At 58.8% G+C, this 57,443-nt stretch carries 54 protein-coding genes and 2 pseudogenes; 35 read left to right on the forward strand and 21 right to left on the reverse strand.

The window, feature by feature from the left end:
- On the forward strand, positions 1–3,620 hold a 3,620-nt coding region (locus AD668_RS07455), incomplete at its 5' end, for an S-layer family protein (RefSeq protein WP_156322314.1).
- Positions 3,621–3,740: 120 nt separating this feature from the next.
- On the opposite strand, the gene lapD is transcribed toward AD668_RS07455, so the two are convergent.
- The 4 genes from lapD to AD668_RS07475 all read right to left on the reverse strand — a co-directional run bounded on the left by lapD (position 3,741) and on the right by AD668_RS07475 (position 7,508).
- On the reverse strand, positions 3,741–5,681 hold the full coding sequence (gene lapD, locus AD668_RS07460) for a cyclic di-GMP receptor LapD (RefSeq protein WP_053156422.1): 1,941 nt from the start codon (positions 5,679–5,681) through the stop codon (positions 3,741–3,743).
- 23 nt (positions 5,682–5,704) lie between these two features.
- Positions 5,705–6,412 (reverse strand): cysteine protease LapG, encoded by a 708-nt coding sequence (gene lapG / locus AD668_RS07465; protein ID WP_053156426.1) that lies wholly within the window; start codon positions 6,410–6,412, stop codon positions 5,705–5,707.
- Between the two features lie 102 nt (positions 6,413–6,514).
- Positions 6,515–6,910, reverse strand: coding sequence for a YbaN family protein (locus AD668_RS07470; protein ID WP_053156429.1), 396 nt, complete (start codon positions 6,908–6,910; stop codon positions 6,515–6,517).
- A 10-nt stretch (positions 6,911–6,920) separates the two neighbouring features.
- Positions 6,921–7,508, reverse strand: a complete 588-nt coding sequence (locus AD668_RS07475; RefSeq protein ID WP_053156432.1) for a YecA family protein — start codon at positions 7,506–7,508, stop codon at positions 6,921–6,923.
- A gap of 364 nt (positions 7,509–7,872) precedes the next feature.
- Here AD668_RS07475 and recQ point away from each other — a divergent pair, with 364 nt between their 5' ends.
- From recQ to AD668_RS07495, 4 genes are all read left to right on the forward strand, one after another.
- Entirely contained in the window at positions 7,873–9,999 is a 2,127-nt protein-coding gene (recQ, locus tag AD668_RS07480; protein WP_053156436.1) for a DNA helicase RecQ, read from the forward strand.
- Positions 10,000–10,118: 119 nt separating this feature from the next.
- On the forward strand, positions 10,119–10,553 hold the full coding sequence (locus tag AD668_RS07485) for a MarR family transcriptional regulator (RefSeq protein ID WP_053156439.1): 435 nt from the start codon (positions 10,119–10,121) through the stop codon (positions 10,551–10,553).
- A 127-nt stretch (positions 10,554–10,680) separates the two neighbouring features.
- Positions 10,681–11,961, forward strand: coding sequence for a FimV family protein (locus tag AD668_RS07490; RefSeq protein WP_156322315.1), 1,281 nt, complete (start codon positions 10,681–10,683; stop codon positions 11,959–11,961).
- Between the two features lie 33 nt (positions 11,962–11,994).
- On the forward strand, positions 11,995–12,282 hold the full coding sequence (locus tag AD668_RS07495; protein ID WP_053156445.1) for a SelT/SelW/SelH family protein: 288 nt from the start codon (positions 11,995–11,997) through the stop codon (positions 12,280–12,282).
- Here the strand turns inward: AD668_RS07495 and AD668_RS07500 are convergent.
- Both AD668_RS07500 and AD668_RS07505 read right to left on the reverse strand, forming a co-directional pair.
- Positions 12,276–13,169 carry a DMT family transporter gene (locus AD668_RS07500; protein ID WP_053156448.1) on the reverse strand — a complete coding sequence of 298 codons (894 nt, stop codon included), beginning with the start codon at positions 13,167–13,169 and terminating at the stop codon, positions 12,276–12,278. The two genes, AD668_RS07495 and AD668_RS07500, sit on opposite strands and share 7 nt — an antisense overlap.
- Before the next feature lie 159 nt (positions 13,170–13,328).
- Positions 13,329–14,093, reverse strand: a complete 765-nt coding sequence (locus tag AD668_RS07505; RefSeq protein ID WP_053156451.1) for an AraC family transcriptional regulator — start codon at positions 14,091–14,093, stop codon at positions 13,329–13,331.
- Positions 14,094–14,227: 134 nt separating this feature from the next.
- Here AD668_RS07505 and AD668_RS07510 point away from each other — a divergent pair, with 134 nt between their 5' ends.
- A complete protein-coding gene (locus tag AD668_RS07510; RefSeq protein ID WP_053156453.1) occupies positions 14,228–15,043 on the forward strand; it encodes a UDP-2,3-diacylglucosamine diphosphatase in 816 nt (271 codons plus the stop codon).
- Between the two features lie 75 nt (positions 15,044–15,118).
- Here the strand turns inward: AD668_RS07510 and AD668_RS07515 are convergent, their stop codons facing one another.
- Together AD668_RS07515 and AD668_RS07520 are read right to left on the reverse strand one after the other, a co-directional pair.
- Complete coding sequence (locus AD668_RS07515; RefSeq protein WP_053156456.1) at positions 15,119–15,709, reverse strand: HD domain-containing protein; 591 nt, start codon at positions 15,707–15,709, stop codon at positions 15,119–15,121.
- Positions 15,710–15,733: 24 nt separating this feature from the next.
- Positions 15,734–16,045 (reverse strand): DUF962 domain-containing protein, encoded by a 312-nt coding sequence (locus AD668_RS07520; protein WP_053156458.1) that lies wholly within the window; start codon positions 16,043–16,045, stop codon positions 15,734–15,736.
- A 162-nt stretch (positions 16,046–16,207) separates the two neighbouring features.
- Here AD668_RS07520 and AD668_RS07525 point away from each other — a divergent pair, with 162 nt between their 5' ends.
- The gene (locus tag AD668_RS07525; protein WP_082344434.1) at positions 16,208–17,269 is read left to right on the forward strand and encodes an AraC family transcriptional regulator; all 1,062 of its coding nucleotides are present in this window, start codon (positions 16,208–16,210) and stop codon (positions 17,267–17,269) included.
- Here AD668_RS07525 and AD668_RS07530 read toward each other — a convergent pair.
- The gene (locus AD668_RS07530) at positions 17,226–18,680 is read right to left on the reverse strand and encodes a TrkH family potassium uptake protein (protein ID WP_053156464.1); all 1,455 of its coding nucleotides are present in this window, start codon (positions 18,678–18,680) and stop codon (positions 17,226–17,228) included. The genes AD668_RS07525 and AD668_RS07530 overlap by 44 nt on opposite strands.
- Before the next feature lie 120 nt (positions 18,681–18,800).
- Between AD668_RS07530 and AD668_RS07535 the strand changes: the two genes are divergently transcribed.
- Positions 18,801–19,370, forward strand: coding sequence for an NAD(P)H nitroreductase (locus tag AD668_RS07535; RefSeq protein ID WP_053156467.1), 570 nt, complete (start codon positions 18,801–18,803; stop codon positions 19,368–19,370).
- 34 nt (positions 19,371–19,404) lie between these two features.
- Here the strand turns inward: AD668_RS07535 and AD668_RS07540 are convergent, their stop codons facing one another.
- The 6 genes from AD668_RS07540 to AD668_RS07565 form a co-directional block, all read right to left on the reverse strand.
- Complete coding sequence (locus AD668_RS07540; RefSeq protein ID WP_053156470.1) at positions 19,405–20,748, reverse strand: cell wall metabolism sensor histidine kinase WalK; 1,344 nt, start codon at positions 20,746–20,748, stop codon at positions 19,405–19,407.
- Between the two features lie 179 nt (positions 20,749–20,927).
- The gene (locus AD668_RS07545; protein ID WP_053156475.1) at positions 20,928–21,377 is read right to left on the reverse strand and encodes a Spy/CpxP family protein refolding chaperone; all 450 of its coding nucleotides are present in this window, start codon (positions 21,375–21,377) and stop codon (positions 20,928–20,930) included.
- Positions 21,378–21,591: 214 nt separating this feature from the next.
- Positions 21,592–22,269 carry a response regulator transcription factor gene (locus tag AD668_RS07550; RefSeq protein ID WP_053156477.1) on the reverse strand — a complete coding sequence of 226 codons (678 nt, stop codon included), beginning with the start codon at positions 22,267–22,269 and terminating at the stop codon, positions 21,592–21,594.
- Between the two features lie 7 nt (positions 22,270–22,276).
- Complete coding sequence (locus AD668_RS07555; RefSeq protein ID WP_053156480.1) at positions 22,277–22,690, reverse strand: translation initiation factor 2; 414 nt, start codon at positions 22,688–22,690, stop codon at positions 22,277–22,279.
- A gap of 110 nt (positions 22,691–22,800) precedes the next feature.
- A complete protein-coding gene (locus tag AD668_RS07560) occupies positions 22,801–23,100 on the reverse strand; it encodes a YciI family protein (protein WP_053156484.1) in 300 nt (99 codons plus the stop codon).
- 1 nt (position 23,101) lies between these two features.
- Positions 23,102–23,698, reverse strand: a complete 597-nt coding sequence (locus AD668_RS07565; protein WP_053156487.1) for a septation protein A — start codon at positions 23,696–23,698, stop codon at positions 23,102–23,104.
- A gap of 87 nt (positions 23,699–23,785) precedes the next feature.
- On the opposite strand from AD668_RS07565, the gene AD668_RS07570 reads away from it, so the two are divergent.
- The 12 genes and pseudogenes from AD668_RS07570 (at position 23,786) to arfB (ending at position 35,035) form a co-directional block, all read left to right on the forward strand.
- On the forward strand, positions 23,786–24,649 hold the full coding sequence (locus AD668_RS07570; RefSeq protein WP_053156490.1) for a PHP domain-containing protein: 864 nt from the start codon (positions 23,786–23,788) through the stop codon (positions 24,647–24,649).
- A gap of 13 nt (positions 24,650–24,662) precedes the next feature.
- Positions 24,663–25,292 (forward strand): L-threonylcarbamoyladenylate synthase, encoded by a 630-nt coding sequence (locus tag AD668_RS07575; protein ID WP_156322316.1) that lies wholly within the window; start codon positions 24,663–24,665, stop codon positions 25,290–25,292.
- Positions 25,293–25,412: 120 nt separating this feature from the next.
- Positions 25,413–26,111 (forward strand): ScpA family protein, encoded by a 699-nt coding sequence (locus AD668_RS07580; RefSeq protein ID WP_172681807.1) that lies wholly within the window; start codon positions 25,413–25,415, stop codon positions 26,109–26,111.
- Between the two features lie 11 nt (positions 26,112–26,122).
- Positions 26,123–27,112, forward strand: a complete 990-nt coding sequence (gene scpB, locus AD668_RS07585) for an SMC-Scp complex subunit ScpB (RefSeq protein ID WP_053156500.1) — start codon at positions 26,123–26,125, stop codon at positions 27,110–27,112.
- Positions 27,113–27,388: 276 nt separating this feature from the next.
- A complete protein-coding gene (rluB, locus tag AD668_RS07590; protein ID WP_053156504.1) occupies positions 27,389–28,609 on the forward strand; it encodes a 23S rRNA pseudouridine(2605) synthase RluB in 1,221 nt (406 codons plus the stop codon).
- Positions 28,610–29,460: 851 nt separating this feature from the next.
- The gene (locus tag AD668_RS07595) at positions 29,461–30,882 is read left to right on the forward strand and encodes an amino acid permease (RefSeq protein ID WP_053156506.1); all 1,422 of its coding nucleotides are present in this window, start codon (positions 29,461–29,463) and stop codon (positions 30,880–30,882) included.
- Positions 30,883–31,020: 138 nt separating this feature from the next.
- Positions 31,021–31,511 (forward strand): annotated as a pseudogene (locus AD668_RS07600) (Hcp family type VI secretion system effector).
- A 281-nt stretch (positions 31,512–31,792) separates the two neighbouring features.
- Positions 31,793–31,891: pseudogene (locus AD668_RS30295) on the forward strand (hypothetical protein); the annotation flags it as partial.
- A gap of 98 nt (positions 31,892–31,989) precedes the next feature.
- On the forward strand, positions 31,990–32,184 hold the full coding sequence (locus AD668_RS30300; protein ID WP_371259769.1) for a hypothetical protein: 195 nt from the start codon (positions 31,990–31,992) through the stop codon (positions 32,182–32,184).
- An 801-nt stretch (positions 32,185–32,985) separates the two neighbouring features.
- A complete protein-coding gene (locus tag AD668_RS07615) occupies positions 32,986–33,486 on the forward strand; it encodes an Hcp family type VI secretion system effector (protein ID WP_053156511.1) in 501 nt (166 codons plus the stop codon).
- An 80-nt stretch (positions 33,487–33,566) separates the two neighbouring features.
- Positions 33,567–34,016: a DUF4225 domain-containing protein gene (locus tag AD668_RS29855; protein WP_256220588.1), complete on the forward strand. Its 450-nt coding sequence runs from the start codon at positions 33,567–33,569 to the stop codon at positions 34,014–34,016.
- A 605-nt stretch (positions 34,017–34,621) separates the two neighbouring features.
- Positions 34,622–35,035, forward strand: coding sequence for an alternative ribosome rescue aminoacyl-tRNA hydrolase ArfB (gene arfB, locus AD668_RS07625; protein ID WP_008021374.1), 414 nt, complete (start codon positions 34,622–34,624; stop codon positions 35,033–35,035).
- Here arfB and AD668_RS07630 read toward each other — a convergent pair.
- The 6 genes from AD668_RS07630 to phhA form a co-directional block, all read right to left on the reverse strand.
- Complete coding sequence (locus AD668_RS07630; RefSeq protein ID WP_053156514.1) at positions 35,032–36,231, reverse strand: MFS transporter; 1,200 nt, start codon at positions 36,229–36,231, stop codon at positions 35,032–35,034. The genes arfB and AD668_RS07630 overlap by 4 nt on opposite strands.
- Before the next feature lie 100 nt (positions 36,232–36,331).
- Positions 36,332–36,517, reverse strand: coding sequence for a hypothetical protein (locus AD668_RS07635; RefSeq protein ID WP_053156516.1), 186 nt, complete (start codon positions 36,515–36,517; stop codon positions 36,332–36,334).
- 73 nt (positions 36,518–36,590) lie between these two features.
- Entirely contained in the window at positions 36,591–36,722 is a 132-nt protein-coding gene (locus AD668_RS29860) for a hypothetical protein (protein WP_256220589.1), read from the reverse strand.
- Between the two features lie 213 nt (positions 36,723–36,935).
- The gene (locus AD668_RS07640) at positions 36,936–38,129 is read right to left on the reverse strand and encodes an amino acid aminotransferase (protein ID WP_053156519.1); all 1,194 of its coding nucleotides are present in this window, start codon (positions 38,127–38,129) and stop codon (positions 36,936–36,938) included.
- Positions 38,129–38,485 carry a 4a-hydroxytetrahydrobiopterin dehydratase gene (locus tag AD668_RS07645; protein ID WP_053156522.1) on the reverse strand — a complete coding sequence of 119 codons (357 nt, stop codon included), beginning with the start codon at positions 38,483–38,485 and terminating at the stop codon, positions 38,129–38,131. Before AD668_RS07645 ends, AD668_RS07640 begins: the two co-directional genes overlap by 1 nt.
- A gap of 104 nt (positions 38,486–38,589) precedes the next feature.
- Positions 38,590–39,381 carry a phenylalanine 4-monooxygenase gene (phhA, locus tag AD668_RS07650; protein ID WP_053156525.1) on the reverse strand — a complete coding sequence of 264 codons (792 nt, stop codon included), beginning with the start codon at positions 39,379–39,381 and terminating at the stop codon, positions 38,590–38,592.
- Between the two features lie 361 nt (positions 39,382–39,742).
- Between phhA and AD668_RS07655 the strand changes: the two genes are divergently transcribed.
- The 15 genes from AD668_RS07655 to AD668_RS07725 all read left to right on the forward strand — a co-directional run bounded on the left by AD668_RS07655 (position 39,743) and on the right by AD668_RS07725 (position 57,383).
- On the forward strand, positions 39,743–41,314 hold the full coding sequence (locus AD668_RS07655; RefSeq protein WP_053156529.1) for a sigma-54-dependent transcriptional regulator: 1,572 nt from the start codon (positions 39,743–39,745) through the stop codon (positions 41,312–41,314).
- A 129-nt stretch (positions 41,315–41,443) separates the two neighbouring features.
- Positions 41,444–41,611: a periplasmic nitrate reductase, NapE protein gene (locus AD668_RS07660; protein ID WP_172681808.1), complete on the forward strand. Its 168-nt coding sequence runs from the start codon at positions 41,444–41,446 to the stop codon at positions 41,609–41,611.
- A gap of 39 nt (positions 41,612–41,650) precedes the next feature.
- Positions 41,651–41,917, forward strand: coding sequence for a chaperone NapD (locus AD668_RS07665; protein ID WP_053156535.1), 267 nt, complete (start codon positions 41,651–41,653; stop codon positions 41,915–41,917).
- The gene (gene napA / locus AD668_RS07670; protein WP_053156540.1) at positions 41,908–44,412 is read left to right on the forward strand and encodes a nitrate reductase catalytic subunit NapA; all 2,505 of its coding nucleotides are present in this window, start codon (positions 41,908–41,910) and stop codon (positions 44,410–44,412) included. The genes AD668_RS07665 and napA overlap by 10 nt, the downstream gene beginning before the upstream one ends.
- A gap of 11 nt (positions 44,413–44,423) precedes the next feature.
- Complete coding sequence (locus tag AD668_RS07675; RefSeq protein WP_053156543.1) at positions 44,424–44,915, forward strand: nitrate reductase cytochrome c-type subunit; 492 nt, start codon at positions 44,424–44,426, stop codon at positions 44,913–44,915.
- Between the two features lie 9 nt (positions 44,916–44,924).
- On the forward strand, positions 44,925–45,521 hold the full coding sequence (locus AD668_RS07680) for a cytochrome c3 family protein (protein ID WP_053156547.1): 597 nt from the start codon (positions 44,925–44,927) through the stop codon (positions 45,519–45,521).
- 203 nt (positions 45,522–45,724) lie between these two features.
- Complete coding sequence (locus AD668_RS07685) at positions 45,725–46,465, forward strand: flagellar basal body rod protein FlgF (protein WP_053156550.1); 741 nt, start codon at positions 45,725–45,727, stop codon at positions 46,463–46,465.
- A 45-nt stretch (positions 46,466–46,510) separates the two neighbouring features.
- Complete coding sequence (gene flgG, locus AD668_RS07690) at positions 46,511–47,296, forward strand: flagellar basal-body rod protein FlgG (protein ID WP_053156553.1); 786 nt, start codon at positions 46,511–46,513, stop codon at positions 47,294–47,296.
- Between the two features lie 52 nt (positions 47,297–47,348).
- Positions 47,349–48,044 carry a flagellar basal body L-ring protein FlgH gene (flgH, locus tag AD668_RS07695; RefSeq protein ID WP_053156556.1) on the forward strand — a complete coding sequence of 232 codons (696 nt, stop codon included), beginning with the start codon at positions 47,349–47,351 and terminating at the stop codon, positions 48,042–48,044.
- A 54-nt stretch (positions 48,045–48,098) separates the two neighbouring features.
- Positions 48,099–49,172: a flagellar basal body P-ring protein FlgI gene (locus AD668_RS07700; protein WP_256220598.1), complete on the forward strand. Its 1,074-nt coding sequence runs from the start codon at positions 48,099–48,101 to the stop codon at positions 49,170–49,172.
- Positions 49,173–49,183: 11 nt separating this feature from the next.
- Entirely contained in the window at positions 49,184–50,470 is a 1,287-nt protein-coding gene (gene flgJ, locus AD668_RS07705) for a flagellar assembly peptidoglycan hydrolase FlgJ (RefSeq protein ID WP_053156559.1), read from the forward strand.
- 10 nt (positions 50,471–50,480) lie between these two features.
- Positions 50,481–52,505, forward strand: coding sequence for a flagellar hook-associated protein FlgK (gene flgK / locus AD668_RS07710; protein ID WP_053156562.1), 2,025 nt, complete (start codon positions 50,481–50,483; stop codon positions 52,503–52,505).
- A gap of 14 nt (positions 52,506–52,519) precedes the next feature.
- Complete coding sequence (locus tag AD668_RS07715) at positions 52,520–54,109, forward strand: flagellar hook-associated protein 3 (protein WP_053156564.1); 1,590 nt, start codon at positions 52,520–52,522, stop codon at positions 54,107–54,109.
- A gap of 348 nt (positions 54,110–54,457) precedes the next feature.
- Complete coding sequence (locus AD668_RS07720; RefSeq protein ID WP_053156566.1) at positions 54,458–55,384, forward strand: ketoacyl-ACP synthase III; 927 nt, start codon at positions 54,458–54,460, stop codon at positions 55,382–55,384.
- A gap of 241 nt (positions 55,385–55,625) precedes the next feature.
- On the forward strand, positions 55,626–57,383 hold the full coding sequence (locus tag AD668_RS07725) for a flagellin (protein ID WP_053156569.1): 1,758 nt from the start codon (positions 55,626–55,628) through the stop codon (positions 57,381–57,383).
- Positions 57,384–57,443: the final 60 nt, after the last annotated feature.

Consider the following 57,443-nt stretch of genomic DNA (forward strand, 5'->3'; position numbering starts at 1 on the left):
GCGATGCCGACGGCGATGAAAGCACCACCACCATCACCATCGACGTGTACAACAGTTGCCTGAAAGCGCTCAGCGACACCGACGTCACGGTCTACGAAAAAGCCCTCGACCTGGTCAAGGATGGCCAGGACCTGGCCGCCGGTACGGTCGTCGGCAGTCAGCCGGGCAACACCGGGGAAACCGCCAGCGGCACGTTGGTCGGCTCGGTCAGTGGCGCCGTGGGCGCACTCACCTACGCGCTGGTCGGCAGCGGCGCCGGGGCTCATGGGCAAATCGTGCTCAGCTCCAACGGCACTTACACCTACACCCTGACGTCCCCGTCGAGCACCACGCCGAACGCCAATGACGGGCCGAACGTCACCCACGAAACCTTCACCTATCAGGCCACCGACTCGCTGGGCAACATCGTCACCAGCACCATCGTGGTCAACATCGTCGACGACGTGCCCACCGCCAGACCGGACGTGGACTCGGTGGTGGAGGGCGGTACCGTCAGCGGCAATGTGCTGGATAACGACACCGGCGGTGCAGATGGTCTGGGCGCGGTGATCGGCGTGCGCTTCGGCAGCAATACCTCGACGGCGGCCGTGGGCGGGCTCAACAGCCAGATCGACGGCAACTACGGTTACCTGACCCTCGATGCCAACGGCAACGCGGTCTATCACAGTAATCCGAACTCGGTCGGCGCTGCGGGCGCTACCGACACCTTTACCTACACCGTGCGCGATGGTGATGGCGATCTGAGCACCACCACCATCACCATTGATGTCTGCAACAGCAACATCAAAGCGCTCAGCGACACCGACGTCACGGTCTACGAAAAAGCCCTCGACCTGACCAAGGACGGCCAGGATCTGGCGGCGGGCTCTGTCGTCGGAAGCGATCCGGGCAATACCGGGGAAACCGGATCGGGCACTCTGGTCGGTTCGGTCACCGGAGCTGCGGGCGCCATCACTTATACGCTGGTCGGCAGCGGCACCGGGGCTTACGGGCAAATCGTGCTCAACTCGGACGGCACCTATACCTACACACTGACCTCGGCACCGAAAACCGCACCGGGCGCCAACGATGGTCCTAACACCCTGAGCGAAACTTTCACCTACAAAGCCACCGATGCAGGTGGAAACAGCACCACCAGCACCATCGTGGTCAACATCGTCGATGACGTGCCCAAGGCGGCGGCGGCAGAACGCTCCGTGGCGGCGGTGGAAATCGATTCGAACCTGCTGATCGTGCTCGACATCTCCGGCAGCATGGTCGACAACTCCGGTGTGCAAGGCCTGTCGCGTCTGGCATTGGCCAAGCAGGCAATCAGTGCCTTGCTGGACAAGTACGACGATCTGGGCGACGTCAAAGTACAGCTCGTCACCTTCAGCAGCAATGCGACCGACAGGACCTCGGTGTGGGTCGATGTGGCGACAGCGAAGACCCTGCTTGCCGGCCTCAGCGCGGGCGGCGGCACCAACTACGATGCTGCTGTGGCGACCATGAAAACTGCGTTCGCCACCTCCGGCAAGTTGACCGGGGCACAAAACATCGGCTACTTCTTTTCCGATGGCAAACCCAACGAAGGTGACATTGGCGCGGCGGATGAAGCTGCACTCAAAGCCTTCCTCGAGGCCAACAACATCAAGAACTATGCGATCGGACTGGGCAGCGGTGTGAGTAACGCCAACCTCGATCCGCTGGCGTATGACGGCAGTTCCCATACCGATACCAACGCGGTCCTGGTGACCGATCTCAATCAGCTCAACTCAGTGCTCTCGGGCACCGTGATCGGTGCGCCAGTCACCGGCACGCTGATGGAGGGCGGCACTTTTGGCGCCGACGGCGGCTTCATCAAATCCGTCGTGGTGGACGGCATCACCTACACCTATGACCCTAAAGGCAACAACAATCAGGGTTCGCTGACCGCCAGTAGCGTCACCAACCACGGCACGTTCAACACGGTGAACAACAGCATCAGTATTGCCACCAGCAATGGCGGCACCCTGGTGGTAAACCTCGATACTGGTGAGTACAGCTACACCTCGCAGAAAACCACTTCAACGGTCATCACTGAAAACATCGGCTTCACCGCCAGCGACAATGACGGCGACCTGGCCAGCTCAACGCTGACGGTCAAAGTCATTCCGAACGCGGCGCCGGTCGCGGTGGATGACCACATCATCACCAACGTGCTGTCGGGCACTATCGTGGTACCGGGCGAGTTGTTGTTGGCCAACGACACCGATTCCAACGACGATCAACTCTCGGCAGGTCCAATCTCGTTCAACACCGGCTGGGTATCGAAGGGTGCGGACTTTACCGGGACCAACTCGAACTTCAGCTTTACCGGCGGCAATGTCCGGGCCGTCACGATCGATCGCAGCGCCTTCGTCGCCAATACCGCGGCCATGACCGCCATGCTGGTGGTCAGTGGAACGCTGGGGTCGGTCAGCAGCAACAGCACCAATGACGAGGACCGTATCACCGTCAACCTCAAGCAGGGCGAAACCCTGAACCTGGACCACAACCTGGCCAGCGGTCATATCACGATGGAGTACTCGGTCAATGGCGGGGCCTATACGTCTGTCGCTGATGGCGAGACCATTACGGCGACTTCAGGCGGGGCTTACCAGATCCACATCGTCAACATTCCCAACGGCGGTAGCGGCGGCAATGGCTCCGAGAACTACCAGCTGACCATGACCCTCAACTACGCCGGAGGCCATGACAGCACCCCGGACTACCAAGGCACCTACAGCGCCAGCGACAACCACGGCGGTAGCGACACGGCCAACGTGAACATCAGCTATCAGGACGGCCACACCCTCACTGGCACAATCGGGCACGACACGTTGGTAGCCGGGACTGGCGACAATATCCTTAATGCCGGCGACGGCAACGACGTGCTCACCGCAGGCTCAGGCAATAACGAGATGCACGGCGAAGCTGGCAACGACTTGCTCTACAGCGGCACGGGCAACGACCTGCTCGACGGCGGCACCGGCATCGACACTGCGAGCTACGCCCACGCCACTGCCGGGGTCACCGTCAATCTTGGTTTGACCGGCGCGCAGAACACCGTTGGCGCGGGTTCGGACACCCTGAGCGGTATCGAAAACCTCGCCGGTTCGAACTTCAACGACACCCTGACCGGCGACAACAACAGCAATATCATCACTGGCGGCCTGGGCAACGACATACTCAGGGGCGAGGGTGGAGACGACTTCCTGATCGGCGGCCTGGGCACCAACACCCTCACCGGCGGCAGCGGCGCCGACACCTTCCAATGGCTCAAGGGCAACAGCGGTCACGACCTGATCACGGACTTCACCCCCGGTACCGACAAGCTCGACCTGTCGCAACTGCTGCAAGGTGAAAACGGCACCACGGCGTCGCTCGACGACTACCTGCACTTCACCGTCACCGGCAGTGGTGCCTCGGTCCTGACCAGCATCGACGTCAGCGCCATGGCCGGCGCTGCGCCAAACCAGACCATCGACCTCGCGGGCGTGGACCTGGCCAGCCACTACGGGGTGACGCCGGGTGCCGGCGGACTGGTAGCCGGGCCTGACACGGCGACCATCATCACCGGCATGCTCAACGATCATTCTTTGAAGGTCGATACCGTGTAATCCGAGATTCCGGGGGGAGCGAGCCTGCTCGTGATGGCGGTGGTTCAATCAACGACAGTGTTGAATGTGAAACCGCTTTCGCGAGCAGGCTCGCCACCCTATAGGGTCACCTACTTTCGATCACATGGGTTCGGGTGGCCCTATCAGTCGTCCCATGGCGCCGAACACACCCAATTCCTTGATTACCGCCAGTTCCCCACTGGTCTCGACCATTTCGGCAATCAACGGCAGATCAATGCTGTTGGTTGCGCGGAACATGGCGTCGATGAACAGGCGTTTGTCCGGTTGCTCGTCGATGCTGCGAACATAGGTGCCGTCGATTTTCAGATAGGCCAGTCCCAACTGGGTGAGATTGCCGATCTGGCTGAAGCGGCCGCCAAAATGCTGCAGGCCGAGGCGGTAACCGGTTTTGAGCAGGCTATGGCTCAGACTCTCCAGTTGTTCGGGGGAGGGCAGTTGGCGCTCGTCGATTTCCAGGGTCAGCAGCGGTGCAAGCTCGGGGAGGGAATCGAGCAGGTCGAGGATTTCCCTGAACTGTGTCTGATCACTCAGGGTGCTCCCGGACAGGCTCAATGCCAGCGGCCAGCGGTTGATCACCAGGTAATCCAGCGTAGCTTCGAGCATCGCCATGTCGAACCTTGCCGACCAGCCGAAGCGTTCGATCCACGGCAGGAAATGCCCGGCCGCAATCGCCTCCCCCTGTGGGTCGAGCAAGCGCGCCAGCACTTTGTGATGCAATACCTGGCTGGTGTCGGCGCATTGCACGACCGGTTGGAAGTACAGCTTTAACTTACCGTGTGTCAGCGCGTCGTCGATCCAGGTGCGCCAGTCGTGTTGAGTGTGATTGATCGCCGAGTCGCCCCGGCTCAGATGTATCCAGGGTCGTTCGGGGTGCTGCCGTGCTTCGGTCAATGCCTGATCAAGCCGTAGCCATACGTCACTCGCCGGCTCGCCGGGCCGGTAGGTGACGATGCCCAGATGGGCGACGGGCGTGCAGTCACTGGCAGCGGTCAGGCGCAGGTTTTCCAGGGAGGCGCTGACCTCAGCGGCGAGGTGTGCGGCCTCGTCGTTGTTCAGCCCGGGGGCCAACAGGCTGAATTCACCTCCGCGATTGCGTGCTGCCAGCCAGGTCCGCCGTTCCGGTAATTGCGTCAAACGGGTGAGCAACTCAGCGACGGCACCGATCAGTGCATCGGTGCGCTGACCGCCAAGGCGTTGGTTGAGTCCGACCAAATCGTTGATGCGCAACATCAGCAAATGACCGTCGCGACTTTGTTCGCCCGGCAGCAAGCGAACTGCCAGTTGTTCATCGAGCAAACGCCGGTTTGCCAGCCCCGTCAGGCTATCCAGATACGCTTGGGCCTGAAGTTTTTCACTGCGCGCAGCCTCTTCGGTGAACAGGGCCTTGAGCTTTTCGACCATCTGGTTCATGGCCAACACCACCCGTTTCAATTCCGGCGTGCGGGGCAGCTTCGGCAGGCTGAGAAATTCGCGTTTGCTGATGGCTTCGGCTTGCTTGACCATATTGTCGAGCGGCCGCAGCTGCCGGCGCAACAGCCATCCTCCGAACACGGCACTGAGCAATCCGCACAACAGCAACCAGATCAGGCTGCCGAGGGTGCTGTCCCAAAGTTTGGCCAGGGCAAACTGCGGATTGCTCAGGACTTCAACCCGCGCCACTTGTTCCCAGCCGCGCATGATCAGCGCATCGCCACCTTCGGGGCGCAGATGGACCAGCCTGACGAACCAGCGCGGAACACCGTCGATTGGCGTGGACGTGCTGCGCTCCACCAACGCTTGGTCATTCTTGATGTCGACAATGCGGATGGTGCTGAAATAACCGCTGTCGAAAATCGAGCTGACCATCAGCTCGACCATTGCCGGGTCATCGATTTGCGTCGTCAGGGACAACCCCAGGGCAGTGGCCGCATCCTGAGCGTGGGCGCGCAGCTGGCTGAGCGTCTGCTCACGCGAGGTTTCCAGGCTGACAAAAAAACTGCCACTGAACGCCACCAGCAGGAACAGGCAGATGGCCAGAAACAACTGTTTGCGCAATGTCATGAAATTGCTCCTTGCTGTTGCGGCTAGCCATCGCCGACATCGAACCCTTCGGCCTGCATCTTTTTCAGCACGTCCTGCCAGCGCGACAGTTTTTTCGAATCGCTGCTGCGCTGGCCGCCGTTCTTGCCCGGCAGGTACAGGCCTTCGGCGTTGAAGGCATATACCGGCAACAGGTCTTTGCGCTGGGAGGCGGGGCGGATTTCGCCGATCAGGTTGTCCAGCACCAGCGGTTCGGACGTCGGGCTGCTGTAATAGGTCAGCACCATGTGTGCCTGGTTCTGGTTCAAGGCTTTGACATAAGTAATGCGCAGTTTTTCGCTGGGGACGCCGAGTTGGCGCAGGCTGAAATATTTGGCCAGGGCATAGTCCTCGCAGTCGGCAGCACCCTTGTTCAGGGCTTCGACGGGGGTGGCCCAGTAGTCGGTCTGATGCCAGATGCGCGTGTCGTCTTGAAAGGTCAACTGCTGATTGAAGAAACGATTGACCGCAGTCAGTTGCTCGCGCTCAGGTGCGCCTCGTTCGCCTTGGAGCATTTGGCCCCACGCCTCGATCCGACCACGGGCGGGGCCGAGAGGGCCGTAGCGTTTTTCGACGGAACGCAGGATTTGCGCGAAATCCCAGTCGGCCTGGACAGTTTGCAGGGCAGTGAAAAAGCAACTGGCCAGCAGCAGCCACCCGCCGAACCGGAGTCGGAGCGCTGGCCATCCTTGACTACGCGGACTGCGGGGCATGTCGGGCTGCTCAAATGCAGATTGGTGAAGTCTAGGTGGAGTTTGTAGCTAGCGCTCGGTCTGTTGAGTAATGGGTGTGCGTGTGAACATCGACCCAGAAACTCAGGACTTGCGCAAAGTCTTCTGCCGCAAGATATAAATCGTCACCAACAGTGCACTGGTCAGCATAAACCCCCGCGCCCATGGCATCGGCACCAGATAGCAGGAAAACAGAATGCTCACCCACATCAGGCCGATGGCGTAGACCTTGCCCTTGAGCGGAATACCGTTGCCGTCGAGGTAGTCGCGAATCCATGGCCCGAGCCGCGGATGTTCCACCAGCCAATGATAGAAACGCGGTGAACTGCGGGCGAAACAGGCGGCCGCGAGCAACAGGAAGGGGGTGGTGGGCAGTACGGGCAGGAAAATACCAATCACCCCCAACGCTACGCTCAGCCAGCCGATGGCCAGCAGCACGTAGCGCAACATCAGGGGGCGGTTGCCTATGGGGTTGTCCATAGGCAGGACCTTAATGGTGGCGTGGCTTGAGGATCGCCGGTTTTTCGTCTGGTGCGTTGCACAGCAGGTACAGCGCAGTCAGGGCTTCCGGGATCTGCACGATCATGTCGTCCATCAGGTTGGCATCCTTGGCGATGTCTTCGAACTCTGGCTGTTCGTCGAACAGGCCCGAGCCGACCATGATCGGCAGCAGCATTTCGCTGACTTCTTCTTCGGCGCTCTCGAACCAGGCTGCTTCGCGCAGGAACACGCCTTCCATGAAACCGATGCACCAGCCGCGCAGGTCGGAATCATCCGGCTCTTCGCCCAGGTCCAGGTCGCATGGCAACTCGAACTCTTCATCGGAGGCCAGTTGACGGGCGATGTGGGCCTTGAGGCCGATCAGGGTGGCTTCGATCTCTTCGCGTTGAGCTTCGCTGCTGTAATGCGGCTCTTCGGCGAAGAGCGCATCGATCCATTCGCGATCAGGAACGTCTTCGGAACAGATCGAAAGCGCGGTGAGATAGCCGTGTGCGGCCACGTAGTCCAGCGCCTCGTCATGCAGTTCGTCGGCGTCGAGGAAGACTTGCAGGCGGGTTAGTTGCTCAGCGAAGGACATTAAAGGACTACCTTGGGGAATGTTCGATGCGGGAATTCTAGGCCTTCTTGAGCGCTTGGGCCAGCCGCGCGGCATATTTGCCTCCCTATTAATGTAGGAGCTGCCGAAGGCTGCGATCTTTTGATCTTGAAAAACAAAATCAAAAGATTGCAGCCTTCGCCAGCTCCTGCCGGATCAGGTTTGACTTATCAGCGGCACCCTTTGCCGGACAGCGCTCGGGTATACTCGCGCGTTTTGTGATGCCCTGCTGGCGTCATGGCTCAGATGTGAAGCGTCATGCAACGCGCCCTTACTCTTTTTTGGTGCAGCGTTGCGGGTTCTGAACCAGCCTTGCAGGGATGTTTCGGTGATTTTTGGAGTTTTTATGCTCGAACAGGCTCAACGCGTCCTCAAGGACATCTTCGGCTACGACAGTTTCCGTGGCCGCCAGGGTGCAATCATTGAGCGCGTGGCCAGCGGCGGCGATGCCCTGGTTTTGATGCCTACCGGTGGCGGCAAGTCCCTGTGCTTCCAGGTCCCGGCGCTGCTGCGAGAAGGCCTGGCGGTGGTGGTGTCGCCGCTGATTGCGTTGATGGACGATCAGGTTGCCACTCTCGAAGAGCTGGGTGTAGCTGCTGCGGCATTGAACTCCACGCTCAGCGCCGAGCAGCAGCGCGACCTCGCGGCCCGCATCAAGCGCGGTGAGGTGAAAATGCTCTACCTCGCCCCCGAACGCCTGGTCCAGCCGCGCATGTTGTCGTTCCTGCAAGGGCTGAACATCGCCTTGTTCGCCATCGACGAAGCCCACTGCGTATCGCAATGGGGTCACGACTTCCGCCCGGAATACCTGCAATTGGGCCAGTTGGCGGAAATATTCCCCGACGTACCGCGCATCGCCCTGACCGCCACTGCCGACAAGCGCACCCGGGAAGAAATCGTCACCCGTCTGCATTTGCAGGATGCCGAGCGCTTTCTTTCGAGTTTCGACCGCCCCAATATTTTCTATCGCATCGTGCCCAAGGAACAGCCGCGCAAGCAGTTGCTGGCGTTCCTCGCCGAACGGCGCAGCGATGCGGGCATCGTTTACTGCCTGTCTCGGAAAAAGGTCGAGGAAGTCGCAGCTTTCCTCAGCGAACAAGGCTTTCCGGCGCTGCCGTACCACGCCGGCCTGCCGAACGATTTGCGCGCCTATCACCAGAAGCGCTTCCTCAACGAGGAAGGCCTGATCATGGTCGCCACCGTCGCGTTCGGCATGGGCATCGATAAACCCAACGTGCGGTTTGTCGCGCACCTCGATTTGCCGAAATCCCTTGAGGCCTATTACCAGGAAACCGGTCGCGGCGGCCGTGACGGCTTGCCGGCGGACGCGTGGATGGCCTACGGCCTGCAAGACGTGGTGATGCTCAAACAGATGTTGCAGAACTCCGAAGGCGACGAGCGTCACAAGCGCCTGGAGCAGCACAAGCTCGACGCGATGCTGTCGCTGTGCGAGGAAACCCGCTGCCGCCGCCAGACCTTGCTGGCCTACTTCGACGAGGACATGCCCGAACCTTGCGGTCACTGCGATAACTGTGTCGATGGCGTGCAGACCTGGGACGCCACCGAGCCGGCGCGTCAGGCGCTCTCGGCGATTTACCGCACCGGCCAGCGCTATGGCGTCGGGCATCTGGTGGACGTGTTGTTGGGCAAGGACAACGAGAAGGTCCGCAGCTTCGGTCATCAGCACCTGTCGGTGTTCGGGGTCGGCAAGGCGAGGGCCGAGAGCGAATGGCGCTCGTTGTTCCGACAGTTGGTGGCGCGCGGTCTGGCTGACGTCGACCATGAAGGGTATGGCGGCCTGCGCTTGAGCGATACCTGTCGGCCGCTACTCAAGGGCGAAGTGACCCTGGAATTGCGTCGCGACCTCAAGGTGCAAACCACCGCTAAAAGCAGCAAGAGCCAGGCCAGTCAACTGGTCCGTGGGGAGGAACGCGAGCAATGGGAGGCCTTGCGTGCCTTGCGTCGCAAACTCGCCGAGGAGCATGGCGTACCGCCGTACGTCATCTTCCCTGACTCGACCCTGCTGGAAATGCTGCGCAGCCAGCCGACTTCCCTGGCAGAAATGGCCACGGTCAGCGGCGTTGGCGCGCGCAAACTGGAACGCTATGGCGAGGCCTTCCTCGAAGTCCTCGGTGGTCAGGTCGAGGCCCCGAAGGTCGTGGCCGACGTGCGCCACGAACTGATCACACTGGCCCGGGCCGGCATGACGCCGTTGCAGATTGCCGGTCAGTTGCAGTGCTCGGAGAAGAACGTCTACACCATGCTGGCCGAAGCGATCGGCAAGCAGCAGTTGTCGCTGGAGCAGGCGCTGGATCTGCCTGAAGACCTCATGGGTGAAGTCCAGGACGCTTTCCTTGATGGCGAGGGCGAGTTGCCGCCGGTTTCCGAGATTGCGGCGCTGTTTGCCGGCAGGGTGCCGGAAGGGGTTTTGTATTGCGTTCGTGCAGCCTTGCAGTCTGAATTCGAAATTTGAGTGATTAGTACAGCTGATGTAACGATTCACTAACGATCAAGCCTTGCTTCGTGCCAAGGCTCATGCTTAGCTGACTAATAATTAGTATTTCTCTATTTTAGTCTGATCATGAGTCTTTTATGCCGTTAACCGAACCCCACCGATTTGGTATGCAACTGGCCCAGATGTCTCGCGGCTGGCGTGCCGAACTGGACCGTCGCCTGGCTGGCCTGGGGCTGTCCCAGGCGCGTTGGCTGGTGCTGCTGCATCTGGCCCGTTTCAACGACGCACCGACCCAACGTGAGCTGGCGCAAAGTGTCGGTGTCGAAGGACCGACTCTGGCCCGGTTGCTCGATAGCCTCGAAGGGCAGGGACTGGTGCAACGGCAGGCGGTTCTGGAAGATCGTCGGGCAAAAAAAATCGTCCTCTGCGCGCCGGCGCGTCCCCTGATCGAACAAATTGAAACCATCGCCAATCAGCTTCGTCACGAATTGTTCGAAGGCGTGGAAGAAGCGGATCTCAAGGTGTGCATGCGGGTTCACGGCCACATACTGGCCAACCTTGAAAAATCTTGAGGCATAACTGACCGTCAGGCTTGAGAGAAGCAGCGTCACGCGGACTATAAGAACTACTTGGCAATATCGTGTTCGTACCGGATGTGCGAATACGTGCGGGTCGGTTCTCGTTTTCCAAAGGATGCTCATGCTCAAGCGCTGGCGATTGGTTTTATGCAGTTGTTCCCGAGTAATGCTTGCTCTCGCCGCTGTCACTTACCCGGCGTTGGCGCCCGCGTTGGGCTTGGGTGATATCGCCCTTCATTCGGCGTTGAATCAACCATTGCGTGCCGAGATTACGCTCGTGGATGTCGCCGGGCTTGAAGAGGGCGAGCTTTCGGCCACGCTGGCGACGGCCGACGAGTTCAGGCGCGCAGGGGTCGATCGGGCAGTGTTTCTCGACAACCTGACATTCACTCCGGTCTTGCGGGGCAATCGCAGGCTGATCCAGGTGACGTCCAGCAAACCGGTGAATGAGCCGTTCCTGAACTTCCTCGTGCAGGTCAATCAGACCAATGGCCGATTGGTGCGCGAGTACACGCTGTTGATCGATCCGCCGGGTTCACCGGAGATTGTGCCCGCGACGGATGAGCCGGTTTTCAGTCCTTCCTCTGCCTTCCCCAGCGTGCAACCGGCCGTCGTGGCTCCGCCGGCGCCAGTCCAGCCGTCGCTGAAATCCGAGTCCGTTCAATCAGCTTCAGCACCCGACACAGTCCCCGCTGCCGAGCAATTAGCGGCCAGTATCCTGCAAAACCGTCAGCTGCAAATCACTGTCGATGAGCTCAATGCAAAGCTTCGGGGCCAGGACAAGGAGATTTCGGTTCAGCAAAAACAGCTGGCGCAGCTGCAGTCCCGGCTGGTGGCGCTCAAGAGTGCGCAGGCTGAGCCGGTTTCCCCCGCTTTGGAAGTTGTTGAAGAATCCGACACTGACTGGTTGCAGGCTGCCAGGTTGCCACTGCTGGCGGTGTTGCTGGTACTGGGCTGGTTGTTGCTTCGTCAGCGTCGTTTATCTCGATCCGAGCCCTCGACCGAGCAGCCATCAGAAGCTGAGTCGATGGTTGATCTGCGGGGGGCCGATCGCGCGATGCAATCGGCTTGCGCGCAGCATGGCGAGATTCCAGTGGATCAGGAGCACATGCTTCAGGACGCCCCTGCGCGTTATCCGCAGCTCGCGTATTTCGCTCCCGTCGTTGATACAACGATGGCCTCTGCGGCCCCGCCCGAAGATGTGCCTGAGGAACCATACCGGCTTGAGCCTGAGGACCTGTCCATGAACTCAAGTTGGGAGCTGATCAATCCGTATGAAAGTGCCAGGCCTGCCGCCTTGAACGAGATCGAAGCAACAATGGAATGGGTATTGGAGCCTGATTCGCAGCCACGGGACGACCCCAAGCGTACAGCCCGGAACCAGCAAGCCGGGCTATCATGACGGCGTCCTCAGATCCTGGAGTTTCGCCTCGTCATGACCACCAGCAAACCGGAAATCATCATCACCTATTGCACCCAATGCCAATGGCTGTTGCGCGCGGCATGGCTGGCCCAGGAACTGCTCAGTACCTTTGGTGATGATTTGGGCAAAGTCTCCCTGGTGCCGGGCACGGGCGGGGTCTTTCATATTTTCTGCGGCGATGTGCAGATCTGGGAGCGTAAGGCGGACGGTGGTTTTCCTGAAGCCAAGGTCCTCAAGCAGCGGGTCCGTGATCAGATCGATCCGGACCGCGACCTGGGGCACAGCGACCGGACTCAGTGAGACGAAGCCTGAGTGGCAGTGGCTTGGTTGGGGGAGCCACTTGAGAGCCTGCTGGACACTACGATCGCCACGATAATCAAACCACCGCCGAGCAGCATGCGCAGGGTCGGGTTTTCATCGAACAACAGCCACGCCACGGTAATGCCGTAAACCGGCTCCAGGGCAAACACCACGGCGGCGGTGCGAGCCTTGATCACGGCGAGACTGGCGACAAACAGGCTGTGGGCGACACCGGTGCAGAATACGCCGAGCAGACCGATCCACAGCCAGTCGAGGGCACGCACTTCGCTCAATTGCGGTGCTGCCACTGGTAGCAGGCACAGGGCAACCACCACGTTCTGACACAAGGCGGCTTGCACGGGCGGTACTCGCCCGGAGCTGGCGCGGTTGGTCAGCGACAGCAGTGAGAAGAGCAAGCCGGAAGCCACCGCCCAAAGCAGGCCCGTGGTGGCGCCGCTGGCCAGATCGAAGTCCGGCGTGACCAGCACCAGGCCAATGCTGACAAGCACCACCAGCAGGATTTCATTGGCACGGATGCGCTCGCGGAAAATCAGTCCTTCGAGAATTACGGTAAACGCCGGGAAACTGGCAAAACCCAATGTTGCGATTGCAACGCCCGCAACTTTCACCGCAATGAAGAAACTCACCCAGTGCCCGGCCAGCAACAGACCGCTGAGCAACAGGCGGCGCCAGTCCACGGCTTCGAGTTTTTGCCAGCGTGTCTGGCTGGCAAACCGGGCAAAAAATGCCAGGGCCAATACGGCGAATGCAGCACGACCAAAAACGATGATCGCCGGTGAAGCGGCAGCGAGTTTGCCGAACACGCCGGTCAGGCCAAACATCAGTGCACCAATATGCAGGGCGCCAAGGGCGGTACGGGGAGTCATTGCAATCCTTAACAGTAAAATCATGTAGGCGCTGACGGAGGTTGCGATTTTTTGATCTTGATCTTGAAAAAAACAACGTCAAAAGATCGCCCGAGCGCGGACCGAGCCTCCGGCAGCTCCTACATTGAACCGTGCGGCCCCGTGGTGTCTGTCGGCAAACTAGCGTTTTTTGTCGCCAGCCTCGCGCCGCAGTTTCCCGGGCGAGGCGCCGAACTCCCGTAGCACCGCCGCCGCAAACGCACTCTGCGAGCTATACCCGACCCGACAGGCAATTTCGCCAATGGGCAGCGCTGAGGTGCGCAGTAAGTCCACGGCGATGTGCAGGCGGCGGCTGCGAATGTAGTCCATCGGTGTCTGCCCGCATTCGGCCACGAATCGCGCGTGCAAGCGAGCATTGGACAGCCCGGCCACACGCGCCAGGTCGGCGACTTGCAAAGGATAGGCTGCGTACTGATCGATGTGCGCATTCAGCGCGGCGTAGGGCAGGCGCCGACCGCCGATGGCTTCAGGCCCGACCTTGTTGAGACTGGCCAGCAGCAAGACCGCGCCCTGTTGCGCAATCAGCGGATCATCGACCGGGCTGTTCGCCAGCCAATGCACCAATTGGCTTTGCCCGGCATCCAGTGCCAGCCGACCGGCATTGTCGAGCAGGCGTCGGCTCGAATCGGCGTGATCACCCAGCGACTGCGCCACCCATTGCTCGCTGGGCACGTCCAACACCAGGCAACGGCTGCCATTGGCGCTACCGCAAGCATGATGGGCGCCGGACGGTATCACCACGAAGCTCTGCTGAACCACCTGACTGCCATGGCCGCCGACCTCGAAATCCAGCGCGCCCGACAGCCCGAACACCAGTTGCGCGTGTTCGTGGCTGTGAACGATCAGGTCGTGGCTGTACTGGCGTAGCGTGAGGATCGGTCTCATCGCAGTTCTCCCGGGTCAGGCCGCCAGTCTACACCGAGTGAGCATGCAAACGCCGTCACAGGACTGACTTGGCGCTGTCATGGACCATTAACCGCTCCGGCGCAGACTGGCCAAAAATTGCCAGAGGGTTGCCCATGACCAGCGCCGAGCTCGCCAAACCCACCCGTAAGCAACGCGTGCGGACTTTGTGGATTTCCGACGTGCATCTGGGTACGCGGGATTGTCAGGCTGAACACCTTTCGCAATTTCTCAAGGGCTACCACGCGGACAAGGTTTACCTGGTCGGCGACATCATCGATGGCTGGAAACTGCGCGGTGGCATGTACTGGCCCCAGGCGCACACCAATGTGATCCGACGCTTGCTGACCATGAGCAAGCGCGGCACCGAGGTGATTTATGTCACCGGCAACCACGACGAATTCCTGCGCCGTTATTCGAAGCTGATACTGGGCAATATCCAGCTGGTCGACGAGGCCGTGCATGTCACCGCCGATGGCCGGCATCTGCTGGTGATTCACGGCGACCAGTTCGATGTGATCACCCGTTACCACCGCTGGCTGGCGTTCCTCGGCGACTGGGCCTACGAGTTCACCCTGACCCTCAATCGCTGGCTAAACCACTGGCGGGCGCATTATGGCTACGGTTACTGGTCGCTGTCGGCGTACCTCAAGCACAAGGTCAAAACCGCGGTCAGTTTTATCAGCGACTTCGAAGAAGCCATCGCCCATGAGTGCGTCAAACGCGAACTGCATGGCGTGGTGTGTGGGCACATTCACCATGCGGAGATCCGCAAGGTGGGCGGGGTGGATTACCTCAATTGCGGGGATTGGGTGGAATCGTGCACGGCGTTGATCGAGCACTGGGATGGCACGATCGAGTTGTATCGGTTGGCCGATGCCCAGGTGCGGGAGGTGCAGTTGAAGGCTTCGAAAGTCGAAGAACTGGCTTGAAAAGATCGCAGCCTGCGGCAACTCCTACAGAGAGTCGTGATTGTAGAAGCTGCCGCAGGCTGCGATCTTTTAACTTCAGGCTGGCGATTGTTCTTCCATCGCAGCCTTGTAGATGGAATTCTTCGGCTGCGCAAACAACCGCTCCATCATCGGCTCGAAGAAGCTCAGCGGCAGCGTATCGTATTCTGGATCAAACGCCGCGGCATCGTACTTTGCGCAGAATTCGGCCGTCGCCTGATATTGCGGATGGTCCTTGAATTGCTCGCGTAGGTGCCGGTCCATGCCCAGGTGATGGAAGAAATAGTAACCCTGGAAAATCCCGTGTTTCTCCACCATCCACAAGTTTTCGGCGCTGACGAATGGCTTGAGGATCGCCGCAGCAATGTCCGGGTGGTTAAAGGAACCCAGGGTGTCGCCGATATCGTGAAGAAGGGCGCAAACCACGTACTCTTCGTCGCGGCCATCGCGCCAGGCGCGGGTGGCGGTTTGCAGGGAGTGTGTGAGGCGATCCACCGGGAACCCGCCAAAGTCACCCTCCAGCAACTTCAGGTGCGCCACAATCCGGGTCGGCAATTGTCGGGCGTAAGCACTGAAGTCTTCCGCGATGATCGCCCAGTCTTCCTCCGTGCCATCCTTCATGTGGGTGAAACGGGCATTGGCATTCATCGGCAGGTCTCCCGCGGCGTATGACTAGAACGGAACGCGCCCCAGAATCATGTCCCGGTACATCACGAAGTCACCGAGCAGGCTATAGAGGGGATGTTGAAAGGTGGCCGGGCGGTTCTTCTCGAAGAAAAAGTGCCCGACCCAGGCGAAGCTGTAACCCGCCAGCGGCAGGGCCCACAACAGCATCCACGCACCACGACCGATGGTCAGCGCCAGAATGAAAATGACCAGGGTTGTGCCGATAAAATGCAATCGTCGACAAGTACTGTCGCTGTGTTCGCTGAGGTAGTACGGATAGAACTCAGCGAAGCTGTTGAAACGCTTGATGTTATCCACGACTGCGATCTCTGTGGTTATTGTTCTGACGGCAACTTGTTCTGCGGGTAGCTTATTTGAGTCTAGAGTGATCATTGGTATCAGCCAGTGACAATAGGCGCCACTTTAGTATCCTTTCGGAAATCAGCCGCGACGAGACGGCTCACCAAGACAGAAAACGCCATGAGCGAACGAACGACTTCTGCAAGCTGGGCGATGGGAATTGTCAAAGCACTGGAAATGGACGGCCTGGATTGTCGGGTTTTGTTCAAGCAGCTAGGGCTCGACTACGCGGCACTGGATGATCCGGATGCGCGCTTCCCGCAGGATTCCATGACGCGGCTGTGGCAGCGCGCGGTCGATTTGTCGGGTAACCCGGCGATCGGCCTGAACATGGGCAAGGTGGTGCGGCCTGCGCAATTCCACGTGGCAGGCTACGCCTTGATGTCCAGTCAGACCCTGGCCGAGGGCTTCCGGCGTCTGGTGCGTTTTCAGCGCATTATCGCCGAAAGTGCCGACCTGAGTTTCAAACTGCTTGATGATGGCTACGCGCTGATTCTGACGGTGCATGGTGATCATCTACCGCCTACCCGACAAAGTGCAGAAGCTTCGCTGGCCTGCGCGCTGGCCCTGTGCGGCTGGCTAACGGGGCGGACATTGCAGCCGCGCAAAGTGTTGGTTCAGGGTGATCAACCGGCCAATCTGGAACCTTACAAGCAGGCCTTTCATGCGCCTCTGGTGTTCAACGCACCGTACGATGCGCTGATCTTCGAGCGTTCGGACATGGAAGCACCGTTACCGACGGCCAACGAGGCCATGGCGTTACTGCATGACCGTTTTGCCGGTGAATACCTGGCGCGCTTCTCGGAAACCCGCGTGACCCACAAGGCGCGGCAGGTGTTGTGTCGTCTGTTGCCTCAAGGGGAACCCAAGCGCGACGCCGTGGCGCAGACGCTGCATTTGTCCCAGCGAACCTTGCAGCGTCGTTTGCAGGAAGAGGGCACGAGCTTCCAGGTGTTGCTCGACGATACCCGACGCGAATTGGCCGAGCAGTATCTGGCGCAACCGAACATGACCTTGCTGGAAATTGCCTATCTGCTGGGTTTCGCCGATCCGAGCAATTTCTTCCGCGCCTTCCGCCGCTGGTTCGACGCCACGCCCGGCGAGTACCGGATGCGGCTATTGCAGGCACCTGCGGCGATCAATGACGCCAAAATGCCGGAATACACAGCACAAACACAGTAATGATCTCCAGTCGGCCCAGCAGCATGCCGAACGAGAGAATCCATTTGGCGGCGTCCGGCAGGGTGGCGAAGTTGCCTGCCGGGCCGATGGTTTCGCCCAAGCCCGGGCCGACGCCGGATACGGTGCTGGCCGCGCCGGTCAAAGCGGTCATCCAGTCCACGCCGAGCAGCGACAGCAGCAGTGCGATCACGCAGATGGTGATGGCGAAAAAGAACGAAAAGGTCAGGATCGACCGCACGATCTCTTCATCGAGCCGGTGGCCGTTGTACTTTTGCTTGATCACCGCCCTCGGGTGAATCAGCTGGTTAAGGTTGGCCTTGAGCAGGATATAGGCGACCTGGAAGCGGAAAATCTTGATCCCGCCAGCGGTCGATCCCGAGCAACCGCCGACAAAGCCTAGATAAAAGAACAGCATCAACGAGAAATTACCCCACAGGCTGTAGTCCCCCAGCGCAAAGCCGGTCGTGGTTACGACTGACGTCACGTTCAGCGCCACATGCCGCAGCGCGTCCAGCCAATGCATCTGGGTGGTCCACCAGTACCAGGTGCCGAGCACCAGCCAGGTCACCAGCAACATACCGAGCAAACCCTGCACCTGTTGGTCCTTGATCAGAGCCCGACGGTTGCCCCGCAACATGGCGACGTACAGGGTGAACGGCAGGGCACCGAGAATCATGATGACGATCGCCACCCAATGCACCGCAGGCTCCGGCCACTTGGCCAAAGACTGGTCGGAGGTGGAGAAACCGCCGGTGGAAATCGCCGACATCGCGTGGTTGATCGCATCGAACGGGCTCATCCCGGCCCACCAGAACGCCAGGCTGCCGAAAATGGTAATGCCGACATAGGCTGCCACGATCAGGCGCGCCACCATGTGCGAACGGGGCATGACTTTTTCCGAACGGTCCGACGATTCGGTCTGGAACAGCCGCATGCCACCGATACGCAACAGCGGCAGAATCGCGACCGCCATGCCGATAAAGCCGATGCCGCCGATCCAGTGCAGCAACGAGCGCCACATCAGGATGCCGGGGGACATGGTGTCCAGGCCGTTGAGCACGGTCGCACCGGTGGCGGTAATGCCGGACATGCTTTCAAAGAAGGAGTCGGTGTAGCTGATGTGCTGAGTCAATAGAAACGGCAGCGCAGCAAAGATGCACACCACCAGCCAACTGCTCACGGTCAGCAGGTACATGTCGCGCGGGCGTAAATGTATGTGTTCGGGGCGCCCCGGAATCACCAGCGCCAAACCGGCGACAAAGGTGATCATGCTGGCCCAGAGAAACGAGGGCAGGTCGCTGGTGCGATCAAAGATGACCAGCGTGGCCATGGGTACGACCATGGCGATTGCCAGCGTAATCAGGAAGATGCCGATGATGAAACCAATGATCCGTAAGGTCGGCAACGCCATGAGGTCCGCTCGGCTGAAATGAGGAAGGGCGCCATTCTACCCGCGGGGCAGGCCATGTAAACCGCACTGCGATGGTAGTTACAGCTAGAATAGCCGCACAAATTTTTCAGGAGGTGGCCGATGCAGGCTCTCGACGCTTTGCTCAACCGTGTTTCCGTTCCACGATTGCTTGATCCGGCACCGACCGCCGAGCAGCGTGAAGTGCTGTTTGCCGCCGCCATGCGGGCACCGGACCACGGCCATTTGCAACCCTGGCGCTTCCTGACGGTGGAGGGTGCGGCGCGTGAGCAGATGGGCGAGTTGCTTGCTGAAGCGGCGAAACTGCAGGACAGCGAAGTCTCCGAAGCGGCCATCGACAAAGCGCGCAACGGTCCGTTGCGGGCGCCATTGGTGGTGGTGGTGATTGCTCGCGTGCAGGATCACGTCAAATACCCGAAGTCCGAGCAACTGTTGGCGGCGGGTTGTGCGGCGCACGGGATTTTGCTGGCGGCGTACGCACAGGGTATAGGGGCGGTATGGCGTACCGGTGACCTGGCCTATTCGCCGCATGTGGCCAAAGGTTTGGGATTGGCAGAAGGGGAGGAGGTGATTGCTTTCCTGTATCTCGGTACACCGCAGAAAGAACCGCGAGTGGCCGAGAAGGTCGACTTGGCCGAGTTCGTCAGCGCCTGGCCCGGTAATAAAGCCTAAAGATCAACAGATCTTTTTTGCATCGCCACGGCGCTTACAACGCAGCGATGGCTCCGGGCACTAACGGCAACTCCAGGCTCGCAATAAACCCGCCCTCAGGGTGATTGGCCAGCACCAGGGTGCCGCCATGCCGTTCCGCAGCACGGCGCGCAATGGCCAGCCCCAGGCCATGGCCACCCGCCGTCTGGCCCGGAGCGCGGTAGAACGGCTCACCGAGCTGATTCAGGTGCTCGGCGTTAACCCCTGGCCCATGGTCGCGCACGGTTACCACAATGCGATCGCCATGGCGCAACGCCTGCATCTCAATCGGTAGCCCCCCCACCGGGTTGAAGCGCAATGCATTGCGCAAAAGATTGTCCACCGCCCGTTCGATCATGGTCGGCCAACCCTTGAGGTTCAGTTGCTGCTCGGCTTCGAGATGAACCAACTGATCTGGCGAGCCCAGTTGCGCATCCTTTTGCAGCGTATTGAGCAAGGCATTGAGGTCCACCTCTTCCGCACTCGCGTTGTCGGAATCGACCCGCGCCAACACCAGGATTTCGCTGATCAGCGCTTCGAGGCGATCGCATTCGCGGGTCAGGCGGGGCCAGAGTTGTTCGCGTTCCTGTGGGTTGGCCCGTTCGGCTAACGCCAGGGCGATGCGCAGGCGGGCGAGGGGAGAACGCAGTTCGTGGGACACATCGCGCAGTAATTGCCGCTGGCTGCCGATCAGGCTTTGCAGGCGTGCACCCATGCGGTTGAAGTCGTTGGCCAGCACGCCAAATTCATCGCGGCGGTTGGCCAGTTTCACCAGGCTGTTTTGCTGATAGGTGGTTTGGCCAAGGTCATGCACCGCGCCACGCAGACGGCTCAGTGGGCGGGTGATGGAAAAGGTCACCAGCAGACTGAACAGGGTCAGTACCACCAACGCGATACCCAATGCGCTCAACGGCCAAAGCAGGCTCTCACGGTGCCAGGCGTCCAGTTCGGGGTGGGGGATGCGGTAGATCAGCAGGTAGGTGTCACCGGTTTTTTCGCTGGTGAATTCATCGGTCAGGCGCCGCCATGGCAGGCGTCGGTCTTCATTGTTTTGCCGCGCTTCGAACGCTGCGGCGCGACGCGGGAACGTACCGCGCACCACCGGGTCGCCACTTTCGTTGAGCACCTGAACGTCGATGTGGTACTGGCGTTTGCGTTGCTGAAGAAGGTCCTGAGCGGCTTCCTCACCCTGGGATTCGTAGGTTTGCGTCCACTGTTCGGCCAAGGTGTTGAGGCCCGGGTGGCGGCTGAGAATCCATGCGTCCTGATTGAGCATGTGCCCGAGCAGAATGGACAGCCCCGCGACCAGAGCGATGGCCAGCCAGAAGCTGGCCAGAATACGCCAGAACAATGAACGCACAGAAAATCCTCAAGCAAACACATTCCAATGCAGGAGCGAGCTTGCTCGCGATAGCGTCGGCACATTCAATATCGATGTGACTGAAAAAACGCCATCGCGAGCAAGCTCGCTCCTACAGTTCCTTTTTCTGAAGCTGTCAGACCCAACGGCGTGTAGCCGTCGGGTCCGGGTTTAACGCATTATTGCGCCTTTTGCGGTTGTTGCGCTTTCCACGCTTTGAATTCAGCCCATTCAGCGCGACGTTCAGCCTGCTTTTTCTGGATTTCGTCAAACTTCTTCTGTTGGTCCGGCTTCAGCAGGGCGCGCACATCCGCTTCTGCTTTCTTATGGTTCGCGGCCATCTCGTCTTTCAAGGCTTTCTGATCCGCTGGCGAGAGTTTCTCCAGGTATTTGTCGACCACTTGCTTACGCTCGTGCATCTGCTCGCCCATGATCTTGCGGATCTGCTCACGCTGTTCGCGGCTCAGGTCCAGCTGGCTGTACGGGCCTTTGCCGTGCATACCGTGCATCTGACCGCCATGGCGCGAACCGTCCATCGATCCATCCATCGGGCCTGCGCCTTCAGGCATGGCCATGGCAACAGTCGGCAGGGCGGCAGCGAACATCAGAGCGATAAGAGTCTTGCGCATGGTGTATCTCCTTGTTTCATTCCCGGTACGTTCCGGATGAGTACAGAATACGGAGATCAAGGTCAGCGGCGGTCAGCGGAGTGTAAGGCTTGGGTAAAGATGGTTTTCTATGTCCCTGACAAACAACCCTGTAGGAGCCGGCTTGCTGGCGAAGGGGCCTTGAGGCCACCGAAAGCTTCGCTGGCAAGCCAGCTCCTACAGGGGGCGTGTTTCGTCAGAGGCTGTAGTAGTAACCGCGACTGCGAAGGGCAACGATGCGCGGTCGGCCATCGGCGTGCGGGCCGATTTTTTTGCGCAGGTTGCTGACGTGCATGTCCAGGCTGCGGTCGTACAGGGTCAGCTTGCGGCCGAGGGCGATTTGCGCCAGCTCCTGTTTGTCCAGGGGCTCGCCGGGTTGCTTGAGCAAGGCTTCCAGCAGGCGGCTTTCGGAGACGGTGAGGGTGTATTCCTGTTGATCGATGCTGACCACGCCGCGCACCGGGCTGAAGCACAAATCTCCCAGTTCAATCTGGCTGGACACTGCCGCCGGATGGCTGCGGCGCAACACGGCACGCAAGCGGGCGGTCAGTTCTCGCGGGTCGCAGGGTTTGGCCAGGTAATCATCGGCGCCCAGTTCCAGTCCGAGGATACGGTCCAGCGGTTCACCCCGGGCCGAGAGCATGAGCACCGGCAAATCCGGGTGATCCCCGCGCAACTGCTTGAGCAGTTCCAGGCCGCTGCCGTCGGGCAACATCACATCCAGCACCACGGCCGCCGGGGAGGTTTGCGCCAGCGCACGTCGGGCACTTTGGCCATCGTGGCAGGCGCGAACCTGAAATCCTTCCTGGCTCAGCCAACTGCTCAGGAGCTCACACAGCTCCTGGTCATCATCAATCAGTAACAGCTCGCTCATGACTCACTCAATTTAGCCATTGTCGACGTTTTCGACTTGCCCCACTGGCGAAGATACCGCAGAGCAGCGCCAATAGCGCTACACCGGCGCCGATCACGAACCATTGTTGCTGATCGGTCAGCAAGCGCGGAATTGAACTGCCGGCCTGGGTTTCCTTGAGTTGCAGCTTCAGGCGCTGGTTCTCTTGGCGCATCCGGGCCAGTTGAGCGCTTTCGCGTTCGCCATCGGCATTTTGCAGTTGTTTGCTCAGTTCTTCCCGTTGCCGCTCGCTGTCTTTCAAGCGTTGCTGCAACTCATTGATCTGGCTGCCGGCGCTCAGGGACAGCGGCGTGGAATTGCCGCCCTCGGTGCTTTCTTCACCGTGGGCGGGTGCCACGATCGACAACGTGACCAACATCAGACACAACGGACCCTTGCGCATCGCGACTCCTGATTCCAATACGAGTATTGGGCAAGTTGTCGGCCGGCAAACGAGAATAATGAGCGATTGAGAACGCGATGAACCAATAAGGTTCACCGCGTAGAGGGGGGTTACGGCAGGACTTGCTTGAACGGCTTGACCAGAACGTTGGCGTAGACGCCTGCGGCGATGTACGGATCCGCGTCGGCCCAGGCTTGTGCGGCGCTCAGGGAATCGAATTCGGCGACGATCAGGCTGCCGGTAAAACCTGCTGCACCTGGATCATTGCTGTCGATCGCCGGGTGTGGACCGGCCAATACGATGCGACCTTCACCTTTGAGCGCCTGCAGGCGCTCCAGGTGTGCAGGCCGTGCGGCCAGGCGGGCTTCCAGGGAGTTGGCGACGTCTGTGGCAATGATTGCGTAAAGCATGTCAGTCCTCGGTTTTAGGCGTTGTGGTATCGGCATCGTGCAGATGGCGGGACAGGTAAATGCCCTGGCCGACCAGGAACAGCAAAGTCATGCCTAGGCTGCCGAAGACCTTGAAGTCGACCCAGTAGCTCTGGAAGGTGAACGCGACAAACAGGTTGGCGGCACCGCAAAACAGGAAGAATACGATCCAGGCGATGTTCAGGCGCGTCCAGACCGGCTCCGGCAGGGTCAGCGCGTGACCCATGATGCGCTTGATCAGCAGGCTGTCACCGATGAAGTGACTGCCGATGAACGCCAGCGCAAACAGCCAGTTGACCACCGGGGCTTTCCATTTCAGGAAGGTCTCGCTGTGGAAGGCCAGGGTCAGGCTGCCGAAGACCAGGCAGGCAATCAGCGTCAGCCATTGGCTCTTCTCCAGCTTGCGCTGTTTGATGAACAGCGTGCCATACACCACCAGCGAACTGATGATCAGCATTGCCGTGGCGCTGTAAATACCGCCTACAGTTACCTCGTGGCCGGCAATGTCGACGACCCGTGGATCGATTTTGAAGACGATGAAAAACAGCAGGAGCGGGATGAAATCGATGAATTGTTTCACAGTGGCAGCCAGAAGCAGGATGTGGCGGCATAATAACAAACATATGGGCGCGCGATAGCGCCAGCTGATTTGAGGTTACAAAGCCCTGTGAATGTTGATTTGCACTGCCATAGCACGGCCTCCGATGGCGCCCTGGCGCCTGCGGTTCTGGTTGCGCGTGCGTTCGAGAAAGGCGTGCGAGTCCTGGCCTTGACCGATCACGACACCCTCGAAGGCCTCGCCGAAGCCCGGGAAACGGCGAATGCGCTGGGGATGCAACTGGTCAACGGCGTCGAATTGTCCTGCACCTGGGGCGGCGCGACCATCCACGTGCTCGGCTATGGTTTCGACGTCAACGCCGCGCCGCTGGTCGAAGCGATCGCCAGATTGCACGATGGCCGCTGGTTGCGATCCGAAGAAATCAGCCGAAAACTAGCGCTCAAAGGCATGCCGGGGGCGCTGGAAGGTGCCCGGTCAATACAACAGGAACTGGGCGACAGCGGCAACGCACCGGCCCGCCCGCACTTTGCCGACTGGATGGTGCGCGAAGGTTACGTCAAGGATCGCGCCGAAGCATTTCGCAAATGGCTGGGCGCCGGCAAACTGGGCGACGTCAAGCAACACTGGCCGACGCTGGAAGACACTGTCGAAACCCTGCGCGCGGCCAAGGCCTGGGTCAGTCTTGCCCATCCTTGGCACTACGAATTCACCCGCAGCAAGCGTCGTCGCCTGATTGCCGACTATATTCAAGCAGGGGGCCATGCCATCGAAGTGGTCAATGGTTATCAGCCTGCCGAGCAAGTGGGCAGCCTGGCCATTCTGGCCCGTGAGTTCGGTCTGCTGGTCAGCGCCGGCAGTGATTTCCATGGCCCGGGGGGCTGGTCAGAGATCGGTGAATATCGCCCGCTCCCAGAGGATTTGCCGCCACTTTGGTGTCGATTCAAACATGACCCAGTTATTGCCGCCGTCTGAACAGGTAGAGAATGTGAGTCAATTTTTCCAGATTCATCCGGAAAACCCGCAAGCGCGCCTGATCAAACAGGCGGTCGAGATCATTCGCAGCGGCGGGGTGGTGGTTTATCCTACTGACTCGTCCTACGCCATTGGTTGCCAGATCGGCGATAAAGTCGCCGTCGAGCGCGTGCGCCGTTTGCGCGGGCTGGATGAAAAGCATAACTTTGCGCTGATTTGCTGCGATCTGTCACAACTCGGCCTGTTTGCCAAAATCGATACCGGCACATTCCGTCTGCTCAAGGCGCACCTGCCGGGGCCGTATACCTTCATTCTCAATGCCACCCGCGAAGTTCCGCGGCTGCTGCTGCATCCGAAAAAGCGCACCATCGGCCTGCGTGTCCCGAGCCATCCGATTGCCCTGGCGCTGCTTGAAGAGCTCGGTGAGCCGCTGATGAGCGTGACCCTGATCATGCCCGGTGATACCGACCCGTTGACCGACCCTTACGAAATGCGTCAGATCCTGGAACATCAGGTTGACCTGATCATCGACGGCGGTTTCGGTGGTATCAAGGCGTCTACCGTGATCAACCTTGCCGACGGCGAGCCTGAAGTCATTCGTGTCGGTTGCGGCGACCCTGCGCCTTTCATGGCCGAGGCGTAGATGTCTGCTGTAGAGCCCGTCGACAGTCAGGCCGGTGCCCAGCAAGAACTGCCCTTCGCCATGGTCTATGGCCAGGCGGTCCTGGAAATGCCGCTGGACCTGTACATCCCGCCGGATGCGCTGGAAGTCTTTCTCGAAGCTTTTGAAGGCCCGCTCGACCTGCTGCTGTACCTGATTCGCAAGCAGAACATCAACATCCTCGACATTCCGGTGGCGGAAATCACCCGCCAGTACATGGGCTATGTCGAGTTGATGCAGTCGGTGCGCCTCGAACTGGCGGCTGAGTACCTGGTGATGGCCGCGATGCTGGCCGAAATCAAGTCGCGAATGCTGTTGCCACGGGCTGAAACCATTGAGGAAGAAGAAGACGATCCGCGCGCCGAACTGATCCGCCGCTTGCAGGAATACGAACGCTTCAAGGCGGCAGCCGAAGGCATCGATGGCCTCAGTCGAGTCGGTCGTGATGTGGTGGTGCCCAGGCTCGACGCCCCTGAAGCCCGGGCACGCAAGCTGTTGCCCGATGTGCGCCTGTCGGAGCTGTTGCTGTCCATGGCCGAGGTCCTGCGCCGTGGCGACATGTTCGAAAGCCATCAGGTCAGCCGCGAGGCGCTGTCGACGCGCGAACGCATGAGCGATGTTCTGGAGCGGCTCAAGGGCGGCGGTTTCGTGCCGTTTGTCGAGCTGTTCACCGCTGAAGAGGGACGCTTGGGGGTGGTCGTGACCTTTATGGCGATTCTCGAACTGGTCAAGGAATCTTTGGTCGAGCTGGTGCAGAATGAGCCGTTCGCAGCGATCCACGTGCGGGCCCGAGCCGAATAACGAGTTGAATCATGAACCTGAGTGAACCCCGCGAGCTGGCGCCATTGCTTGAAGCCTTTCTGTTGGCCTCGGGAAAGCCGCAATCCCTGGAAAGCCTGTTCGAACTCTTTGAAGAAGCCGAGCGGCCGGAGCCACCGGTGTTCAAGAAGGCCCTGACGATTTTGGCCAAGTCCTGCGACGGCCGTGCTTTCGAACTCAAGGAAGTGGCCTCGGGGTATCGCCTGCAAATCCGCGAAAAATTCTCGCCGTGGGTCGGGCGTCTGTGGGAAGAACGTCCGCAACGCTACTCCCGGGCCATGCTCGAAACCATGGCGCTGATTGCCTATCGCCAGCCGATCACCCGGGGTGAAATCGAAGACGTGCGGGGCGTGGCGGTCAACAGCAACATCGTCAAGACGCTCATGGAGCGCGAGTGGATCCGCATCGTCGGTTACCGAGACGTGCCCGGCAAACCGGCAATGTTCGCCACCACCAAAGCGTTTCTCGATCACTTCAACCTGAAGAACCTCGACGACCTGCCGCCGCTGGCCGAACTGCGCGAACTGGAACCCGATCCGGTGCTCGATTTCGACGACGCGCCGGTGCCCGCCGCTCTGCAAGCGCTGGCCGATGCCAGCCCCGAGCCTGGAGAGCCAAAGGAAGAAACCAGTTTCCATACGCTGCTTCAGGAACTGGACAGTATGGAGGAGGGGATCAAGACCGACTTCGATGATTTGTTGCGTGACAGTGTGTCGCCTGAATTCGATTCGGAAACTTCGGATGTCGAACCAGACGTCGAAGTGGCACAGCCCAAGCCTGAACCGGAAGGCGAGCCAGCCCCGGAAATTGAACCGGAGCAGGAAGACGACATCCTCGGCGTTGCCGAGGCCCGGGAAAAACTCCTGGCCGCCGTTGCCGCCCTCGAACAACCGAAACCCGAGCCAGAGCTTTCGGACGAAGAGGCCGAAGCCCGGGCACTGGCCGAAGCCATCGAAGCCGAACGCCGCGAATTCGAAGACTGACCACAACCCTGTAGGAGCCGGCTTGCTGGCGATGCGGCCAACGCGGTGTCTGTGAAGGACCGCGGTGATGCCATCGCCAGCAAGCCGGCTCCTACAAAGGCTCGCGATCACCGACCGGCGGAAAAACAAATAACCTTGCCTCGATCAGCTAGTCTCTGATGCGCAAACGCCCTCATGCGCGTATGATTCGCGACCCTTCGGCGATCCCTCGCCCAGGAACCCAGATTTACATCGCTTCAGGCAACGCCTGAACAGACCACACCGGGAGGTGCCCAGATGAGTATCAAAGACCAGAAAGACGACCAGGAAATCGGCCCAGCAGGCGAAAAACTGCAGAAAGTCCTCGCCCGTATCGGCGTCGGCTCGCGCCGTGACGTGGAAGCTTGGATCAGTCATGGCCGCATCAAGGTCAACGGCAAAGACGCCACCCTTGGTCAACGTGTCGACATGCACGACGCCATCACCATCGATGGCAAGGTGATCAAGCGCGAAGAGGCCGCCGAGTCGGTCCGCCGCGTGATCATGTACAACAAGCCCGATGGCGAAATCTGCACCCGCGTCGACCCGGAAGGCCGTCCGACCGTGTTCGACAAGATGCCGCGCCCTAAAGAGGGTCGCTGGATCAACATCGGTCGTCTGGACATCAACACCACCGGTCTGCTGATGTTCACCACCGACGGTGAGCTGGCCAACCGCCTGATGCACCCTTCCTACGAAATGGACCGTGAATACGCGGTACGTGTGCGTGGCGAAGTCGATGACGAGATGATCGAGCGTTTGAAGGCTGGTGTAGTCCTTGAAGACGGCCCGGCCAAGTTCACCGACATCAAGCAGGCGCCAGGCGGCGAAGGTTTCAACCACTGGTATCACTGCGTGGTGATGGAAGGTCGTAACCGCGAAGTGCGTCGCCTGTGGGAATCCCAGGGCCTGGTGGTGAGCCGTCTGAAGCGTGTGCGTTTCGGTCCGGTGTTCCTCAACTCTGACCTGCCGATGGGTCGCTGGCGCGAAATGAGCCAGTACGAAGTCGACATTCTGAGTGCCGAGGTCGGCCTGACGCCGGTCGCGATGCCGCAGATGAACGCCAAGAGCAAAGACAAGCTGGACCGGATGCAGCGTAAATCGTCGCGTCCAATGGGCAAGACCGAGCGCGTGCGTACCTTGCGTCCCGCTGCTGGTGGCCCGGCTGCTCCAGTTGCGCCACGTGCAAATCGTGAGCCGCAGATCGAAGGCGAGCGTCCAGCCCGCAAACCAGCCGCCCGTCAGGACGGCGAGCGCGGCCCACGCACACCGCGTCCGGCCAATGGCCGCACCGAGCGTGGTGAGAGCCGTGGTACGCCGGTGGCGGATCGTCCGGCCGATACCAAGCGCCCGGCCAAGCCGGCGTCGAAGCGTCCGGGCATCAGCCTGGTCGACGGTGACAAGCCTTCGGGCAAACGCCGTGGCGCACCGGCCGGCTCCGGTCAGCGTCCGGGCTTTGGTCGTCGCAAGCCGGAGTAATCGGCTGAGCGCTTCATGAAAACGCCAACCTTCGGGTTGGCTTTTTTTTGGACCGGCTTTTATGACTGTGTTGTTATTGAGGGCGCCTTTGCGATCAGGCTCGCTCCTGCAAGGCATCATATTTCCATCAAGCACTTCGGTCCGCTGTAGGAGCGAGCTTGCTCGCGATGGCGTCAGTGGCCTCGCCGCGCAATCCAGTGTGGAAACAAGAATTTACGCCGCGTAAAGAAATCCTGACAAAATCTCCGGGGTAACCCCGTAAATTGGCCAATGGCTTAGCTCCGTAAGAAAACTCTTACATGTCAAAGCCTTCAAACCTCCTTCCAGCCCTCTAGCCCGCTTGTTTCACCGCTCCAGTCAGGGTGTCATGCGCGCCATGCCTGTCGTGCAGGTGCATAACAAAAAGGAGGCGCAATGAACGCCGCAATCCGTTTCCCGTTCTCCGCGAGGTGCATTTTTTCTGCCGCCTGCGTCAATGATCCGCAAGGGTCAGACCCCGTATTTGCAGCCGCCCGAGCCTCTCGGGGCGGACACAGGCAATCCCGGCCATAGACACGCTTGTCCAGCGGGTCTGGCAGCAGGGGGTTACAGGTGTACAATGCGCCGCGTTTTACCTGTGACCTCCTGCGCATCTGCGCAAACCTCAAGGCTATCCGCCTTGTTCACTCCGCTGCGCCACAAGCGTATCGGGTTCGATTTCGTCACAGATAAAAACAAACAGGTGACGTATGACCGTTGTAAATACGCTGAACTCCTGGTGCCTGCGCTGGGGTTTGATCGGTGCCGCTTGATGTCTTTGCCAAGCAGCAACGTTTTCTGAACATCATCAAACCTTGCGTGAGACCCTTTTCATGAGTGGACAAAACCCGCAATCAGGCGAGCTGAAACGCGGCCTGAAAAATCGCCACATTCAACTGATCGCCCTCGGTGGCGCGATTGGTACCGGTTTGTTTCTCGGCTCGGCCGGGGTACTGAAATCCGCCGGTCCTTCGATGATCCTTGGTTACGCCATCTGCGGCTTTATCGCCTTCATGATCATGCGCCAGCTGGGCGAAATGATCGTCGAAGATCCAGTGGCCGGTTCCTTCAGCCACTTCGCGCACAAGTACTGGGGCGGCTTTGCCGGTTTCCTGTCTGGCTGGAACTGCTGGATTCTGTACATTCTGGTGGGCATGTCCGAGCTGACAGCCGTCGGCAAGTACATCCACTACTGGGCGCCGGACATTCCGACCTGGGTCTCGGCAGCGGGCTTCTTCGTGCTGATCAACGCCATCAACCTGGCCAACGTCAAAGTGTTTGGCGAGGCCGAGTTCTGGTTCGCGATCATCAAGGTCGTGGCGATCGTCGGCATGATTGCCCTGGGCAGCTACCTGCTGGTCAGCGGTAATGGCGGCCCGCAAGCAGCGGTCAGCAACCTGTGGGCCCACGGTGGCTTCTTCCCGAACGGTGTCAGCGGTCTGGTGATGGCCATGGCGTTCATCATGTTTTCCTTCGGTGGCCTGGAAATGCTCGGTTTCACCGCAGCCGAAGCCGACAAACCGAAAACCGTGATCCCGAAAGCCATCAACCAGGTGATCTATCGGATCCTGATTTTCTACATCGGTGCCCTGGTGATCCTGCTGTCGTTGACGCCATGGGACAGCCTGCTGACCACCCTCAACGCCTCGGGTGATTCCTACAGCGGCAGCCCGTTCGTGCAAGTATTCTCGATGCTGGGCAGCAATACTGCCGCGCACATCCTCAACTTCGTGGTCCTGACCGCGGCGCTGTCGGTGTACAACAGCGGCACCTACTGCAACAGCCGCATGCTGCTGGGCATGGCCGAGCAGGGTGATGCGCCGAAGGGCCTGGCGAAGATCGACAAGCGCGGCGTGCCGGTGCGTTCGATCCTGGCCTCGGCCGCCGTGACCCTGATCGCGGTACTGCTGAACTACCTGATCCCGCAAAACGCTCTGGAACTGCTGATGTCGCTGGTGGTAGCCACCCTGGTGATCAACTGGGCGATGATCAGCTTCTCGCACTTCAAGTTCCGCCAGCACATGAACAAGACCAAACAGACGCCGCTGTTCAAGGCCCTGTGGTACCCGTACGGCAACTATGTCTGCCTGGCGTTCGTGGTGTTCATCCTCGGCGTGATGCTGTTGATTCCGGGGATCCAGACATCGGTGTACGCGATTCCGGTGTGGCTGGTGTTCATGTGGGTCTGCTACGGCATCAAGAACAAGCGCAGTGCGCAACGCGTGTTGAATAGCGCTGCCCCTGCTGTGAAGTAAGCGTCTCGCTTCGACAAACAACCCGGCCATGCGCCGGGTTGATTGTTTCTGGGTTCATACAGCAAATTCAGAAACAGCCTACAACCGATATTTCACTTTTTGTCTTAGGCTGCCTCTCCGAACACAAAGGAGGGGTGTATGGCCAGCCACAGCTATATGAGCATTACCGGAAAGCGCCAAGGTTTGATTTCTGCCGGTTGCTCCGGTCTTGATTCTCTCGGTAACAAATTCCAGATCGGACACCAGGATGAAATCCTGGTGCTGGCTTATTCACGTGAAATGCTTGCGGGTAATGACGGCAGCGTGACAGGTGGGCGCGGCAAGCACCTTCCTATCATGATTACCAAAGGCATCGACAAGTCGTCACCCTTGCTGGCCAGTGCGCTGCATGAGGGAGAAGAGGTTGATTGCAAGATCAATTTTATCGAACCTCTTCGGTGGGCGGTCGGGAACGGTATTACTCAATACACCTGACCGGGGCGCGTATCGCTCATATCAGCTTGCAGGTTCCCCACGCGATTCGCATGAATGACGCTGAGCCGCAAGAGCTAGTGTCCATTCGTTATAGGGACATTGCCTGGGCGCATGTTCCAGGCGCCACAAGTGCTTATAGTACTTGGGGGGAATGAGGGTGAATGAAGGGGCTTGCGATATTCACGACGTCACCAGGTCGGCTTCCGATCTGGTTGCACTTGGATGCAGCATAGGCCTGGCGCATATTCCTGATGGCTTTGCGCGACTTCGATTTGGTTCGATGGTTTCTGCCTATGTTGATGAAGTTATTCAGGCGGTTGATGAGGGGGTTATTAGCGCTTGGCAAGCGTTGGAGGAAATAAGAGCCGAATACGAGGGCTTGTCATCTAAGGCGCGCTTTTATCTTCAAAATGGTGTTGGGGTTGTGGCTGGGGCGATGCAGATCAGGACGGGTGTTTTGGTCATTGGCAGCCCAGGAGCACTAGGTGCTGTTCCGGGGGGGCTGATGGTGGGGCATGGTGTTAATAATATCTATGAAGGTTTGGGGAATATTTATCGCGGACCGGATGCTCCAAGCACGGTTGGGCCTGTTAGGGGGGCTATAGGGCCATATTCGATGATAGCGAGGGGGACATGTTTTACTTCTCCGTGGACTTGCTTCTTTCTGCTATCGGTGTGTTTAGACCGGTTTCAAAGCCAGGATCGGTTGAGTTGTTCAGGCGTGATCCAATTAATTATGAGAGGGCTTATCATCAGATGGGGAAATTGGCTTTATCTTTTGAGGTTTTGGTTGATGCTCTTACGATGAAATCGATGCTGTCAGAGTAGGTTCTGTAAACAGGAGGCTGCTGTTTTAACTAAATCTCAGTACTAATTATATCACGCCCCGCATTCTTGGAGTGTAGAGCTTTAAACCGATAATTACAAGGAGTGTGTATGTTGTTGCGTGGATGATGTTTAGGTGGCTTTTATCTAAATGAATTATTTCTTTTATCCCGAGCATGATAATTCCAGAAGGAAGGACGGAGCAGGCCAGAACTAAAAGTGTAACCGAGATGTAATATCGAATGTTTTCAAGATTCATTAGCTATCATATCCTTCTGATAAAGTCCCAAAGATTAGTACGGTTACTCAAGACAAATCAACTTTTCATCAGTAGACGCAAGAGCAGTTATTGTAAACGAATTTAACTGTTGGCGATGCCTGGTTGCCCGGTTTTCCATGACAAGCCGTTATCTGTGGTCCCACGGTGATTTCTCCCCGAATGGTGTCATGGGTCTGGTAATGGTCATGGCTTTCATCATGTTTTCCTCCTGACCTCAGCTGCCGTGACCCTGATCGCGCTACTGCTGAACTACCTGATTCCGCAAAACGTGTCGCTGGGTGTATGCGATTCCGGTTTGGCTGGTGTTCATGTGGATCTGCTACGGCATCAGGAACAAGCGCACTGCGCAACGCGAATTGAATAGCGCTGCCCCTGCTGTGAAGTAAGCGTCTCGCTTCGACAAACAACCCGGCCATGCGTCGGGTTGATTGTTTCTGGGTTCATACAGCAAATTCAGAAACAGCCTACAACCGATATTTCACTTTTTGTCTTAGGCTGCCTCTCCGAACACAAAGGAGGGGTGTATGGCCAGCCACAGCTATATGAGCATTACCGGAAAGCGCCAAGGTTTGATTTCTGCCGGTTGCTCCGGTCTTGATTCTCTCGGCAACAAATGCCAGATCGGACACCAGGATGAAATCCTGGTGCTGGCTTATTCACGTGAAATGCTTGCGGGTAATGACGGCAGCGTGACAGGTGGGCGTGGCAAGCACATGCCGATCATGATAACCAAAGGTATCGATAAGTCATCACCATTGCTGGCAAGTGCGCTGCATGAGGGTGAAGAAGTTGATTGCAAGATCAATTTTTATCGAACCTCTTCGGTTGGCGGCCAGGAACGGTACTATTCAATACACCTGTCAGGTGCGCGTATCGCTCATATCAGCTTGCAGGTTCCCCACGCAATTCGCATGAATGACGCTGAGCCGCAAGAGCTAGTGTCCATTCGTTATAGGGACATTGCCTGGGCGCATGTTCCAGGGGCTACCAGTGCCTATAGTTCTTGGGGGAATGAAGGTGAATGAGGACCCTTGCGATATTCATGATGTAACCAGATCGGCTTCCGATCTGGTTGCAGTTGGTTGCAGTTGGTTGCAGCATAGGCATGGCGCATATTCCTGATGGCTTTGCGCGACTTCGATTTGGCTCGATTGTCTCTGCCTATGTTGATGAAATAATTCAGGCGGTTGATGAAGGGGCTATTAGTGCGTGGCAAGCCGTGCAGGAAATAACAGCTGAATATGAGGACTTATCGGCGAAGGCGCGTTTCTATCTACAAAATGGTGTTGGGGTTGTGGCAGGGGTGATGCAGGTGAGGACAGGGGGCGCGATTTTCGTAGGCTCGACAGGGTTTGGTTCGATACCGGGCGGACTCATGGTTGGGCATGGAGTTAATAATATCTACGAAGGTTTGGGGAATATTTATCGCGGGCCGAATGCTCTAGGCACGGTTGGGCCTATTAGATATTTTTATAGGGATATGTTGGATGAAGAACGGGGGGGGCATGGTTTACTACTCAACGGACTTGTTTCTTTCTGTAGTTGGGGTGTTTAGGTCGGTGTCAAAGCCCGGTTCGGTGGAGTTGTTCAGGCGTGATCCAATTAATTACGAGCGAGCTTGTCATCAAATGGGGAGGTTGGCTTTGTCTTTTGAAGTGATGGTTGATGCTTTTACGATAGATTCGATACTTTCAGAGTAGGCTTCTTATGTGTGTCGTGAAGTGGTGTGATAGGGTGTGAGTTTCGCTTATATTACGCCACGCATTCTTGGGGTGTAGATTATCAAACCAGGAATGACGAGGATTATATATGTTGTCAGGTAGGTGGCGTCTAGGTGGTTTTCATCTATGTGAATTATTTTTCTTATTCCGAATGCAATAATTCCAGCTGGTAGTCCAGAGCAGCCTAAAACTAAAAACGTCACTGAGATGTAGTATCGAATGTTTTCAAAGTTCATTGATCATCATGTCCTGCTGATGTGAGCCACTAGATTAGTATGGCTATTCGAAACAATTAAACGTTTCTTCACTAGGCTAAGAGCAATATTTGTAAATGAATTTGACTGGCAGCGAGGCCCGATGTTAGCGATTCGCCATGATGACCGCTATTGCGAACGTCATTCGCGGTATCCTGAACGCCCTCGAACACGGACGCTTTTCCATGCTGGTGATTTCCAACAACGTGCATCTGCCGGATGCCGAGATCGAGTTGACGGCCATTCGCGCCCAAGGCGCCGGTGGGCAGAACGTCAACAAGGTCTCCAGCGCGGTGCACCTGCGCTTCGACATTCCGGCGTCGTCCTTGCCCGAGTTCTACAAGGAGCGGCTGCTGGCGCTGCGCGATAGTCGCATCACCAGCGACGGTGTGTTGATCATCAAGGCCCAGCAGTACCGGACGCAGGAGCAGAACCGCGCCGATGCGTTGTTGCGGCTGACCGAGTTGATCCTCAGTGCCACCAAGGTCGAGAAGAAGCGCCGTCCGACCAAGCCGACCCTCGGCTCGAAGACCCGTCGTCTCGAATCCAAATCCAAGCGCGGTAACATCAAGGCCGGGCGCGGCAAGGTCGATTTCTAACGGACATCCCGCGTTTCGCGTTGCTTTGGCGCCTGCCGGTACAGGTAAAGGCTCAGCATCAATCCGCTCAAGGCGGCGAAGGCAGCGAACAGGAAGATCGAAGCGAACCCGAACCCGGCCGCAATCGCCCCGGCCAGCGGCCCGGTGATCCCCAGCGACAAGTCGATGAACAGCGAATAGGCGCCGACGGCTGCGCCACGGCTGGACGCCGGCACCAGGTTGACCGCCTCCACGCCCAGTGCCGGAAACACCAGCGAAAAGCCGAAGCCGCTCAGCGCCGCACCCGCCAGTGCCCAATGGGCATCCGGTGCCAGCCACAGCAACAGCAATCCCAGGGTTTCCACCGACAGGCAGGCAATGGCGACGCGAAAGCCGCCGAGGCGGTTGATCAGGTTGCCGAACAGCAAGCGCGCGCCGATGAAGCTGGCACCGAACAGGCTCAGGCACAGCACCGCGTTGTCCCAGTGTTGCGTGGCGTAATACAGGGTGATGAAGGTGGCGATGGTGCCGAAGCCGATCGAACCCAGCGCCAGGCCGCAGCCATGGGGCAATACGCGGCCGAGCACATGCATGAACGGCAAACGTTCACCGACAACGATCGGCGCGGCGGTTTTCGGCCAGGCCAGCAGCAGGCCAATAACGGCCAACAGTACAATGCTCACGCCCATGCTCCACAAGCCCAACTGACTGACCAGCCACACGCCGAGCGGCGCGCCGATTGCCAGTGCGCCGTAACTGGCGATGCCATTCCAGGAAATCACCTTGGCGGTGTTCGCCGCGCCCACCCGGCCGATGCCCCAGCCAATCGAACCGGAACCCACCAGGCTCTCCGCGCTACCGAGTACCAGACGGCCGATCAACAAGCAGATCAGGCTGAGCATCGGCAGGCTTTGCGTCCATGCCGAAATCAACATGAACACACCGCTCAGTCCGCAACCGGCCAAGCCATACATCACTGCGAGTTTGCTGCCCTTGTTGTCGATGATTTTCCCGGCATACGGGCGGCTGAGCAGGGTGGCCAGGTATTGCACACTGATCACCAGCCCCGCGATCACGGCACCGAAGCCCAGGTCGCTATGGACGTAACCGGGCAATACGGCCAGGGGGATGCCGATGTTCAAATAGCCGATAAAGGTAAACAGGACGATGGATACAACTTGCAGCGTGACCGCCAGGGGGCGCTGGTTTTCAGACATGGGTAAAGGTCCACGGGAAAGCAGGATTAGATAGGCTGCTTATGATAACGGTGCCAGCGTTCGTGGGTTGGGAAAAAGTAAAACTATTTGCCGGGCGGTGTCACTCGGACTTGGCGGGCGCGACCAGTTGCGTAGTGACCAGGGCGGCCAACGCGTTTTCCTGGGTACCAAATCGGGCGAGCAAAGCGGCTTGTTTCTCGGGGGAAAGGCGATTCCAGATCTCGATCATTTTCTCGGCGGTGCCGATCAGGACGCTGGCCTGGGCTTCGCTAAATTCATCGGTCATGGACAGGGTCTCGGTTCAGGCAGTGTGGAAAGCGCATGTTAGCGCTTTCCACACGGTCTGTACGGCGGGTGTTTCAGTCTTCTCTGTCAGCCTGGCGGCTGTCAGTGGCTTCTTTCGGCTCGGGCTGTTGGGCGCCGGCTTGCTGCGTGGTCGTCTGCTCAGGTTCGTGCAGGCTTGGGAAGGGGAGATTAGGAATCTCGTGCATGGTTGCGCTCCTCGCTAAGTCTGTTGATAGATCTGGTAGATCCGCGCTTTTAAAAAGCCTGGGCAGGATACAGCAAGAGAAATGACAAACAGACTTTTATATCTATTTGTTTCGACGGAAGGGGTTGTCTAGACAGGTCTGAAGGATCAACACAACACCTTCTGTGGGAGCCAGCAGGCTGGCTCCCACAGAAGGTGTTGCAGTGTTTGTAGGTTATTTGCAAACCTTGGCAATCGCCTCGGCCAGCAGATCCAGGCGCGTGGCATCAATCCCCGCGACGTTGGCGCGACCGGAGCTGACCATGTACACGCTGTGGTGGTCGCGCAGGTTTTTCACCTGCTCCGTCGACAGGCCGGTATATGAAAACATTCCGCGCTGTACCCCGATGTGCGCAAAACGCTCGCGTAGGCCATGCGGCTCAAGCGCTTCCACCAGGCCGCTGCGCAGTTGAGCGATGCGCAAGCGCATGCTTTCCACTTCGTCGGCCCAGAGGCTTTTCAGCTCCGGGGCGCCAAGGATGGTCGCCACGACGGCGGCGCCATGATCCGGCGGGGTCGACCACAAGTTGCGGGCGATGTTGGCCAGTTGGCTGCGGATGTCGGTGAGTTTGTCGGCGTTTTTCGCGCAGACAATCAGCGCACCAGTACGGTCGCGGTACAGGCCGAAGTTCTTCGAGCAGGAACTGGTAATCAGCACTTCCGGCAACTCGGCGGCGAACAACCGGGTCGACCAGGCATCCTGTTCCAGGCCATCGCCGAAGCCTTGGTAGGCGAAGTCGATCAGCGGCAGCAGTTCGCGTTTGCGCACCACTTCCAGCACCCGGCGCCAATCCTCATGGGACAGATCGAACCCGGTCGGGTTGTGGCAGCAGGCGTGCAGCAATACCACGTCGCCTTTGGGGATTTCGTTGAGTACCGCCAGCATTCCCTCAACGTCGAGCCGGTTATCGCTGCCCACGTACGGGTAATGACTGACCTTGACCTTGGCCGCTGCGAAAATGGTTTCGTGGATCGGCCAGGTCGGATTGCTCAGCCACACGCCGCGGCCCGGGAGGCATTGGGCGATAAAGTCTGCGCTCAGGCGCAAGGCCCCGGTGCCGCCCGGTGTCTGGGTAGCGCCGGCACGTTGCTCGGCGATCAAGGTCGAGTCGGCGCCGAGCACCAGTTCGTTGATCGCCTTGCCGAACGCCGGTTCGCCGTGACCGCCGATGTAGGTTTTGGTGGTCTGACGCTCGACCAGCCGTGCTTCGGCCAGTTTCACTGACTGAGGAATCGGCGTCAGGCCCTGGGCATCCTTATAGACACCCACGCCAAGGTCAAACTTGCGTGGGTTCGGATCCTGCGCGTAGGCCTCCATCAGACCCAGAATCGGGTCGCCGGGCACGCGGCCGATGGCGTCGAAGTGCATTACTTGCGGCCCTCGGCGTCCTTGGCAACGATGTCAGTGCGCGCGGCCATGATGAAGTCGTTGCGGTGCAGACCCTTGATCGAGTGGCTCCACCAGGTCACGGTGACTTTGCCCCACTCGGTCAGCAGGCCCGGGTGGTGACCTTCGGCCTCGGAGATTTCACCGACGGCGTTGGTGAATGCCAGAGCGTGTTTGAAGTTCTTGAACAGGAAGATTTTTTCCAGCTGCATGATGCCGTCGCGAACTTCGATGTTCCAATCCGGGATCTGCTTGATCAATACCGGCAGTTCTTCGTCGCTGACTTGTGGAGCATCGGCGCGGCAGGCTTCGCAATGGGCTTGAGTGAGTGCGGTCATGGTGTGTTCCTGAAATCGAATGTTGGGAAATCGGCCCTCAGTGCTACCACGCTAATGCAAAGCGATGGTTTCTGACAGGCTCACTTGATTCTAAAAGCGGCGGATCACGCGGCTTTTGGTTTTGGCGGAAATTTCGGTGCGCGCAGACCCATCTGCATCGCTTGCTTGACCATGCCCATGATGTCTTCGTGAGCGAGGTCGAACAGGCGCTTGAGATTGGGCAGCGCGAAATACAGAGGCTGCAAGATGTCGATGCGGTAAGGCGTACGCATGCATTCAAGCGGATCGAAGGCCTGATGTTCAGGCTCATCCGACAGGCAATACACGGTCTCTTTTGGTGAGGACAGAATGCCGCCGCCGTAGATGCGTTGGCCTTGCGGAGTGTCGACCAGACCGAATTCGATGGTCATCCAGTACAGGCGCGCCAGGTACACGCGCTCTTCCTTGGTCGCTTGCAGCCCCAGCTTGCCGTAGGTGTGAGTGAATTCGGCGAACCACGGGTTGGTCAGCAGCGGGCAGTGGCCAAAGATCTCGTGGAAAATGTCCGGCTCTTGCAGGTAATCCAGTTCCTCGCGGGTACGAATAAAGGTCGCGACTGGAAACTGCTTGCTGGCGAGCAATTCAAAAAAGGTCTGGAAAGGGATCAGCGCTGGCACACGGGCAACTTGCCAGCCGGTGGTTTCACCGAGGACTTTGTTGATTTCGCCCAGTTGTGGAATGCGGTCGTGGGGCAGACCGAGTTTTTCGATACCGTCCAGGTACTCCTGGCACGCACGCCCTTCAATCACTTTCAGTTGGCGAGTGATCAGCGTGTTCCACACCGCGTGTTCTTCGGCGGGGTAGTCGATAAAACCTTGCGCATCGGGCTCGCGGGCCACGTATTGCGTCTGCTTCATGCTGCTCTCCTGCTAGGGGATTCGTTCTTGTTATGTGCTGCTATGGACCTAGAAATACCCCAAGGATTGCGTCGATGCAGCAGGTGGTCGGCGAACTGTGTGGGAAAAATCCTCAAAAATCGTAAAGTTTTCGTTACGAATCGGTGGTCGTCGCGTAGTTGCTGAGATTTTCGGGTTTGAAAAGCGCTGTACCTGTCACATAATCTTGACGACTATCTGAGCGCCCCGACAGAAAAATGCTTGCCTGGGGGCTTTGTAGGAGCCGGCTTGCTGGCGATAGCGTCCTTGGGGGTGTCATCGCCAGCAAGCCGGCTCCTACAGGTTCAATGCCACCCCTTTCATTCAGATCCAGGTCTTTTACATGCGTATCAAAGTCCACTGCCAAAACCGCATCGGCATCCTGCGCGACATTCTCAACCTGCTGGTGGAGTACGGAATCAACGTGGCCCGCGGTGAAGTGGGCGGCGAGCACGGCAACGCTATCTATCTGCATTGTCCGAACCTGATCAACATTCAATTCCAGGCACTGCGTCCGAAGTTCGAGTCGATTGCCGGAGTGTTTGGCGTCAAGCGTGTAGGGCTGATGCCCAGCGAGCGTCGGCACATGGAACTCAATGCGTTGCTCGGGGCGCTGGAGTTTCCGGTGCTGTCGATCGACATGGGCGGCTCTATCGTTGCGGCCAACCGTGCGGCCGCGCAGCTACTGGGTGTCAGGGTCGACGAGGTGCCGGGGATTCCGCTGTCGCGCTACGCCGAAGACTTCGACTTGCCGGAACTGGTGCGCGCCAACAAATCGCGGATCAACGGGCTGCGGGTCAAGGTCAAGGGTGACGTGTTTCTGGCCGACATCGCGCCACTGCAATCAGAGCACGACGACAGCGAAGCCATGGCCGGCGCGGTGCTCACGCTGCACCGAGCCGACCGCGTGGGCGAGCGCATCTACAACGTGCGCAAGCAGGAATTGCGAGGCTTCGACAGTATCTTTCAAAGTTCGAAAGTAATGGCCGCCGTGGTCCGAGAAGCTAGGCGTATGGCGCCGCTGGATGCGCCGCTGTTGATAGAAGGCGAAACCGGCACGGGCAAAGAACTGCTGGCGCGAGCCTGCCATCTGGCCAGCCCCCGTGGGCAATCGCCATTGATGGCGCTCAACTGCGCAGGCCTGCCGGAGTCGATGGCCGAGACCGAACTGTTCGGCTACGGCCCCGGTGCCTTTGAAGGTGCGCGAGCCGAGGGCAAGCTCGGGCTGTTGGAGCTGACGGCGGGCGGTACGCTTTTTCTCGACGGAGTAGGGGAAATGAGCCCGCGCTTGCAGGTGAAATTGCTGCGCTTCCTGCAGGACGGGTGCTTCCGGCGTGTAGGCAGTGATGAAGAGGTTTATCTGGATGTGCGGGTGATCTGCGCGACCCAGGTCGATTTGTCCGAACTGTGTGCTCGCGGCGAGTTCCGCCAGGACCTGTACCATCGCTTGAACGTGCTGTCGCTGCACATCCCGCCGCTGCGTGAATGCCTGGACGGGTTGACGCCCTTGGTGGAGCACTTCCTCGATCAGGCCAGTCGGCAGATCGGTTGCCCATTACCCAAACTGGCGCCGGCGGCCATGGATCGACTCAGTCATTACCATTGGCCGGGCAACGTGCGCCAACTGGAAAACGTGCTGTTCCAGGCGGTTTCCCTGTGCGAGGGCGGCACGGTCAAGGCTGAACATATCCGTCTGCCGGATTACGGCGTGCGTCAACCGTTGGGTGACTTCTCGCTCGAAGGCGGGCTGGATGAAATAGTCGGGCGTTTTGAAAAAGCGGTGCTGGAACGGCTTTATTCAGAACATGCCAGTAGTCGATTGCTCGGCAAGCGCTTGGGTGTATCTCACACAACGATTGCCAACAAGTTGCGTGAATATGAGATCGGCAAACTTGATCGTTTAAAAGATTCTTGAACAAGAATATTTATCCGGCGCTTTAACTTCTCATTTAAAGTGCCAAAACTTCTGCCATTGATCTGAATCATGGAACTTGTCGATTTAGCCATCTATGCTTCTCCTCACAGTTTGGCAGGAGTGCTGACCATGCCATCAATGGATGACTCTACCCAGCGACTTCGCAAAGAAACTCGCCTGTTCTATTTCCTGATCATTGTTCTATTTCCACTGTTGTCAGTGGCGATCGTCGGTGGATACGGTTTTTTTGTCTGGTTTCTGCAAATGCTCCTCGGCCCGCCAGGCCCTCCTAACTGATCGGCATTCCAATCTCTATCTCAACAGGGAGTACGGGTCATGGAAAAGTCGCTGCACATCGCCAGTCTGGTCGTTCATGCCCGTCCTGCCTTGTTCGAGGCAGTTAAAGCCAACCTGCGTTTGCTCAAGGGCGTTGAACTTCATCAGGAAAGTCCCGCTGGCAAACTGGTGGTTGTGTTGGAAACCGAACACGAAAGCCAGATTCTGCAGCGAATCGATCAGATCAACCGCTTGCCAGGCGTGCTCAATGCCGCACTGGTCTATCACGAGATTCTCGATGTAACGGGAGAAAGCCCATGCCTATGACTCGGCGCGAGTTTGTCAAAGCCCAGGCGGCCGGGATCGCGGCAGCGGCGGCGGGCCTCCCGGTGTTTACCTCTGCCACTAACCTGATTACCGAACAGGACATGATTTCCCTGGAGTGGAACAAGGCGCCCTGTCGTTTTTGCGGTACCGGATGCAGCGTCATGGTCGCGACCAAGGACAACAAGGTGGTGGCAACCCATGGCGATGTAAAAGCCGAGGTCAATCGCGGGTTGAATTGTGTCAAAGGCTACTTTTTATCCAAGATCATGTACGGCGTCGATCGTTTGACACAGCCGCTGTTGCGCATGACCAACGGGCAATATGACAAGCAGGGCGAGTTTCAGCCGGTGTCCTGGAAGCAGGCGTTCGATGTAATGGAGTTGAAGTACAAGGAGGCACTGAAGAACAAAGGCGGGGAATCGGTCGCCATGTTCGGGTCCGGACAATGGACTGTTTGGGAAGGGTATGCGGCCAACAAGTTGATGAAGGCCGGATTCCGCTCCAACAACATCGACCCCAATGCGCGTCATTGCATGGCTTCGGCGGTCATGGGTTTTATGCGCACCTTTGGTATCGATGAACCGATGGGCTGCTATGACGATATCGAAGTCACCGATGCATTCGTCCTGTGGGGTTCCAACATGGCGGAAATGCACCCGATTCTTTGGAGTCGGGTCACCGATCGCCGTTTGAGCCAGCCGAATGTCAAAGTGGCCGTGCTCTCCACGTTCGAACATCGCAGTTTTGAACTGGCCGACATTCCGATGGTGTTCAAACCGCAGACGGACTTGCTGATTCTCAACTACATCGCCAACCACATCATTGAAAGCGGTTCGGTCAACCAGGACTTCGTCAGCAGACACACCAAGTTCGCCAAAGGCACGGATGACATCGGCTACGGTTTGCGCCCTGATAATCCGCTGGAGATGAAGGCCAAGAACGCCGACAAGGCGAACACCTGGACCGACATCGACTTCGAGCAGTTCGCCGCGTTCGTCAAACCCTACACCCTGGAGCGCACCGCGAAGGAAACCGGGGTGCCGGCCGAGCGCCTCAAGGCATTGGCCGAACTGTATGCCGACCCCAAACGCAAGGTGGTTTCGTTCTGGACCATGGGCTTCAACCAACACACCCGGGGCGTGTGGGCCAACAACCTGATCTACAACATTCACCTGCTGACCGGGAAAATCAGCGAACCGGGCAACAGTCCTTTCTCGCTGACGGGCCAGCCTTCGGCTTGCGGGACGGCGCGGGAAGTGGGCACGTTCTCCCATCGGCTGCCGGCCGACCTGGTGGTCACCAACCCGGCGCACCGCGCCACCGCGGAGAAAATCTGGAAACTGCCGGCGGGCACCATCAAGGAAAAGGTCGGGTTCCATGCCGTGCAGCAGAGCCGCATGCTTAAAGACGGTGTGCTCAATGTGTACTGGACCATGGCCAGCAACAACATGCAGGCCGGGCCCAACATCATGCAGGAAGTGTTGCCGGGGTGGCGCAACCCCGAGAACTTCGTGGTGGTGTCGGATGTGTACCCCACCGTTTCGGCGCAGGCAGCGGATCTGATATTGCCCACGGCCATGTGGGTGGAGAAGGAGGGTGCTTACGGCAACGCGGAGCGGCGTACGCAGTTCTGGCATCAGCTGGTTTCGGCACCGGGCGACGCCAAGTCAGACCTCTGGCAACTGGTCGAGTTTTCCAAGCGCTTTAAAACCGACGAAGTCTGGCCGGCGGAGTTGCTGGATAGCTCGCCGCAATTCAAGGGCAAGACCCTGTACGAGGTGCTGTTCAAGAACGGCCAGGTCGATCAGTTCCCCGTGGAGCAAATGGCGGCGGGCTATCAGAACGACGAAGCCAAGGACTTCGGTTTCTACCTGCAAAAAGGCCTGTTCGAGGAATATGCCCAGTTCGGCCGAGGGCATGGTCATGACCTTGCACCCTTTGATCGTTATCACTCCGAGCGAGGCTTGCGCTGGCCTGTCGTCGAAGGCAAGGAAACGCTGTGGCGCTTTCGCGAAGGCTACGACCCCTATGTCGAGAAGGGCAGTGGCGTGCAGTTCTACGGCTACCCCGACAAGAGAGCAATTATCTTCGCGCTGCCTTACGAGCCGCCTGCGGAAGCCCCGGACGCGGACTTCCCGTTCTGGTTGAGCACCGGACGGGTGCTTGAGCATTGGCACACCGGGACCATGACCCAGCGTGTCGAAGAACTCTACAAAGCGGTACCCGATGCGCTGGTCTACATGCACCCGGCCGATGCCAAGGCCTTGAATGCCCGGCGTGGCAGCGAAGTGAAGCTGATCAGTCGGCGCGGCGAGATGCGTGCCCGAATTGAAACCCGTGGGCGCAACAAACCGCCACAGGGCCTGGTGTTCGTGCCGTTCTTCGACGCCAACAGGCTGATCAACAAAGTTACGCTCGATGCGACGGACCCTATCTCCAAGCAGACCGATTACAAAAAATGCGCGATCAGGATTGAGTTGATCAAGACGGCATAAGGAGCGCTTTGATGAATGTTCGTTCGCTGTCCCTGCTTGCCGCGCTGCTGATCTGGCTGCCCGCGACATTTGCGGCCGACCCCGGTTACCCGCTGGATGCACCGGCGCCGGATGGCCGGCGAGTCGGTGGGACCCTGACCCAGGAGCTGCCGGCACCGCCCATTGCCGAAGACGAGAACAAGGACCTCAAGCGAGAGCGCAATTACCCCGAGCAACCGCCCACCATCCCCCACAGCATTCGCGGCTATGCCATCGACATGAACAGCAACAAGTGCCTGACCTGCCACAGTCGCGCCAACAGTGCGCGCACCCAGGCGCCGATGATCAGCATCACGCACTACATGGACCGTGACGGCCAGGCACTGGCGGCGGTGTCGCCGCGCCGGTACTTCTGCAACCAGTGTCACGTACCGCAGAAAGACGTGAAGCCACTGGTGAACAACAGTTTCAAGAATATCGACCAGGTGCTGCAAGACGAAATCAATCGCCAGCCGAAACCTTGAGGAGAGGCCATGAAATCGTTGCTTGCCTTGCTCAAGGATTATTGGGGTGTATTGCGTCGGCCCAGCGTGCATTACAGCCTGGGCTTCCTGACCCTTGGCGGGTTTATCGCCGGGGTGATTTTCTGGGGTGGGTTCAACACTGCGCTGGAAGCGACCAACACCGAGAAGTTCTGCACGTCCTGCCACGAAATGCGCGACAACGTGTTTGTCGAGTTGCAGGAAACCATTCACTACACCAATCGCTCGGGCGTGCGCGCCACGTGTCCGGACTGTCACGTCCCCCACGAGTGGACGCACAAGATCGCGCGCAAGATGCAGGCGTCCAAGGAAGTCTGGGGCAAGCTGTTCGGCACGATCAGCACCCGGGACAAGTTTCTCGGCATGCGCCGGGAACTGGCCGAACATGAGTGGGCGCGGCTCAAGGCCAACGACTCCCGAGAGTGTCGCAACTGCCATAACTTCGAGTTCATGGACTTCACTCGCCAGAGCAAACGTGCGGCCAACATGCATTCCACGTCATTGGCCAGCGGCCAGGCAACGTGTATCGATTGTCACAAGGGCATTGCCCACAAGTTGCCCGATATGAGTGGCGTAAAAGGCTGGTAGCCAGCGTTTATTGGTGTTGCCACCAAACGGCAGAAGCGCGCCGGTTTTTCGTCTTCGATACCGTGTTCATTTTTCCTCTGATTAGCCTCAAACCCCGTGTTTCAAAGGGGTTTGAGTCGCTGCGCGAAAGTTGGTCTGCAAATTGCTACAACCTGCGCAACACAGGTTGGGGCGGCAACCGTCCGGCATGCAGAGGAAAGAGTGTGGACAAGTACCTTTATGTGGCAATGACCGGCGCCAGCCAGAATGCACTGGCGCAAAAGGCGCATGCCAACAACCTCGCGAACATCTCCACCAACGGCTTCCAGAAAGACCTGGAACAGGCGCGTTCGATGCCGGTGTTCGGTGACAGCTTTCCGGCGCGTGCGTTTGCCCTGTCTGAACGCCCGGCCACGGATTTCTCCCCCGGTGCGTTGGTGGAGACCGGCCGCGACCTCGACGTTGCCGTGCAAGGCAATGGCTGGATCGCCGTGCAGAATCCAGACGGTGGCGAAAGCTACGTGCGCACCGGCAGCCTGAACGTTGATGCCCTGGGCGTGCTGCGCGCCGGCAACGGCATGCCGGTCATGGGCAATGGCGGGCCGATTGCCGTGCCGCCCGAGCAGCAGATCGAAGTGGGCGAAGACGGCACCATCAGCATCCGTGCGATGGGCGAAGGCCCTCGCGTGATGGCGGAAGTCGACCGCATCAAGCTGGTCAACCCGGACTTCAAGAACATGACCAAAGGCCTGGACGGTTCAATCCACACCAGGGACGGACAGCCGGCGCAAGCCGATGCCAACGTCAAGCTGGTGTCCGGGTTCCTCGAGGCGAGCAACGTCAATGCCGTGGAAGAGATGACCTCGGTGCTGGCCCTGGCCAAGCAGTTCGAGCTGCATATCAAGATGATGAACACCGCCAAAGAAGATGACCAGGCCATGGCTCGGGTCTTGCAGATCAGCTAATTACCAGAACGTCGCGCCGTAAAACAGGCGCACGAGGAGAATCGAATGCTTCCGGCTCTATGGGTTGCCAAAACAGGTCTGTCTGCCCAGGACACCAACCTGACTACCATTTCCAACAACCTGGCCAACGTGTCGACCACGGGTTTCAAACGTGACCGCGCCGAGTTCCAGGACTTGCTCTACCAGATCAAGCGTCAGCCAGGCGCCCAGTCGACCCAGGACAGCGAACTGCCGTCGGGTCTGCAACTGGGTACCGGTGTGCGCATCGTCGGCACCCAGAAAAACTTCACCGCCGGCAGCCTGCAAACCACCGAGCAGCCGCTGGACATGGCCATCGACGGTCGTGGTTTCTTCCAGATCCTGCAACCGGACGGCACCACGTCCTATACCCGTGACGGTACCTTCCACCTGGACTCCAACGGCCAGATCGTCAACGCCAGTGGCTTTGCCCTGGAACCGGCGATTGTGATTCCGAACGATGCCCAGACTTTCACGGTCGGTCGCGACGGCACCGTGTCCGTCACCGTACCTGGCAACGCTGCGTCCCAAGTGATCGGCAACCTGCAAACCGCCGACTTCATCAACCCGGCCGGCCTGCAAGCGGTGGGTAACAACCTGTTCCTGGAAACCGCCGCCAGTGGCGCACCACAAGTCGGCACGCCGGGCCTGGCCGGTTTCGGCACCACGCTGCAGAACACCCTGGAAACATCGAACGTCAGCACCGTTGAGGAGATGGTCAACATGATTACCACCCAGCGCGCCTACGAGATGAATTCCAAGGTGATCTCCACCGCCGACCAGATGCTCTCGTTCGTAACGCAGAATCTGTAATCAAGTCTATGAGGCGGCCATGAGGTCGCCTGCAGCACCGTGAGGTAGGGTCATGAATCGCTATGCATTTGTTCTGGCACTGAGTGGGATCACCGCGCTCGCAGGCTGCGTGCCTGTGCCGCCCAAGCCCAATGACCCTTATTACGCTCCGGTGTTGCCGCGCACGCCGTTGCCGTCTGCGGCGAACAATGGTTCGATCTATCAGGCCGGTTTTGAACAGAACCTGTACAGCGACCGCAAGGCGTACCGGGTGGGCGACATCATCACCATTACGCTCAACGAAAAAACCCAGGCCAGCAAAAACGCGAACTCGCAGATCGGCAAGAACAGCAAGACCGACATCGGCCTGACCTCGTTCTTTGGCGGTGGCCTGAGCACCAACGATCCGATCGGCAGTGGCGACCTGAGCCTCGATGTGGGCTACAGCGGCGACCGCGCGACCAAGGGCGACAGCAAGGCCGCGCAGGGCAACACCCTGACCGGTTCGATCACCGTGACCGTCGCCGATGTGCTGCCCAACGGCATCATCGCGGTACGCGGCGAGAAGTGGATGACCCTCAACACCGGTGACGAACTGGTGCGGATTGCCGGTCTCGTTCGTGCTGACGATATCGCCACCGACAACACTGTGTCGTCGACCCGTGTCGCCGATGCGCGCATCACCTACTCGGGCACCGGTTCGTTTGCCGATGCGAGTCAGCCAGGCTGGTTCGACCGTTTCTTCCTCAGCCCGCTGTTTCCTTTCTAGGTGGCTTTCCAGTTGAGCACGTTGAACTTTAAACACCTTCTGGTGGCCGCCCTGATGCTGTCCGCAGCTTTCAACGCTCAAGCCGAGCGCCTGAAGGACATCGCCAGCATTTCCGGCGTGCGTTCCAACCAATTGATCGGTTACGGCCTGGTGGTCGGGCTTAACGGCACCGGTGACCAGACGACGCAAACCCCGTTCACCCTGCAGACCTTCAACAACATGCTCTCGCAGTTCGGCATCAAGGTGCCGCCGGGTTCGGGCAACGTGCAGTTGAAGAACGTCGCGGCGGTGTCGATCAGCGCTGATCTGCCGGCGTTCGCCAAGCCGGGGCAGCAGGTCGACATCACCGTGTCGTCCATCGGTAACTCCAAGAGCCTGCGCGGTGGCACCTTGCTGCTGACGCCACTCAAGGGTATCGACGGCAATGTCTACGCAGTGGCCCAGGGCAACCTGGTGGTTGGCGGTTTCGATGCCGAAGGTCGCGACGGCTCGAAGATCACCGTCAACGTTCCGTCGGCCGGTCGCATCCCTGGCGGTGCGTCGGTTGAACGTGCGGTACCGAGCGGGTTCAACCAGGGCAACAGCCTGACCTTGAACCTCAACCGTTCCGACTTCACCACGGCCAAGCGCATCGTCGACAAGATCAACGACATGCTCGGCCCTGGCGTGGCCCAGGCCATCGACGGTGGTTCGGTGCGTGTTACGGCGCCGCTCGATCCAAGCCAGCGCGTTGACTACCTGTCGATCCTGGAAAACCTGGAAATCGATCCGGGCCAGGCGGTGGCGAAAGTCATCATCAACTCCCGTACCGGCACCATCGTGATCGGCCAGAACGTCAAGGTGTCCCCGGCCGCCGTGACCCACGGCAGCCTGACCGTGACCATCACCGAAGACCCGATCGTCAGCCAGCCCGGCCCTCTGTCCAATGGCACCACGGCCGTGGTTCCGCGTTCGAAGGTCAACGCCCAGCAGGAAGCCAAGCCGATGTTCAAGTTCGGCCCGGGCACCACCCTCGACGAAATCGTGCGTGCGGTGAACCAGGTCGGCGCGGCGCCGGGTGACTTGATGGCGATCCTTGAAGCCCTGAAACAGGCTGGCGCGCTGCAAGCCGACCTGATCGTGATCTGAGGACGGCGCGCATGGACATGCACAAGAGCGGTCTGGTCAGCAGCAGTGATTCGGGCGCTTACTCGGACCTTAATCGACTGAACCAGCTCAAGGTCGGCGACAAGAACAGCGACGGCAACCTGCGCAAGGTGGCGCAGGAGTTTGAGTCGCTGTTCCTCGGGGAAATGCTCAAATCCATGCGCTCGGCGACCGAAGCGCTGGGCCAGGACAATCCGCTCAACACGCCAGCCGCCAAGCAATACCAGGAAATGTACGACCAGCAACTGGCCGTTTCCATGTCCCGCGAGGGCGGCGGTATTGGTCTGGCGGACGTGCTGATGCGCCAGATGTCGAAGAACAAACCGCTGGCCCCGGGCGAGGCTGCCGCCGCGTCGGCTGCCAAGCAAGAGGCCGCGAAAGCGGCAGCGGTAACGCCGGTGGCTGCCGGCACGGTCGCGCTCAACGGGCCGTTGTCGCGGGTCAACGGCCAGCGTCCGTTGTGGGCGTCGCGCTCGCTGCATACGCCGCAGGAAGCGGGCGAGGGCGCCCATCGCAATGACATGGCACTGATCAATCAGCGACGCCTGGCGCTGCCGCCGAAATTGGCCGATCGCTTGCTCGCCGGGCTGGTGCCTTCTGCGACAACTGCCGCAGCACCGGTCAACGCAACCCGGCTGCCACAACGCACCACCCCTACTGGCGGAACCGGTCCGTTGTACAACGGCGACTGGCTGGCCAATGCGCAGCAAGCCTCCGGCGGCGGCATGCAGATCTACGGTCGCGCCATGGCGCAGATTCCTTTGGCGCCGGCGAAGAAAGCCTTCAGCTCCGCCGACCAGTTCGTCAACACCATGTTGCCGATGGCCAAGGAAGCCGCCGCCCGCATTGGTGTCGATCCTCGTTATCTGGTCGCCCAGGCCGCTCTCGAAACTGGCTGGGGCAAGTCGGTCATGCGTGCTCAGGACGGCAGCAGCAGCCACAACCTTTTCGGCATCAAGGCCGGCAACAGTTGGCAGGGCAATTCGGCGCGGGCGATCACCAGCGAATTCAGAAATGGCGAGATGGTCAAGGAGACGGCGCAGTTCCGTTCCTATGACTCTTACAAGGACAGTTTCCACGACCTTGTGACGCTCTTGCAGACCAATAATCGCTATCAAGATGTCGTGAAGTCGGCCGATAACCCGGAACAGTTTGTACGCGAGTTGCAAAAAGCCGGTTACGCAACCGACCCGGACTACGCAAGCAAGATTTCGCAGATAGCCAGGCAGATGACGAGTTACCAAAACTACGCTGCGGCGAGCGTTTCAACGAATTTATAAGGTTTGAACCATGAGTTTGCTCAACATCGGAATGTCCGGGCTTAACGCCAGTCAGGTGTCGTTGGCGACTGTCGGCAACAACATTGCCAACGCCAACACGGCTGGCTATTCACGTCAGCAAACAGTTCAGAGCAGCAATACGTCGAACCTGAATGGCGGCGTGTTTATCGGCAGCGGCACGACCCTGGCCGATGTGCGTCGGGTGTATAACGCCTACCTCGACAATCAGTTGCAAACCAGTACCTCGCTCAACAGCGATGCCAACGCCTATCTCGAGCAGGTCAGTCCGCTCGACAAGCTGTTCTCCGACAAGACCACGGGGATCAGCGCGGTATTGAGCAGCTTCTTCGCTGCGGTTCAAACCTCCGCAGGCACGCCGAACGACACCGCTTCGCGGCAGTTGCTGCTGACCAACGCGCAAACCTTGAGCAACCGTTTCAACGCCCTCGCGTCGCAGATGCAACAACAGAGCGAAGGGATCAACAGTCAGTTGACGACACTGACCGATAAGGTCAATCAGCTGACGACGTCGATTGCATCGTTGAACCAGCAGATTTCCCAGGCCAGCAGCTCGACCGGCAGCGGCCCGAGCAACCTGCTGGACGCTCGAAACGAAGCCGTTCGTACACTCAACGAACTGGTCGGGGTGACGGTCCAGGAGCAAAACGGCAGCTACAACGTATCCCTGGGCAACGGCCAGTCGTTGGTGCTGGGCAACACGGCGAATACGCTTTCCACTGCCCGCACAGGGATCGACAAGAGCCAGGTGTCGATCGTAGTCAACTCGCCGTCGTCCTCCAGTGACGTCACCTCGGTCATCAGCGGCGGCAAGATCGGTGGCCTGCTGCGTTATCGCGAAGACGTGCTTGCGCCGGCAATGAATGATCTGGGGCGCACCGCCCTGGTGGTGGCCGACAAGATCAACAGCCAGTTGGGCCAGGGCCTCGACGCCAACGGCGAATTCGGTGCTTCGTTGTTCTCCAGCATCAACAGCGCCGCGGCGATCAGCCAGCGCAGCCTGGCGTCGTCGAACAACAGCGCCGGCTCGGGCAATCTGGACGTCACCATCAGCAACTCCAGCGCACTGACCACCTTCGATTACGCAGTGACCTTTACCGCTGCGGACAAGTACACCGTCAAGCGTTCCGACGGCGAGGACATGGGCTCTTTCGACCTGACCCCGGCGGCAGAGATCGATGGCTTCAAGCTGGACCTCAATGGCGGTGCTCTGCAGGCCGGTGACACCTTCAAAGTGAGCCCGACCCGTGGCGCGGCGAGCGCCATCACCACCCAGCTGACCGACTCGAACAAGCTCGCGTTTGCCGGACCGCTGGTTGCCAACAGCAGTACGAGCAACGGCGGCACCGGTGCATTGACCCCGCCGGCGCTGTCCATTCCGTTGGACATCTACAGCGGCACCGACCTGGCAGACCTGCAAGCGGGCATCAAGAACTCCATGCCGGTGACACTCGCCTTCAAGGAAGCGGTGGGTGGCAGTCAAGGCTACGAAGTGTTCGACGCCACAGGGAAGAGCATCGGCCAGGGCACCATCGTGCCAGGCCAAAGCAATGATCTGACGATCAACGTTCCGATGCTCGACGCGTCCGGCGCACCGATTGCTGGCCAATCGTTTTCGTTCAACACGACCGTCAGCGGCTCGCCTTCGAAGAACGACAAGTACGAAGTCGCGTTCAACGTCGACGGCAAGAAAGACAACCGCAACGCCAACGAACTGTTGGGTTTGCAGACCAAGGCCACCGTGGGCGTGACAGGCGGCAACGCCGGCATGAGCATGACCACCGCCTACAGTCGCCTGGTCGAGCAGGTCGGTGCCAAGGCCAGCCAGGCCTTGGGCGACAGCTCCGCCACCGGGGCGATCCTGTCCCGCGCCAAATCGGAGGTCGCCTCGGTGTCCCAGGTCAACCTGGACGATGAGGCCGCCGACCTGGTCAAGTTTCAGCAGTACTACACCGCGTCGTCGCAGATCATCAAGGCCGCGCAAGAAACGTTCAGCACGCTGATCAACAGTCTTTAAGGGAGTCTTCGACGATGCGCATTTCCACCGCCCAGTATTTTGAGACAAGTGCGGCCAAGTACCAGAACAACTTTTCCTCGATTGTGAAGACTCAGGAGCAGATCACTTCCGGCGTGCGGATTCAGAGCGCGGGCGATGATCCGGTTGGCGCGGCGCAGTTGCTGATGTTGCAGCAGCAGAAGGACATGTTGGGGCAGTACAGTGCGAACATGGGCAGTATCAAGTATTCGTTGGCCAATGAAGAGAGCGTACTGGATAACATCAATACCGCCTTGCAGCGTGCTCGCGAACTGGCGTTGAGTGCCGGTGACGGCGGCAAGAGCGATGCTGATCGCAAGTCCATTGCCGCCGAGCTTGGCGAGATCGAAGCCAACGTACTGAGCCTGCTCAACAGCAAAGACCCTTCGGGCAATTACATGTTCGCGGGTTCGAAGTCGTCTACAGCTCCTTATGTGCGTAACAACGACGGCACCTATACCTATCAGGGTGATGACACTCAGCTGAGTCTGCAGGTGTCCAATACCTTGTCGATCACCGTCAATGACACGGGTAAAAGTATCCTGGAGTCGGCGACCAACTCGGGACGTACCCAGGCCATTCTGGATCCGTCCAAGCCCAATGATGGCACCGTTTCGGTGTCTGCCGGCTTGATGAACTCCAATGCGGCGTACACCAAGAACTTCACTGCCGGTGAGCCCTACGAACTGAAGTTTGTCGACAGCACGCATTACACCGTCGCCGACAAGGATGGCAATGACATCACTTCAGAACTGCCTGGTAATGGTGTATTCGACGCGAACAAAGAAGGCGGCTCGAGCATCAGCCTGCGCGGCGTGCAATTCGATATCACCCTGCGCCTCAAGGCGCCCGTCGACCCGGTCACCAACTTGCCCATGACCCCTGACGAAGAGGTCAAGGATCACGTGTTCGCGTTGGGCAGCAAGCCCGACAGCTTCAACGCTTCCCGGACCCCGAGCAATGATTCCACGGCAGTGGTCACAGGCTCCGGCATTGCGGACCCGGCAGCCTACGTGAACGGGTTCCCGAATACCGGCGTGGTGGTCAAGTTTACCGACGCCACCAATTACAAGGTCTATGCCCAGCCTATGGGGGCGAACAGCCAGTCGATCGGTGGCGGTGCGCTCACCGCTGGCTCGATCACGGTTGCCGGGGTAAAGCTCGACTTTACCGGCGCTCCGCAAGCGGACGATCAGTTCGTAGTGGGGGCGAGTGGCCATAAGACCCAAAGTGCCCTCGACACGTTGAGCCAGCTGCGCCAGGTTCTGGAAACGCCTTCTGATGAAAGTGTCATGCAGCAGATCAAGCTCAAGGACGCTTTGAACTCGGCCATCGGCAACCTGGCCAATTCCAGTGAGCAGGTTCTGAGCGTGCAGGGTGCAATCGGTGCGCGGTTGAATTCCGTGGATTTCGCCACTACCGAAAATACCAGCCTTGATCTGACAAATGCGAGCATGCAGGCAGCGATCGGTAATACCGATGTGGCGACTGCATCGATCGACCTGGCCTTTCAGCAGTCCTTGCTGCAGGCCTCGCAACTGGCGTTTGTGAAAATCGCCCAACTGAGCCTGTTCAACAAGCTTTGATCCCTTCCAGATTGCCGGCATCCAGGATGCCGGCAATGTCGCCTCTCTCCTTCGCTATCGCGTTTCGCTCACTTCTCGGTTTTTTGTCTGCCAAAGTGTGGTGGATCGCTTGTTTGTGGCTGGACGTTTAGTGCCAGCCACGCATAATGCGTGACCTGAGAGTCATAAAGCGCATCTTCACTGTATTGTGTAAAAAAGGATGGGCAGGGGGATGACCCTTGCCGGGCGTGTTTTCAGGGTTTCTGGAGCGTCTGTGCCGTATTTTTTTCGCTCGGTGAAATCCAGTATTGTCGTACCTCTCGGTCTTGCGAGCGGTGATCTCCAGCTATTTAGTATTGGGAAGCCACAATGATTGGCATAAAAAGCATTGCCAGCTACGTGCCTGCGAGCGGGCTGGATAACTATGCTCAGGGCGCGAAGTTCGAGAAGGATGAAGAGTTCATCCTCGGGAAAATCGGTTCGGCGTTCCTGCCGCGCAAGGATGCTACTCAGGAAACCTCGGACCTGTGTGTAGAAGCGGCCAATGCGCTGTTCGCCAACAATCCACAGCTCGACCGTCAATCCATCGACGTGTTGATCGTCGTCACCCAGAACGGTGATGAAGAGGGCTTGCCGCACACCTCGGCCATCGTCCAGGACAAGCTCGGCCTGTCGACCAACGTCGCCGCCTTCGACATCTCCCTGGGTTGTTCCGGTTACGTTTACGGTATTTATGCGATCAAAGGCTTCATGGAGGCGGCAGGGCTAAAAAATGGCCTGCTGATCACCGCAGACCCGTATTCGAAGATCGTCGACCCGGAAGACCGCAACACCACCATGCTGTTCGGCGACGCCGCCACAGCGACCTGGATGGGTGAAGAGGCGGTCTGGCAGCTGGGCAAGGCCAAATTCGGTACCGACGGTTCGGGTGCACCGCACCTGAAGGTGACCGATGGCGTGTTCTACATGAACGGGCGTCAGGTGTTCAACTTCGCCCTGCTCAAAGTGCCGGCGCACTTGCACGAATTGCTCAATGAGTCCGGTCTGACGTCCCAGGATGTCGACGCCTTCTGCATTCACCAAGGCAGTGCGGCCATCGTCGATGCCGTGGCGCGGCGATTCGAAGGTGAGCCGGAGAAGTTCATCAAGGACATGGTTGAGACCGGGAATACCGTGTCGTCGAGCATTCCGTTGCTGCTGGAAAAACACATGTTCGACTCCACCTGGCGGCGTGTGGCGATCAGTGGTTTCGGTGTGGGCCTGTCTTGGGGATCGGCGCTGATTCATCGCTCCTGACGCGTTAGTTATCCAACGCCAAAGAAAACGCCCATGACCAACGGTCATGGGCGTTTTTTCGTTCTGGGGTATTAGCGCAGGGCCTTGAAACCCAAGGAGTGGCACGTTGCTAGTAAAAAAATTCAAAAAAGCCCTCAAGCAACCTGCTTTCACGACGATAACCATTACGAAGGTTCTCTAGGCCATACCCGGCGGTTGCCAGGGCCGGAAGCCGCAGTACCCAACCAACGAGGAATTCGTCATGGCTTTATCAGTAAACACCAACATTACGTCGTTGACCGTTCAGCGTAACCTGAACAAAGCCGGCGATGCTCTGGGCACTTCGATGACCCGCCTGTCTTCCGGCCTGAAAATCAACAGCGCCAAAGACGACGCTGCCGGCATGCAGATCGCCAACCGTCTGACCTCCCAGGTCAAAGGCATGACCGTTGCGATCAACAACGCCAACAACGGTACTTCCATCGCCCAGACCGCTGAAGGCGCGATGCAAGAATCCACCAACATCCTGCAGCGTCTGCGTGAGCTGGCCCTGAACTCCGCGAACGGTGACAAAAGCGCCGCTGACCGTGATTCCCTGCAACAGGAATTCACTGCCAAGGTTGGTGAGCTGACCCGTATCGCTGCTACCACCACTTTCGGTGGTCGTAACCTGCTGGACGGTACTTTCCAGAACGTTGGCTTCCAGATCGGTTCCGACGCCAACCAGACCATCTCGTTCGGTATGAGCGACATCAGCGCTACCGGCCTGAAAGGTACTTACAGCGAAGCGACCGTAGCGGGCTCGACTACTACGCTGTCGGCCTCGGTGATTGGTAATGCGTCTGCGCTGGCAGGCACTCCTGCTACCACGACCACTCCGAGTATTCTGACTGGTGCTGTTTACGCTGATACAACCGGCGCTGAAAACTTTACTATCAACGGCGCTCCTATAGCCGTCGGCGCTTCTGCTGACATCGATGCAGCTGTCACCGCTATTTCAAACGGTCTGACTACCGCAGGTAACACTGACATCACTGTTGCCAAGAATGGTGCAGGCGATGCGCTCGTCCTGACGTCGGCATCTGGTGCAGCCATCAACATTGTCGGCACAACTACTTCCGGTTTGAGCGCAGGTACGACATCGACCGGTACACCCGTTACTACCCCTGCTGTACCAGGTGTACTGAATGGCGCAGCTGAAATTAATATCAACGGGACGAACGTGTCCTTCGCCTCCGGCATCGATCTCGCCGCTGTCGTATCTAAAATCAATACTGACAACCTGACTCAGAACTTTGGCGTCACCGCTAAAGCAACTGACGGGCGCCTTGAGCTGACTTCGACCGATGGTAAAGCGATCAAGCTGGGTAACGGCACTGGCGCTGCTGTCAACGGCGGCGCAGGCGCACTGGCCAAGCTGGGTCTGTCTGCTGGTACTACCGAAGCCAAGTTGGCTGGTGCTACCTCGGTCAGCCTGAACGGTACCGAAGTGAAATTCACTGCTGGTTCGACCATGGCTGACATCGTTTCGTCGATCAACAGCGCAAGCACCGGCGTTACCGCCAGCGTCAACAAGACCGACAACTCCCTGCAGTTGTTCTCCACCAAAGACATCACCATCGCTGATGGTAGCTCGGGTAACGGCCTGAGCACTTTGGGTCTGACCACTGCTGCCGCCGCGACCACCAAAGCCATCAAAATGGAAACCACCGTTGCCGACCTGAGCGTTCTGACTTCGGCTAGCGCCCAGCAGACCATCCAGGCCCTGGACGGCGCGATCCAGCAGATCGACACTCAGCGTTCGCAACTGGGTGCGGTGCAAAACCGTTTCACCAGCACCGTTGCCAACTTGCAAAGCATCTCGGAAAACTCCACCGCAGCCCGTAGCCGCGTACAGGACGCCGACTTCGCTTCCGAAGCCGCTGAACTGACCAAGCAACAAACCCTGCAACAGGCGTCCACCGCGATCCTGTCCCAGGCTAACCAACTGCCATCCGCTGTTCTGAAGCTGCTTCAGTAATCTCGGTATCGGTTGATTAACGGAAGGGCGCGTTTACGTGCCCTTTCGTTTTTTTCAGTT

The organism is Pseudomonas sp. P1.8 (assembly GCF_001269805.1).
Lineage (GTDB): Bacteria > Pseudomonadota > Gammaproteobacteria > Pseudomonadales > Pseudomonadaceae > Aquipseudomonas.

Bases quoted from the DNA above. Each gene is read 5' to 3' on its own strand.
- arfB (WP_008021374.1), top strand. From the start codon at position 34,622: ATGCTGGTGATTTCCAACAACGTGCATCTGCCGGATGCCGAGATCGAG.
- AD668_RS07495 (WP_053156445.1), top strand. From the start codon at position 11,995: ATGACCACCAGCAAACCGGAAATCATCATCACCTATTGCACCCAATGC.
- AD668_RS07675 (WP_053156543.1), top strand. From the start codon at position 44,424: ATGAATGTTCGTTCGCTGTCCCTGCTTGCCGCGCTGCTGATCTGGCTG.
- AD668_RS07485 (WP_053156439.1), top strand. From the start codon at position 10,119: ATGCCGTTAACCGAACCCCACCGATTTGGTATGCAACTGGCCCAGATG.
- AD668_RS07525 (WP_082344434.1), top strand. From the start codon at position 16,208: ATGAGCGAACGAACGACTTCTGCAAGCTGGGCGATGGGAATTGTCAAA.
- AD668_RS29860 (WP_256220589.1), bottom strand. From the start codon at position 36,722: ATGCACGAGATTCCTAATCTCCCCTTCCCAAGCCTGCACGAACCTGAG.
- flgJ (WP_053156559.1), top strand. From the start codon at position 49,184: ATGGACATGCACAAGAGCGGTCTGGTCAGCAGCAGTGATTCGGGCGCT.
- AD668_RS30300 (WP_371259769.1), top strand. From the start codon at position 31,990: ATGTTTTACTTCTCCGTGGACTTGCTTCTTTCTGCTATCGGTGTGTTT.
- AD668_RS07595 (WP_053156506.1), top strand. From the start codon at position 29,461: ATGAGTGGACAAAACCCGCAATCAGGCGAGCTGAAACGCGGCCTGAAA.
- flgH (WP_053156556.1), top strand. From the start codon at position 47,349: ATGAATCGCTATGCATTTGTTCTGGCACTGAGTGGGATCACCGCGCTC.
- scpB (WP_053156500.1), top strand. From the start codon at position 26,123: ATGAACCTGAGTGAACCCCGCGAGCTGGCGCCATTGCTTGAAGCCTTT.
- AD668_RS07655 (WP_053156529.1), top strand. From the start codon at position 39,743: ATGCGTATCAAAGTCCACTGCCAAAACCGCATCGGCATCCTGCGCGAC.
- flgK (WP_053156562.1), top strand. From the start codon at position 50,481: ATGAGTTTGCTCAACATCGGAATGTCCGGGCTTAACGCCAGTCAGGTG.
- AD668_RS07515 (WP_053156456.1), bottom strand. From the start codon at position 15,709: ATGAATGCCAATGCCCGTTTCACCCACATGAAGGATGGCACGGAGGAA.
- AD668_RS07720 (WP_053156566.1), top strand. From the start codon at position 54,458: ATGATTGGCATAAAAAGCATTGCCAGCTACGTGCCTGCGAGCGGGCTG.
- AD668_RS07660 (WP_172681808.1), top strand. From the start codon at position 41,444: ATGCCATCAATGGATGACTCTACCCAGCGACTTCGCAAAGAAACTCGC.
- AD668_RS07470 (WP_053156429.1), bottom strand. From the start codon at position 6,910: ATGGACAACCCCATAGGCAACCGCCCCCTGATGTTGCGCTACGTGCTG.
- AD668_RS07700 (WP_256220598.1), top strand. From the start codon at position 48,099: ATGCTGTCCGCAGCTTTCAACGCTCAAGCCGAGCGCCTGAAGGACATC.
- phhA (WP_053156525.1), bottom strand. From the start codon at position 39,381: ATGAAGCAGACGCAATACGTGGCCCGCGAGCCCGATGCGCAAGGTTTT.
- AD668_RS07715 (WP_053156564.1), top strand. From the start codon at position 52,520: ATGCGCATTTCCACCGCCCAGTATTTTGAGACAAGTGCGGCCAAGTAC.
- AD668_RS07560 (WP_053156484.1), bottom strand. From the start codon at position 23,100: ATGCTTTACGCAATCATTGCCACAGACGTCGCCAACTCCCTGGAAGCC.
- AD668_RS07475 (WP_053156432.1), bottom strand. From the start codon at position 7,508: ATGTCCTTCGCTGAGCAACTAACCCGCCTGCAAGTCTTCCTCGACGCC.
- AD668_RS07490 (WP_156322315.1), top strand. From the start codon at position 10,681: ATGCTCAAGCGCTGGCGATTGGTTTTATGCAGTTGTTCCCGAGTAATG.
- AD668_RS07535 (WP_053156467.1), top strand. From the start codon at position 18,801: ATGCAGGCTCTCGACGCTTTGCTCAACCGTGTTTCCGTTCCACGATTG.
- AD668_RS07665 (WP_053156535.1), top strand. From the start codon at position 41,651: ATGGAAAAGTCGCTGCACATCGCCAGTCTGGTCGTTCATGCCCGTCCT.
- AD668_RS07615 (WP_053156511.1), top strand. From the start codon at position 32,986: ATGGCCAGCCACAGCTATATGAGCATTACCGGAAAGCGCCAAGGTTTG.
- AD668_RS07500 (WP_053156448.1), bottom strand. From the start codon at position 13,169: ATGACTCCCCGTACCGCCCTTGGCGCCCTGCATATTGGTGCACTGATG.
- AD668_RS07680 (WP_053156547.1), top strand. From the start codon at position 44,925: ATGAAATCGTTGCTTGCCTTGCTCAAGGATTATTGGGGTGTATTGCGT.
- lapD (WP_053156422.1), bottom strand. From the start codon at position 5,681: ATGACATTGCGCAAACAGTTGTTTCTGGCCATCTGCCTGTTCCTGCTG.
- AD668_RS07640 (WP_053156519.1), bottom strand. From the start codon at position 38,129: ATGCACTTCGACGCCATCGGCCGCGTGCCCGGCGACCCGATTCTGGGT.
- AD668_RS07645 (WP_053156522.1), bottom strand. From the start codon at position 38,485: ATGACCGCACTCACTCAAGCCCATTGCGAAGCCTGCCGCGCCGATGCT.
- AD668_RS07550 (WP_053156477.1), bottom strand. From the start codon at position 22,269: ATGAGCGAGCTGTTACTGATTGATGATGACCAGGAGCTGTGTGAGCTC.
- AD668_RS07530 (WP_053156464.1), bottom strand. From the start codon at position 18,680: ATGGCGTTGCCGACCTTACGGATCATTGGTTTCATCATCGGCATCTTC.
- napA (WP_053156540.1), top strand. From the start codon at position 41,908: ATGCCTATGACTCGGCGCGAGTTTGTCAAAGCCCAGGCGGCCGGGATC.
- AD668_RS07630 (WP_053156514.1), bottom strand. From the start codon at position 36,231: ATGTCTGAAAACCAGCGCCCCCTGGCGGTCACGCTGCAAGTTGTATCC.
- AD668_RS07505 (WP_053156451.1), bottom strand. From the start codon at position 14,093: ATGAGACCGATCCTCACGCTACGCCAGTACAGCCACGACCTGATCGTT.
- AD668_RS07635 (WP_053156516.1), bottom strand. From the start codon at position 36,517: ATGACCGATGAATTTAGCGAAGCCCAGGCCAGCGTCCTGATCGGCACC.
- AD668_RS29855 (WP_256220588.1), top strand. From the start codon at position 33,567: ATGGCGCATATTCCTGATGGCTTTGCGCGACTTCGATTTGGCTCGATT.
- AD668_RS07725 (WP_053156569.1), top strand. From the start codon at position 55,626: ATGGCTTTATCAGTAAACACCAACATTACGTCGTTGACCGTTCAGCGT.
- lapG (WP_053156426.1), bottom strand. From the start codon at position 6,412: ATGCCCCGCAGTCCGCGTAGTCAAGGATGGCCAGCGCTCCGACTCCGG.
- AD668_RS07545 (WP_053156475.1), bottom strand. From the start codon at position 21,377: ATGCGCAAGACTCTTATCGCTCTGATGTTCGCTGCCGCCCTGCCGACT.
- AD668_RS07510 (WP_053156453.1), top strand. From the start codon at position 14,228: ATGACCAGCGCCGAGCTCGCCAAACCCACCCGTAAGCAACGCGTGCGG.
- flgG (WP_053156553.1), top strand. From the start codon at position 46,511: ATGCTTCCGGCTCTATGGGTTGCCAAAACAGGTCTGTCTGCCCAGGAC.
- recQ (WP_053156436.1), top strand. From the start codon at position 7,873: ATGCTCGAACAGGCTCAACGCGTCCTCAAGGACATCTTCGGCTACGAC.
- AD668_RS07555 (WP_053156480.1), bottom strand. From the start codon at position 22,690: ATGCGCAAGGGTCCGTTGTGTCTGATGTTGGTCACGTTGTCGATCGTG.
- rluB (WP_053156504.1), top strand. From the start codon at position 27,389: ATGAGTATCAAAGACCAGAAAGACGACCAGGAAATCGGCCCAGCAGGC.